The following is a 57,671-nucleotide window of genomic DNA, read 5'->3' as shown; positions in this document are numbered from 1 at the left end:
CAACTGGGCGTAGGCGCTGCGCGCGACCATGCGCCACAGGTCGTGCAGCCGGGGGTAGGGGCGCACGCTGTCCACGCCGTCGGCGAGCCCCAGCCAGATGCGCCCGCCGCTCCGGCGGACCGCCCGTGCGAGCGCCACGTCGTCGATGACGGCGTGCCGGATGGCGTCGGGGATCCTCGCGCGGGCCGCGGCATCGGCGCGCAGCAGTACGCAGCCGCCCGCCGCGGCCGAGGTCCGCGCGTTCGGCCGCCCGATCCGGCGGAACGGATACAACTGCGCGAAGAAGTAGACGAAGGCCGGTACGACGAGCCGCTCCCACAGGCTCTCGACGCGCAGCCGGGCCATCTGGGAGACGACGTCGAAGCCGCCCGTGTGCGCCGCCGCGACCAGCCGGCGCAGACTGTCCGGCGCGTGCGCGATGTCGGCGTCCGTGAGCAGCAGGTACTCGGGACCCCGCGCGCGGGCGAGGCCGATGCCGTGGCGAACCGCCCAGAGCTTGCCCGTCCAGCCCGCGGGCGGCTCGCCCGGAGAGGACACGGTGAGCGGCAGCCCTCCGTGACGGCGCGACAGCTCTCGCGCCAGTTCGCCGGTGCCGTCCGTGCTGCCGTCGTCCACCAGGAAGACCTCGGCCCGCCCGGGATAGTCCTGCGCGAGCACCGAGGGCAGGGCGGCCGGGAGCAGACCGGCCTCGTCACGCGCCGGCACGACGACGCACACGGACGGCCAGACGGCGGGTGGCGTACGAGGGGGAAGGCGAACGTCCGTTCGCCAGAAGAAGCCCTGACAGAGCAGCAGCCACAGCCAGGCGGCGAGAGATCCGGCGACGGTCCACAGGAGGGCGCTCACCCGCGCAGTCTGCCCCACGGGACCGGCCGCGAGAGGCCCATCGTCTATCGTGACCGGGTGAAGATCGCGCTCATGGACTCCGGAATCGGTCTGCTGGCGGCCACCGCAGCGGTACGGCGCCTGCGGCCCGACGCCGATCTCGTGCTCTCCCTCGACCCCGACGGCATGCCCTGGGGCCCCCGCACGCCGGAGGACCTCACCGGGCGCGCCCTGGCCGTCGCCGAGGCGGCCGCCGCGCACCGTCCCGACGCACTCATCGTCGGCTGCAACACCGCCACCGTGCACGCCCTGACCGCCCTGCGCGCCCGCCTGGAGCCCGCGCTGCCGGTCGTCGGCACGGTACCGGCGATCAAGCCGGCGGCGGCGGGCGGCGGACCGGTCGCGATCTGGGCGACACCCGCCACCACCGGCAGCCCATACCAGCGCGGGCTCATCGAGAACTTCGCCGACGGCGTGGACGTCGCCGAGGTGCCCTGCTGGGGTCTCGCGGAGGCGGTCGAACGCGCCGACGAGAGTGCCGTCGACGCCGCGGTCACCGCCGCCGCCGCACTGACCCCGGACGACGTCAGGACCGTCGTCCTTGGCTGCACCCACTACGAACTGGTCGCCGAGCGGATCCGCGCCGCGGTGCAGCGCCCCGGCCTGCCCCCGCTCGTCCTGCACGGCTCCGCCGGAGCGGTGGCGGCACAGGCGTTGCGGCGCGTCGGCGCGCGTCCCGCCCCTTCCGCGACGCCGCTCGGCACGGTGACCGTGCTGCTGAGCGGGCGCGAGGGCGCGCTGCCCGCGGCCGCCCTGACCTACGAGGAAGGCCGCCTGCTCACCGCCGTCAGCCCCGTGCGGTGACCCCCGGTCACTGACCGGAATCCTTCGGTCCGCACCGGGCCCGGTGCGGGTTCGTCACTGTGCGCGACCCCCTACCCGCACAGCGAAACCTGAGTAGTCTCAATGGCATGAGGCACCACCCCCACGGCAAGCGCACCTCGCATCCCGACATCTGGACCGGCCGCGCGACCAACCGGGTCCAGTGGTTGCTGGCGCTCGTCGGCGCCGCCTGCCTGGCGCTCGGCATCCAGCTGGCCGTCGCCTCCGCGTGGACGGACGAGGGCCTGGCCCCGCTGGTGATGTCCGTGGTCGGCTGCATCGCCGCCGGACTGCTGGTGCTGTTCGGCACGCTCGCCTTCGTGCACGTCGCGCTGCGGGTGGACAAGGAGTGCCTCGAAGTGCGCTGCGGCCACATCGGAGTGCCGCGTCGCCGCATCCCGTTGTCGCAGGTCGCGGGCGCGAAGTTCGTGCCCCACGTCACCCCGCGCCACTGGGGCGGCTGGGGCTACCGCTGGCGGCCCGAGAAGGGCACCGCGGTCGTCGTGCGCCGCGGTGAGGGTCTGGAGCTGCGCCTGTGGGACGGCCACACCTTCACGATCACCGTGGACGACGCGGAGGCGGCGGTGCGGGTCATCAAGGAGCGGCTGCGGCCGACCACGCCGGGGGCCGTGCGCTGAGACCGAGGCGGCCCGGAGCGGCCGCCCTGGTCGTGCCGCTACGGCGCACCGGCCTGCCCGGCAGGGTGCCGAGGATCACGTCGCCAGGCGATCGGTGGGGGCGATGCCCTCCCGGTCCGCCGGTTCCGGCGTCAGCGGACGGGCCGTTGCCAGCCCCGCCAGCAGGCCGGCGCCCACCGACACCGCCGTGAAGCTGAGCGCGTTGCCCACCGCGGCGATGGCCGCGAGCGCCGTCAGCGCCGCGCCCGCGCTCAGCGCGACCGGCGTCGGCCGTGCCGTTCGCCACAGCGCGTAGAGCACCCAGCAGAAGGCGGCGGCCAGCAGCGTCACTCCAATGGCCCCCTGTTCGGCCGCCTGCTGAAGCACCGCGGAGTGCGGCTTGCCGTCGGACAGCGCGGACGCCGCCGAGGTCGCGCTGAGCTCGCCGAAACGCCCCGGTCCTGCCCCGAGGGCGGGGTCCTGGCGGGCGAGTGCCAGCGCGTCGCGCCACAGCTCCACCCGGTGCCGGGTCAGCGGGCCCTCCAGGGCGGAGGCCGGTCCCGCGGGCAGCACGCCGGCGGCGACCGCCCAGGTCAGGCCGGTCACGGACGCCGCCACCACGGCCAGACCGGCGAGGCCGACCCCCCGGTGCCCCATCCGCCCGGCCGCCAGCGAGCAGAGCAGCACCCCCGCACAGGCGACGAACCCGGTGATCGTGCCGAGCACGGCCGCGGTCGCCACGATCCCGGCCGCCACCGCCCACAGTGCCGTGCGCAGCACCGGGACGGCCGTGGACCAGGCGGCGCAGCACGCGGCGCCCGTCGCCAACGTGAGCAGGGCGGCCGTGGCACCCGCGTGCCCCAGCGGCACACCGGGTGGCGGCCCCGGGGAGAGGTGCGGAACGGCGACCGTCAGCACGGCTCCCGCCAGCGCGCCGGTCAAGGGTGCGGCGACCGGCGCGATCGCCCCGCTGATGCGCCCCGCCGCGTAGCCGGCCGTGACGGCCAGCACCGCCAGCAGCACGCCTTCGGGCCGCCCGCCCTGCACGGCCGCCGTGATCAGCGACCACAGGGCGCAGGCGCCGAGCGCGACGACCCCCGCCGCGTCGGAGGCGCTGCGTCTCTCGCCGTCGGCCTGCGCATCGGCCACAGACGTCACTCCCGTGGACCCCACCCGTCCCCCCGCGACCGGCCGTTCTCCCGACCTGTACGGGCCCCGGCCGTCCCGCCGCGCGACCTGGGCTCGGCCACACCGTAACGGCTTGTGGGCGGTTTGTGGATGTGTGGCACCGACTGGTGCAGAAACGATGTGGCTGACGAGGTGGGGGGAGTCCCGGCCACGCTGTCGGCTTCGCAGCGGGCCCCCGTAGACTCCCGGAGTGACCGTCACCGCAACCTCCGTGGGCGAGTCGGACGCCGCGACCCCGCGCACCGCGACCGAGTCGCGCGCCGCGCGATCGCTGCGCGCCCTTGTCCCGGCCGCCGCAGCGGCGCTCTCCGGAGTGCTCCTCTATGTCAGCTTCCCGCCCCGCACGCTGTGGTGGCTTGCCCTGCCCGCCTTCGCCGTCCTCGGCTGGGTGCTGCGCGGCCGGAGCTGGAAGGCGGCCTTCGGTCTCGGCTATCTCTTCGGCCTCGGCTTCCTGCTGCCCCTTCTGGTGTGGACCGGCGTGGAGGTCGGCCCCGGTCCCTGGCTCGCCCTGGTGGTCATCGAGGCGATCTTCGTCGGCCTGGTGGGCGTGGGTGTCGCGGCGGTCTCCGGACTCCCCGGTCGGCCTCTGTGGGCCGCCGCCGTGTGGACCGCCGGTGAGGCGCTCCGCGCGCGCGTGCCGTTCGAAGGCTTCCCCTGGGGCAAGATCGCCTTCGGGCAGGCGGACGGTCTCTTCCTGCCGCTGGCCGCGATCGGCGGTACCCCGGTGCTCGGCTTCGCCGTGGTCCTGTGCGGCTTCGGCCTGTACGACGTCGTACGCCTGGGTCTGGAGGCACGCCGCACGCGCGCGCCGCGGCGAGGTGCGGCGGCCGTCGCGCTGCTCGCCGTGGCCGTACCGCTGCTCGGTGCCCTCGCCGCGCGGCCGCTGGTGAGCGACCGGGCCGAGAACGGCACCGCGACCGTCGCCGTCGTCCAGGGCAACGTGCCGCGCGCGGGACTCGACTTCAACTCGCAGCGGCGGGCCGTGCTCGACTACCACGCGCGCGAGACCGAGCGCCTGGCCGCCGAGGTCGAGGCGGGCAAGGTCGCCCGGCCGGACTTCGTGCTCTGGCCGGAGAACTCCTCCGACATCGACCCCTTCGCCAACCCCGACGCCTACGCGGTGATCGACGGGGCGGCCAAGGCGATCGGGGTGCCCCTCTCGGTCGGCGCCGTCGTCGAGCGGGACGGCAGGCTCCTCAACGAGCAGATCCTGTGGGACCCGCAGAAGGGGCCCGTCGACACCTACGACAAGCGGCAGATCCAGCCCTTCGGCGAGTACCTGCCGCTGCGCTCGATGCTCGACATGATCAACAAAAGCTGGACGTCGATGGTCCGCCAGGACTTCAGCCGTGGCAGCGAGCCGGGCGTGTTCGCCATGGACGGCGCCACGGTCGGCCTCGTCACCTGCTACGAGGCGGCGTTCGACTGGGCCGTGCGCTCCGAGGTCGTCGACGGCGCGCAGCTGATCTCGGTGCCGAGCAACAACGCGACCTTCGACCGCAGCGAGATGACCTACCAGCAGCTCGCCATGTCCCGCGTCCGCGCCGTCGAGCACAGCCGGACCGTCGCGGTGCCGGTCACCAGCGGGGTCAGCGCGATCATCATGCCGGACGGGACGATCACGCAGCGGACCGGCATGTTCGTCGCCGACTCGCTGGTCCAGGAGGTGCCGCTGCGCTCCTCCCGAACGCCGGCGACCCGCCTCGGCGTCCTGCCGGAGATCGCCCTGGTGCTGGTCGCGGCGGGCGGCCTCGGCTGGGCGGTCGCCGCGGCCGCGCGCGGGCGGCGCGCGAGTGACGGATAGCGGTACGCCCGCCGTCCGCTCCTGGAACGCGTCCGGGACCGCTTCCGGGACCGCCCGAACCCCCGGTTAGGGTCGCCCCATGGCTACTCCTGACTTCATCCGCACCCTGCGGGCGTCCGCCGGGCACCAGCTGCTGTGGCTCCCCGGGGTCACCGCGGTCGTCTTCGACGCCGACGGCAGGGTGCTGCTGAACCGCCGCTCCGACACCGGACGGTGGGCGCTGATCGGCGGTATCCCGGACCCGGGGGAGCAGCCCGCCGCCTGCGCCGTGCGGGAGGTCCACGAGGAGACCGCGGTGCACTGCCGGCCGGAGCGGGTGGTGATGGTCCAGGCGCTGAAGCCGGTGACCTACGACAACGACGACGTCTGCCAGTTCATGGACATCACGTTCCGCTGCCGGGCCATGGGCGGCGAGGCACGCGTCAACGACGACGAGTCGCTGGACGTCGCGTGGTTCGACGTCGACGCCCTGCCGGATCTCCACGAGTTCGCGCGGCTGCGGATCAAGCAGGCCCTGTCGGACTCACCCACATGGTTCGACCCCACCGCTTTCTAACGAAGTATGGGGGCTGACCACATGGGTCGGAGGGCGAGGGCTGCCTAGGGTCGATCGCATGACCGCGTCCCGCGCCCTCCCGGGCCCCCACGCCCCTGTGCTCGACCTCGGTGGCCGCACGGCCCTCGTCACCGGCGCCGCCGGTGGCATCGGCCGCGCCTGTGTCCTGCGGCTCGCGGCCGCCGGTGCCAAGGTCAGAGCGGTCGACCGGGACGACGCCGGCCTGGAGGCGCTCACCGAGCAGGCGGCGGGCCTGCCGGGCAGCGTCGAACCGAGCGTCCTCGACCTGACCGACCTGGCGGCCGCCGAGGCCGCGGCGGCCGGCACCGACGTGCTGGTGAACAACGCCGGACTGCAGCTGGTCCGGCCCATCGAGGAGTTCCCGCCCGACGTCTTCCACACCGTCCTCACCGTGATGCTGGAGGCGCCCTTCCGGCTCATCCGGGGGGCGCTGCCGCACATGTACGGTCAGGGCTGGGGCCGCATCGTGAACATCTCCTCGGTGCACGGCCTGCGCGCCTCGGCGTTCAAGTCGGCGTATGTGGCCGCCAAGCACGGGCTGGAGGGCCTGTCCAAGACCGCCGCCCTGGAAGGCGCACCGCACGGGGTGACCTCCAACTGCGTGAACCCCGGCTATGTGCGCACGCCCCTGGTCGAGAAGCAGATCGCCGACCAGGCCCGGGCACACGGCATCCCCGACGAGCGCGTGCTGTCCGAGGTCATGCTCCAGGACAGCGCGGTCAAGCGGCTCATCGAGCCCGAGGAGGTCGCGGAGGCCGTGGCCTACCTGTGCGGCCCCCAGGCGTCCTTCATGACCGGTACGTCGCTCGTGCTCGACGGCGGCTGGACCGCGCACTGACCCGTCCCCGGCCCGGGGGCGCCCGGAGTTTTCCACAGGGCTGACGGGGCGGCCCGGCGATGAGGAATCCTGTGACCATGTCCCGCGATCACGTGCAGTCCGCCGAGCGCCCCACCGGCGCCCCCGAGGCATCCGGTGCGGGCGCGGAGGCACCGTTCCTGGAGCTGCTGGCCCGTGGCGCGCCCGCCGAGGCCTACGAGCAGCCGGTGCTGCTGGCCCGCGCCCAGGGACGGCCGGCGCAGTGGATCGCGGCGCTCGAGCACGCCAAGCTGCTCGCGCTGCGCGTCCGGTCCGAGCTGGAGGGGCGGCGGCGCCGGGAGGCCGAGCTGTCGGCGCTCTTCGAGACCGCCCACGACCTGGCAGGACTGCGCGACCTGGACGCCGTCCTCCAGGCGATCGTGCAGCGCGCCCGGTCGCTGCTCGGCACCGACGTCGCCTACCTCAGCCTGAACGACCCGGACCGCGGCGACACCTACATGCGGGTCACGGAGGGCTCCGTCGCGGCCCGCTTCCAGCAGCTGCGGCTGGGCATGGGCGAGGGCCTGGGCGGCCTGGTCGCGCAGACGGCCCGGCCGTACGTCACCGACGACTACTTCAAGGACGACCGCTTCCAGCACACCGACACCATCGACACGGGTGTGCGCGACGAGGGCCTCGTCGCCATCCTCGGCGTGCCACTGATGCTCGGGCACCACGTCATCGGCGTGCTCTTCGCGGCGGACCGCCGCGCCCGGGTCTTCGAGCGCGAGCAGATCGCGCTCCTCGGCTCCTTCGCCGCCCTGGCGGCCGCCGCCATCGACACCGCCAACCTGCTCACCGAGACGCGCTCGGCGCTCGCCGGCCTGGAGCGCGCCAACGAGATCATCCGGGACCGCAGCGCCGTCATCGAACGCGCCTCCGACGTGCACGACCGGCTCGCCGAACTGGTGCTGCGCGGCGGCGGGGTGCACGACGTGGCCGCCGCCGTCTCCGAGGTCCTCGACGGCACGGTCGAGTTCAGCGACGCCACCGCGGCACCCGCGCAGGCACTGGAGGCCTTCCGCACGGAGGGGCACGCGGTACGGCACGCCGACGACTGGATCGCCGCCGTCGCCGCCGGCGGCGAGCTGTTCGGCGCGCTGGTGCTGCGCGGCCATCCCGGCCTCGACCCCGTCGACCAGCGCACCCTGGAGCGCGCCGCGATGGTCACCTCCCTGCTGCTGCTCGCCCGGCGCTCCGCGGCCGAGGCCGAGCAGCGCGTCCGGGGCGAACTGCTCGACGACCTGCTCGACGCCCGTGACCGTGACCCGCGTCTGCTGCGCGAACGCGCCACCCGGCTGCACGCCGACCTCGACGCCACCCATGTCGTCCTCGCCGCCCGCCTCGACGGCCCCGCGGCCGACGCCGACCAGGAGGCGGACGCCCGGCGGCGCCTGTGGTCCGCCGCTTCCCACCTCGCCGCCACCCGGCACGGCCTGGCCGCGGCCCGCGACGGCGGCACGGTCCTGCTGCTGCCGCTGGACGCCGGTGACACCGCGACGGCCCTGGCCCGCCGCGCCGCCCGGCACCTGGGCACGGCCGTCCACGAGGCGGTCACGGTCGGCGCGTCCGCGCCGGTCGAGGACCTCACCGCCCGTCCGGACGCGGTCGCCGCCGCCTACGACGAGGGGCGGCGCTGCCTGGACGCCCTGCGCCTGCTCGGACGCGGCGGGGACGGGGCGGCCGCCGAGGACTTCGGCTTCCTCGGTCTGCTGCTGGCCGGCGACCGGGACATCGCCGCCTTCGTCGACCGCACCATCGGCCAGGTGGTGGCGTACGACGAACGCCGCGGCACGGACCTGCTGCGCACGCTCGACGCCTACTTCGCCTGCGGGATGAGTCCGGCCCGCACCAAGGACGAACTCCACGTCCACGTCAACACCGTCGCCCAGCGACTTGAGCGCGTCGGCCGCCTCCTGGGCGAGGACTGGCAGAGCCCGGCGCGGGCCCTGGAGATCCAACTCGCCCTGCGGCTGCACCGGCTGGCGGCCTCGCCGACACGCGGCTGACCCCCGCACGCGCACGGCGTACGGGGGCCGGTGGGCGGGTCAGACGGTGTGCGCGTCGGCCGCCTCGACCTTCGAGGGGGCCGTGCCGGAGCCGGGTTCGACGTCGGACAGATCCCGGTGGCGGGTCTCCTTGGCCACCGCGACGGCGACGACCGTAAGGAGCGCGGCGGCGATCACGTACAGGGCGATCGGTGTCGAGCTGTCGTACTCGGACAGCAGGGCGGTGGCGATCAGCGGGGCGGGGGCGCCCGCGGCGACGGAGGCGAACTGGGCGCCGATGGAGGCGCCGGAGTAGCGCATCCGGGTCGCGAACATCTCGGAGAAGAAGGCGGCCTGGGGCGCGTACATCGCCCCGTGCAGTACCAGGCCGACGGTCACGGCGAGAAGGAGGTTGCCGAAGCCGCCGGTGTCGATGAGCGCGAAGAACGGGAACATCCACAGGCCGACGCCGACCGCGCCGATCAGATAGACGGGACGGCGCCCGATCCGGTCGGAGAGCGCGCCCCACAGCGGGATGACCGCGAAGTGCACGGCCGACGCGATGAGCACGGCGTTCAGAGCGGTCTGCTTGGAGATGTCGACGGCGGTGACGGCGTAGACGAGGATGAAGGCCGTGATGATGTAGTAGCTGATGTTCTCGGCCATGCGGGCGCCCATCGCCACCAGGACGTCACGCCAGTGGTGGCGCAGCACCGCGACGAGCGGCATCTTCTCGGTCTGTGCCGCGCTGTCGGCCTTGCGTGCCTCGGCCTGGGCGAGCGCCTGCTGGAACACCGGCGACTCGTCGACGGACAGCCGGATCCACAGGCCCACCATCACCAGCACGCCGGAGAGCAGGAAGGGTATCCGCCAGCCCCAGTTGTTGAAGGCGCTCTCGGACAGGACGGCGGTGAGGAAGGACAGCACACCGGTCGCGAGCAACTGCCCGGCGGGCGCGCCGGTCTGCGGCCACGACGCCCAGAAGCCGCGGCGCTCGGCGTCCCCGTGCTCCGAGACCAGCAGGACCGCGCCGCCCCACTCACCACCGAGCGCGAAGCCCTGTACGAGGCGCAGCACCGTCAGCAGCACGGGAGCCGCGCTGCCGATCGTGGCGTGCGTGGGCAGCAGGCCGATCGCGAAGGTCGCCCCGCCCATCAGCAGCAGACTCAGCACCAGCAGCTTCTTGCGCCCGAGCCGGTCGCCGTAGTGCCCGAAGACCAGCGCGCCGAGCGGCCGGGCCGCGAAGCCGACGGCGTAGGTCAGGAACGAGAGCAGGGTGCCGACGAGCGGGTCGGAGTCCGGGAAGAACAGCTGGTTGAACACCAGCGCGGCGGCGGAGCCGTAGAGGAAGAAGTCGTACCACTCGATGGTGGTGCCGATGAGGGACGCGGCGACGATGCGCTTCAGGTTGTTCGGCGTCGGTGGAGCGGATGCTGCGGAGGCCATGTGCGCCACTTCCTCGTGTGCGGTGGGGACGGTACGTGTCGGCACACCGTAGAAAGACGCAGGTCAAGCGCACATGTGGTGGGACAACATAGTTCGGGGCCGGACTATGCGTCCGGCCCCTATGCATGTTCGCCGGGAGTGCGGCGACCGGCCTCAGGTCGACACCGCGCACTGGCCGCGGTCGGCGGACTTCGGTCCCTCCGAGGTGGGACGGACGTCGAAGTCGAAGATCCCGGTCGGGAGGTACAGGGAGCAGCAGGCGTTCGGGATGTCGACGATCCCGCTGATGCGTCCCTCGATCGGGGCCGCACCCAGGAGCAGGTAGGCCTGCTCCCCGGTGTAGCCGAACCTCTTCAGGTACTCGACGGCGTTGAGGCAGGCGCGGCGGTAGGCGACCGTCGCGTCCAGGTAGTAGTTGGTGTCGGTGTCGTGGTCCACGGAGATCCCGATGAAGGAGAGGAACTCCGAGTACCGGGGCTCGACGTTGCCCGGCATGAAGACGGGGTTGGTGGTGACACCGTACTTCTCCATGCCGCCCTTGATCAGGTCGACGTGGAAGTCGATGTAGCCGCCCATCTCGATGGCACCGCAGAAGGTGATCTCGCCGTCGCCCTGGCTGAAGTGCAGATCACCGCCCGACAGCTTCGCGTCCTTGACGTGCACGGGGTAGAAGACGCGCGATCCACGAGTGAAGTTCTTGATGTCGTGGTTGCCGCCGTTCTCCCGCGCGGGCACGGTGCGCGCCCCTTCCCGGGCGATCCGCTCGGCGTCCGATCCGCTCGCCTGGCCGGCGAGGGACTCGTCGGGGTCGGGTGCCAGTCCCAGCGGCGGTACCCGGTCGGGGTCGGTGTCGATCAACGCCTGCTCACGCCTGTTCCACCGTTCCAGCAGTTCCGCGGACGGCGCGGTGCCGAAGAGGCCGGGGTGGGTGATGCCGGTGAAGTGGACACCGGGTAGGTGCCTGGACGTCGCCACCTGCCCGTGGAAGTCCCAGATCGCCTTGTAGGCGTCGGGGAAGTAGTCCGTCAGGAAGCCTCCGCCGTTCGCCTTGGCGAAGACGCCGGTGTATCCCCAGCCCTCACCGGGCGCGTTCCCGACCTGCTGGGGGACCGGTCCGAGGTCCAGGATGTCCACGACGAGCAGGTCTCCCGGCTCCGCGCCCTCCACGCCTATCGGACCGCTGAGCATGTGGCACGCCTTGAGGTCGACGTCGCGGACGTCGTTGGCGGAGTCGTTGTTGCCGATCTGCGCGTCCGTCCATTCACGGCATTCGACGCGGAACTCGTCTCCCGGGCGGACCATCGCCGCATTGGGAACGTCGGGATGCCATCTGTTGTGTCCCGGAACGTTCTGGTCACGCATCGAACGGGACTGGTCGACGCTGAAGATTACTTCCGGCATGTGAATTCCCCATCTGTTTCCGTGAGGTGAGCGGCGAGACGTCCCGCCGCGCCTAGCCGTGGCTCCCGGCGGGATGGCCGGGGGTGCCGTACTCCTCCGTGGGGCGCGCGGGCCGCCTGTGGCGCAGTGCGAACCACAGCCCGCCGAAGGTCAGCACGCCGAACGCGCCCAGCGCGATCGCGATATCGGGGTAGTTCTCCTTGACCCAGTAACCGGACAGCAGCAGGAATGCCGGAATGACACCGGTCACCCAGCCTTCGATCGCGGTCACCCAGCCGACGTAGGGCGTCAACGTCTCCCGCTTCAGTCCGAGGAGCAGGAAGAAGAGGAACCAGAGGAACGCCCAGTAGAGCCAGATGACTCCGAAGGGCTGGTCGTCGAACTGGCGGAAGCTGACGAACGAATAGCCCAGCGCCACGATCGACACGAACAGCGAGTAATACCCCACACCTGTGCTGTCGAGCCCCATCAGCAGCCCGATCCCCACGTAGAGGTAGGTGAAGCCGAAGAGGAAGATGCCGGAGGCCAGCAGGATCGGCCGGGGGTCCTGGTTCGCGGCGATGATGAGGTACGTGGGTGTCAGAACCTGAAGTCCGCCCACGAACAGATTGAAGACCGCGGCTGCCCGGCTGTCCACTTTTCCCAGCAGCATCAGGCCGTTCAGGAACAGCACCGCGCCCACGAAGAGAAGTCCGACATTGGCCAAGGGAACGCACCTCCCGATCCTTGGGGAGGCAGTGGTGCCGAAGCCGGGGTCACACCCTTGCGGGAAGGGCCGAACGGCCCACGCCCGGCTTCCCCGTCAGGGCCGGGGAAGCCGGGCGTGGGCCGGATGAACGGGCCTCGAAGCTGCCTCCTTGGCAGGCCCCCGCGATACCACCACGGGGTTTTCCCGAGACTTTTCCTCTCGCTCGTGCAGTGCCGTGACAGCGGGCGGCGTGAGGGCAGTTGCGGGAGCGGAGAACACACGGCGGGACGCACCCGAGCACCGCGGGCAGATCTCCTCGGCCGACGCCGTGCCGATGGGTCGCTTCACGTCGAACGAACCGCAGCGAATGCAGGAATACTCGTACGTCGCCATGAATCGTCTCCGCTGGAGAAGTCATCTCTCCTTCAAGGCAACGCCCGTGACGACGGCGTGTCAAGGCGGGACGGGACGCCCCGGCACGCACGCCGTCCTCGCCGTCCGTCAGGGCGCGCCCGCGATGGCGCACGCGCGGCACGGGGGCCGGCCGCAGGTGCACTGCATGATCGCGTCCAGCACGTCGCGGTCGTGGTAGAGGCACTCGTCCCGGCAGGTGTGACGCGGGACGAAGCCCGCCTGCAGCTCGTCCGGCCAGGGCTCCTCGCCCTCCCGGCAGCGCACGAACCGCTCCGGATCCGTGGAGTGCAGCCGCTGCATGCCCTCGCGGGCCCGCCCCTCCAGGTCCCGCGTCTCGGCGACCACCGTCTTGAGCTGGTCGGCGAGGCCGGAGAACCTGGTGTCGCCGGTCCGCACATGGGCGGCCTTCAGCGCCATCACGGCGTTGCCCAGGAATCGTCGCGCGTCCTGGAGGTCGGTGACGTGGTGCAGCTGGATGCCGGTCACACCCCTGACCCACACGGCGTCTTCGCTCACTTTTCCACCTTCCCGGCCGACGTCGGCTTTTTCGAACGCAAAGCTGCTCTTTCCAGCGAAGCTAAATCCGCGATGCGCGACCGTCCAGGAATTTCCTGGTGAAAAGCCTCACAAGGTGCTTTTCGGTGATCTCAGCCGAACAGCTCGTAGGACTGCCGATAGATGCCGTCCGTGTGGCTCCGGGCCTCGGCGTGGATCTTCTGGAGCCTGGTGTAGAGGGCGTGGGCGGCGGGGTCGGGAGTGAAGAGCTCGCCGGGGCGGACCATGGCGGCGGTGGCGGTGTCGAAGTCCGGGTAGGCGCCGGTGGCGACGGCCGCGGTCACGGCCGCGCCGAGGCCGGCGGCGCCGACGACGGCGGAACGGCGGGCGGGGACGCCGAAGACGTCGGCGAAGATCTGCATCAGGACGTCGGAGGCGGAGCCGCCGCCGGAGACGACGAGTTCCTTGAATTCCGTGCCTAGTTCTGCCCCCATCCGGCCGGCGGTGTCGCCGATCGTCAGCGCGAGCGCTTCGAGGATGGAGCGGTAGATGTGGAAGCGGCCCTGGCGGCCGTCGAACCCGAGGATGGAGCCCTTGCGGAACGGGGCCTCGGTCGGGGCCAGCCAGTCGAGGACCGTGATCAGACCGTCGGAGCCGGGCGGGACGTGGGCCGCCTGCCGGTTGATGTACTCCTCCGCGCTGATGCCCGCCTCGCGCGCCGGACCGGCGGCTTCCTCGCCGAGCAGGTCGCGGTACCAGCTGACCGTCCACATGCCGCGCCGCACGCCGTTGCTCTCGTAGAGGTAGGCCCGCGGGGTGGCGGCGTAGTTGGTCCAGAAGTCGGCGCCGTCCTTGACGTTGCGGCTGCCGACGGTCATGCCGGCGACGTAGGTGCCGAGGGAGACGAGGAGGGTGTCGGTGGAGCGCAGGCCGGAGCCCAGGGCCTCGACGGCCTTGTCGTTGGCGGTGGCGACGACGGGCAGGCCGGCCGGGATGCCGGTGTGCGCGGCGGCGGCCTCGGTGACGGTGCCGAGCACGTCGCCGGGCTGGACGAGGGTGAAGAGCATCGAGCGGTCGAGACCCAGCCCGGCGATCACCTCGTCGTCGTCCGTCCAGTCGAAGGTGTCGGAGTCGAGCGGCCACATCCCGGCGTAGTTGGCGGCGGTGTCGCGGAACCGGCCCGTCATGCGGTGGGTGAGGTAGCCGGAGGAGGTGGTGACGTAGGCGGCGTCGGGCGTCTCGCGCTCGTAGGGGCGGGAGACACGGGCGTCCATCCAGCTCATGACGGGCTGGGCGAGGGTGCTGTCGGCCCTCAGGACGGCGCGGCAGAACCGGATGGTGCACAGGCCGACGCCGGCGATGTCGGCGGGGTCGCCGGGGAAGGCGGCCAGCGCCGCCCGGGCGGCGGTGCCGATCGAGGTCCACAGGTCGTCGCCGGGATGCTCGACGACACCCGGGCGCGGGGTGTCGTAGGGGCGCAGGGCGCAGCGGCCCTCGCTGACGACATGGCCGTGCTCGTCGAAGACGCTGACCTTGGAGGACTGCGAGCCGTTGTCGATGCCGATGAAGTACCGGGTCATGCCCACTCCGGGTGTGCGGGGCCCGGGCGCCGTCGTCCAGGCGGGAAGTGAGGGGTCAAGATGTGATGAGGCCCGGTGCCGGACCGCCGTGCGGGCGGTCCGGCACGGGGTACGGCTCAGCCCTCGACGGGGAAGATCGTGCCCTTGTTCATGATGCCGTTCGGGTCGAAGGCGGCCTTGAGCTTGGCGAGCATGTGGTAGGCGGAGCCGTGCTCCTCCTTGGTCCACGGGGTGCGGTACTTGCCGACGCCGTGGTGGTGGACCATGGAGCCGCCCACCTTCAGGGCCTCCTCGACGATGATCGCGTTGAGCGGGATGTGGTACTTCTCGATCTCCTCCCGCGGCTCGCAGTTGATCTTGTAGTCGTAGACGAAGTAGAGGTTCGTGCCGGTCTGGTAGGAGTGCGAGGAGTGGGCGCCGAGCATGGTCAGGTCGCCCGCGTCCGGGTACTCGCGACGGATCCGGTCGATGACGTTGTCGTACAGCTCCACCGTGTGCGACCAGTCGACGGAGACCTCCGTGGTGTAGCCCAGCTGGTTGTCGCGGAGCATGGTCTCCTTCTCCGCGTCGATCTTGTCCTGGCCCCAGTTGAGGTTCGCGAACCAAGTGGAGATCAGCTCGGCGTCGACCTTGGTGTGCGGGTGTTGGTCGGCGACCCGCCGGATCTCCTCGCTGGTCGCCTTGACCAGCCCCTTCGGGCCCTCGGCGACGAAGACGACCACGCACTTGCCCTCGTAGAAGTGGGAGAAGTGCTGGCGGGCGTCCTCGGGCGAGTAGACGCGCACGACGGAGGGGCGGAAGCCGCCCGTGACCACCTCGCGGATGATCGCGACACCGGTGGCCATGTCGTCGACGAGGAGGCCGTGGTACTCGTTGTTCTCCGGGTGGTGCCGGAAGACCTTGAGGGTGACCTCGGTGATGTAGCACAGGGCGCCCTCGTTGCCGATGACGATGTGCCGGATGTCCGGGCCGGCGGCGCGGCGCGGGACGTTCTTGATCCGCGAGACGGTGCCGTCGGGGAAGACCGCCTCCAGGCCGACGACCATGTCCTCGATGGCGCCGTAGAGGGTGGAGAGCTGCCCGATGGAGCGGGTGGCGACCAGACCGCCGTACTGGGCCAGCGGCTTGGACTGCGGGGAGTGGCCGGTGGTCAGGCCCTGCGCGCGCAGGACGTCCTCCAGCTTCTGCAGCGGAACGCCGCAGCCGACCGTCACCTGCATGTTCTCGGCGTCGATCTTGATGATCTCGTCGATGCCGGAGCCGTCGAGGACGATGGTGTCCTGGACGGCCGTCTCCAGGCCGCCCTCGGTGCCGGTGCGACCGGTCCTGGCCACCACGTTGATCAGGTTCTCGTTGGCGAACCGCAGCACCGCGGCGACGTCGGCGGTGCTCCGCGCCTTCACGATCGCGCTCGGGAAGGGGCCGTCGTAGATGCCGTGGACGGAGGTGAACTTCTTGAAGCGGTCCACGCTCGCCTCGCGCAGTTGCTGCTCGTCGGTGACGACCTGCTCGGGGCCGACCAGGTCGGCGAGAGCGGCGACGATGTTCCCGCGGTCCAGCTTGGAGACGGACGGTGCCATGGTGAATCTTCCTCTTGCTTCTTTGTGGGAGGTGGGAGGTCGGTGGGGGGTGGTGGTGAGGGGCCCCGCGTCAGCGGACCAGGTAGCCGCCGTCGACGGCCAGGACGTGCCCGTTGACGTAGTCGGAGGCGCGTGAGGCGAGGAACACGGTCGCTCCCATGAGGTCGGCGACCTCGCCCCAGCGGCCGGCCGGGATGTGGTCGAGCACGCGCTGGTTGGTCTCAGGGTCGGCGCGGGTCTCCTCGGTGATCTTCGTGGCGAAGTAGCCCGGGGCGATGGCGTTGACCTGGATGTTGTACTGCGCGAGCTCGTCGCAGTAGGCCTTGGTGAAACCGGCGATGCCGTGCTTGGTGGCGGCGTAGGCCGGGGACCAGCGGCCGCCGAGGAAGGAGAACATCGAGGCGATGTTGATGATCTTGCCGGAGCGCTGCGGGATCATGAACTTGATCGCCTCGTGGCTCAGCTCGAACGGCGCGGTGAGGTTGACGTCGATCATCGGGTCCCACTGTGCGCGCCCGAACTCCTCGACGGAGGCCAGCTTGGAGATGCCGGCGGAGTTCACGACGATGTCCAGGGAGCCGAAAGCGTCGACACAGCCCTGGGCGATCCGGGCCGGCACGCCGGGCTCGGTGAGATCGGCCTGGAGGAACTCCATCCGGCGGCCCTCGGCCTCGATCAGCCGGGCTGTCGTGCCGTCGTCCGGCATCACGCTGGGCACGAACACGTTGGCGCCCGCCTTGGCCAGGGCCAGCGAGAACGCCTGGCCGAGGCCGGTGTTGCCGCCGGTGACGACGGCGTTCTTGCCGTCGAGGGAGAAGAAGTCGCGGTGGAACTCGGTGATGTCCATGGGTGCGTCTCCGGGAGGTGTGTCGGGAGGAGGGAGGTCAGCCGGTGACGAGCTGTGCCTCGGGGGCGGCGGCGCGGGCCGCCAGTTCGCGGGCGCGGACCCGCTGCGTGACCGTCGTGACGACCAGGCCCAGGAGGGCGGTGGCGAGCAGGACGGCGAAGAGGGTGGTGTAGCCGCCGCCGTGCTCGGGAACGGCCGGTTCGGCGGTCGGGTCACCGATCCACCAGGCGACCAGCGCCGGGAGGAAGGCGTCGGGGAGGTAGGCGAGCCCGGAGGCCAGACCGATCACACCGCCGCGCTCGTTCTCGGGGATCTCCACCTCGCCGACCGTCGCCCAGTAGACGCCGCGGGCGGCGAACACGAACAGGCAGAGCACGAACATCAGGGCCAGCGCGACCCACATCAGCGCGCTGGTGCGCGGCATCAGCAGGAAGGCCGCGGCGATCACCGCACATCCGGCGAACATCCAGCGCAGGAACTTCGGCGAGGACCTGGTGACCTTGTCGACCAGGACACCGCCGGTCGGCCCGGCGACGAACTGGAACACGTAGGTGCGCACGACGCCGATCACCCCGATCACCCCGGCGGCCAGTCCGTACTGGTGCTCCAGCAGGGGCGAGAAGTAGCCGAGCGTGGTGTAGAAGCAGTACATCAGCATGACCGTGGAGCCGATCAGCCACGTGTACTTGTTCTTCGCCGCGCGCAGCAGCTGGCGCAAGGTGACGGCGGAGGAACCGAGGGCGGACAGCTTCTCCCTGTCCTCCTTCACGCAGAACCAGACGGCCGCGGCGAGGGCGAAGCAGAGAATGCCGTAGATGCGGATCAGCCACAGGACGCCATGGGCGGGGACGACGGCCATGGCGACGATCGCGGTGCCCACCAGGCCGACGAGTGTGGAGGTGATGCCGCGCACGCCCTCCAGGAAGCCGAAGAGCCGGCCCTGTTCGGAGGCGTCGCCCAGCATGCCGATCGCCTTCACCAGAGCGGGCCAGTAAAGGCCCATTCCGAGGATCGCGAAGGCGATGTGGACGAGCAGGGTGCCCGAATAACCCGGCGCCGTCGCCAGGTAGACATCGGCGACTCCGGTGCCCGCGAGGGCGAGGGTGATCAGCAGCCGCGGAGAGAATTTGTCGGCGAACCAGCCGCCGAAGAAGTACATCACCATCGCCACGACACCGAACACGGAGACGATGTTTCCGTAGTCCTGGGCCGACAGTTCCAGTGCCTTGGCCGTGGGCCCCAGGAAGACGAACCGGATGTACGCCACCTGGTAGATGATGCCGCCGGTCATCGACAGGATCAGAAAAGCGATCCACCGCCGCGACCGGCCGGTTCCCTCCGCCATGACCACTCCCTTGTGGTGATTTCGAGCACAACGAAAGATGGGGACAAAAAAAAGAGAACAGCAAACACCCTGTGGAAGGGAGTTACTGTTCTCTCGTCTCTAGTAACTACCGCGACACATGGTCGCGGCCGATATGAAGTTTTGTGTCGAGCGCCGCCAAAGCTACGTTCCGGGCGTCGCTCCGGTCAATGGCTCCCGGTGTGTCCGCGGTCACATCCGCCAGACGTCCTCGTTCGACGACGCGATGGCCGCCGCGCCCGCGCCCAGGGCGGCGATCACGTCGTCACGGTCGCAGACCAGGCCGCCGGCGATCAGCGGGACGTCGATGTCCGCGACCACCCATCCGATGACCCGCGGCATGCAGCCCGGCAGGATCTCCACACTGTCGGCCTTGGACATCGCGACCTGTTTCGCCAGGTTCCGGTACGAGATCGAGTCGATCAGGAAGAAGCGGTGCACGGCGTAGAGCCCCAGTTCCCGGGCCGCCCGCACCATGAACGCCTTGGAGCTGAGCACGCCGTCCGCCTCGGTGCGTTCCTTCACGTAACGCACCACGATGTCCTTTCCGCCGAATCCCTCCAGCAGGTCCACATTGACCAGCACGATCTTCCCCGCCGCCTTGAGTGTGGCGACCGTCTCGGTCAGGTCGAGAATCGACCCGTACAGAAGGAAGACCACCTGGCAGTCGGATTCCAGTACCGCCTTCAACTTGGCCTCGTCGGGCACGCTGGCGACGATCGGGTGGTCTTCGAGCAATGTGGCGAGGGAGGCGGGCACGGCGGGCTCCAAAGACGCAAGGGAAAGGTTGATCGCCAAACGAGAATAGCCCGTGGCGAATTGATCCGAGGCGGCCGCACCTCGCGGCCGGGCCCGCCGCAGGGTCCGGCGGATAGAATCGCAGGTATGGACGAGCGGCCTGCCGCGGCGGTACGGATCCCTCAGGGGGCCGGCCCGGGGAGCGGGCGTCGACGGACCCGGCGGCGAGGGACATGAGCCTGTACACGGGTCGGCCGTCCGGCCTGGTCGGGCAGCAGATCGCGGGATACCGGATCGAGGACGTGATCGGCCGCGGCGGCATGGCCGTCGTCTACCGCGCCAGGGACCTGCGGCTGGACCGCACGGTCGCGCTCAAGCTGATCGCCCCCGAGCGCGCCCGCGACGACACCTTCCGGCGCCGCTTCGCCCACGAGTCCCGGGTGGCCGCGGCGATCGACCACCCCCACATCGTGCCGATCTTCGAGGCCGGGGAGACCGACGGGGTCCTGTACATCGCGATGCGGTACGTCTCCGGCCAGGATCTGCGGGCCCTGCTGGACCGGGAGGGCGCGCTCCCCGTCGCGACCGCCCTGCGGATCGCGGTCCAGGTGGCGTCCGCCCTCGACGCGGCCCATGCGCACGACCTGGTGCACCGGGACGTCAAGCCCGGCAACATCCTGGTCGCCGCGGGCACCGACAGCGACCACCCCGAGTACATCTACCTCACGGACTTCGGGCTGACGAAGAAGTCGCTGTCGCTGAGCGGGTTCACCGCCGCGGGCGAGTTCGTCGGCACGCTCGACTACATGGCGCCGGAACAGATCTCCGGCCGGCCGGTCGACGGGCGGTGCGATCTCTACAGCCTGGCCTGCGTCGTGTACGAGACCCTCGCCGGTGGTCCGCCCTTCCAGCGGGAGGAGGACGTGGCGCTGCTCTGGGCCCACCAGTACGACCGGCCGCCCCGTCTGACCGAGCGGCGGCCGGGAATCGCGCCCGCTGCCGCCGATGTCCTGGCCAGGGCCCTGTCGAAGGTCCCGGAGGACCGCTACGGCTCCTGCCTGGAGTTCGTCGCGGCGTTGCGTGACGCCACCGGCGGCGGCGCCGTCCTGGGCGCTCACGCACCGTCCCTGCCGGGTGCCGGTCCGGCCGCCTCGGCGGGCGGCCTGGAGCCGCCCCCGGAGCCGCCGGAGTGGGCCCGGCCGGTCTTCCGGGGCCCGCCCGGGTGGGCGTAGGCCGAGTCGGTACCGGATCGCCGTGGTGCGGGTGGCGCCGCGTCGTCACAGTCCGAGCGAGATGGCGAGCCGGGTGAGTTCCGCCGTGCTGTTGATGCCGAGCTTGGCCCGGATGCGGCGCAGATAGGCGTCGACCGTGTGCTTGGAGAGTCCCATGTGGCGGGCCGTCTGCAGATAGGTGCGTCCGGCGGCGATGTGCCGCAACGTCTCCTGCTCGCGCGGGGCCAGCGTGGGGGCGGGGGCTTCGACGAGCGGCGTGGCGAGGGTGAGGCTCATGGGATTCACTCCGATGGGTCGGTTCGGCCATCCCTGCTCACGACCTCGGAAGCGGGTGACATATGCCGGTATGTCGTTTTTGTCCTCGTACCGAAAAGCCTGACCCCGCCACTTCATGACGGCGTCCGTGGACTGTCACAGGCGCGTCACAGGGACAGGAGTTCTGCGCAGGGGCACGCGTCACGAACCGGCGAGGGAATGCTCGGCCCAGATGGTCTTGCCCACGGGCGCGTGCCGGGTGCCCCAGCGGTCGGCGAGCTGGGCGACCAGCAGCAGCCCACGCCCTCCCTCGTCGAAGGTCCGGGCCCGCCGCAGATGCGGGGCGGTGCTGCTCGAGTCGGAGACCTCGCAGATCAGCGTGGTGTTCTCATGGATCAGCCGCAGCTGGATGGGCGGCCGGCCGTAGCGGATGGCGTTGGTGACCAGCTCGCTGACCATGAGCTCGCTGACGAAGCTCGCCTCCTCCAGCCCCCAGGCCGTCAGCTGGTCGGTGGTGCGCCGACGGGCCTCGGCGACGAACGACGGGTCGGGCGGCAGTTCCCACACGGCCACCCGGTCACCGTGGAGCACCCGGGTGCGGGCGACGAGCAGGGCGACGTCGTCCTCGGGCCGGTGCGTCAGGAGCCCCGTCAGCAGCCGGTCGCACACCGTCTCCAGCGTGGCGGCGGGACGGGCGAGGGCCGCGAACATCCGGTCCAGGGCGTCGTCGACGTCGTGGTCGCGGATCTGCAGCAGGCCGTCGGTGTACAGGGCGAGGACGCTCCCCTCGGCCAGCTCGGTCTCCACGCTCTCGAAGGGCAGACCGCCCAGCCCCAACGGCGGGCCTGCCGGGACGTCGAGGAGGTACACGGCACCGTCGGGGGAGACCGCGGCGGGCGGGGGATGGCCGGCCCGGGCGATGGTGCAGTGGCGGGAGACGGGGTCGTAGACCACGTACAGGCAGGTGGTGCCGATGCCCCCGGCGGCGTCCCCGGCACCCTCCGTGCCGGCCTCGTCGGCGGAGAGATGGATGATCAGGTCGTCGAGGTGGGTGAGCAGCTCGTCGGGCGGCAGGTCGACGTCGGCCAGGGTGCGCACCGCCGTGCGCAGCCGGCCCATGGTGGCGGCGGCGCGCATGCCGTGGCCGACGACGTCGCCGACGACCAGGGCCACGCGCGCGCCGGAGAGCGGGATCACGTCGAACCAGTCGCCGCCCACGCCCGACTCGGTACTGGCCGGCAGGTAGCGGGAGGCGATCTCCAGTGCCGACTGGGCCGGGAGGGACTGGGGCAGCAGACTGTGCTGCAGTGTCATGGTGTTGGTGCGTTCCCGGCTGTGGCGGCGCGCGTTGTGGATGCTCACGGCGGCCCTCGTCGCGAGCCGCTCGGCCAGGCGCAGATCCTCGGGGCCGAAGGGCTCCGGACGCCGGTGCCGGCCGAGGACGGCCAGACCGACGGTCGTTCCCCCGGCACGCAGCGGCACCGTCATGAGCGAGTGGATGCCGTGCTCGCGGATCCAGGCGGCCCCGGGGTCCTCGGCCACCCAGTCCGCGATGACGGGGGCGTTCGCGGCATGCACGGCGCCGCGGCCCGCGGCCAGGCACTCGACGGGCGGCGACAACGGCGGACAGACGGTCGTCCCGCCGATCCCGACGGGCGACTCCGGGCCGCCTTCGAGGACCGATCGCACGGCGGTACGGCACAGGGTGACCGGCTCCGCCACCGGGACGGAGTACGGCTCGTCGCCGCTCGGGGGCGGATCGAGCAGATCGACGGCCACGAAGTCGGCGAGCCGGGGGACCGCGGCCTCGGACAACTCCTGCGCGGTGCGGGCGCTGTTCAGGCTGGTCCCGACGAGGAGGTCCGGGTCGGCGGGCGGCGACGGCTGCTGCCGGACGCGCTCCGCTCCGGTCAGATCGTGCGCCGCCAGGCACACGGCTCGCACCCGGCCGTCGGGATCCCGCAGCGGGGTCAGCGAGGCCTCCCGGCCGTCGTCGCCGTCCTTTCCCGCGCGGCGGGCGAAGGCGCTGACGTGCTGGGGCTCACCGGTCTCCAGGACACGACGCATCCCGCGCTCGGTCTCGTCGCTCGCGGGATCCGGCGCGATGTCCGGGAGCCGCAGCCCGCGCATCGCGGCCTCCGGGAGGGAGAGCGCGCGCTCCATGCCGGCGTTCGCCCGCAGCAGGCGCAGATCCGTGCCGAAGATGGCAACGAGACAGGCGGACTGGGTGAACGCCCATTGCTCCACCGGTTCGCTCCAGGGCGCGCCGGGGCCGCCCGGCACGGGCGTCACCACGAGCCACTCGGCATCCTCGTCGGTGGGGGTCCAGCGGTGGGCGAGCAGTCCGACGTCCAGCCGGTGCCCGTCGCGGTGCCGCAGCGCCACGGTGCCGTTCCAGCGCTCCTGACCTGACGGGGTACGCCGCGTCGTGGGCGCACCGGTGACGGACTCGGCGAGCAGGCGGGCGGCGGGCTGCCCGATCACCTCCGAGGTCGCGTAGCCGAGCAGCCGGCGAGCGCTGTCGCTCCAGCCGATCACGATGCCCTGCGCGTCGATGGTGGCCGTCGCCGTTCCGGCCGGCTCACGGGAGCCGCCCGGGTCCTGCGGCCGCTCACCGGGAGGGACGGGAAATCGTTCCATCGCCGCTCATCTCGCCCTCGTCAGCTCCTCTTCCGTGGTCCCTCACGGGGACCCCGCACGGCAAAGGACTCCACTGACAAGCATGATTTAGCGGGGCCGCGAGCACCAACGCAGCGCCGTCGTGAGGGCAAGGGGGCGGTGGTCCGGGCGGGGCCCGGTGGTCCGGGCGGGTGGGACGGCCGGCGGGCGACGAGAAGGGTCGAAAGTTAAAATTCGGATATACCGGACGTCGTGGAGCGGTACGCGACACCTGATCTCTGATCCCGCCCGCGTTCCCCCTCCGGACCGAGCGGCCCCGCCGGGGCCTGCCGTCAGCACGTGCAGCAGCGGAAGTGGAAGACATGGCCACGCCCGACGCCGACTTCCTTCCGACCCACGTCATCCCCAGCGAGGGGCTGGCCGCCTGGGAGGCTCCCGACGTCTCCCGGCCGACCGTGCCGCTCGACGCGCTGCTGCCCGTCCAACTCGTCGAACGACGCGGCGACTGGGGGCGCATCGTGTGCTTCAACGGCTGGTCGGCCTGGGTCGACGGCCGGCTGCTGGTACCGGTGCCCCAGGCCCCGCCGGTGTCCGCGGCGCCGCCCGCCCGCTCGGCGGACCTGCGCCGGCTGCTCGCCCGGGTCATGGACGCGCTCGAATGCTACGGGCAGGCCACGGACGACCTTGCGGCAGGGAGGGCCGACGGCGAGAGCTTCCGGGAGCGGACCGAGGGGCTGCGGGCGGGAGTGGTCATCGCCGGGGAGGCGGCGTGGCTCTACGACGTCGAAGAGGAGCGGTGGATGTACTGCGACGGCTCGCGGACCGACATCTGGGCGGTCTCCTCCGCCCCGTCCGCGGACGAGACGCCGGCGCCGTCGCGGCCCTCCGGTGAGACGCCCGAGCGGACGCGGATCGTGGACTGGCCCGGGGACAACTGACGGGCGGCGCCGGAGGATTTCCGGCGGGCGAGCCGGGCTGTCGAGTTGGGGCCTGGTGGCGCCGGAGCGCACAATGAGATCACAGCACACATTCACAAGAAGCGTCCCGGGTCATCGACGGGAGCGTCGACGGGACCCTTCCAACTGCGCGATTCCCATGCCCGGCGGGAGGTGAAGCCGTGAGCACCGGATCGCAGCCGGAACGCCCCACGGGCCCGCCCTCCGGGCCCCTCACCGGCCGTCCCTCCGGCCAGTCGGCGGGACATCCGCCACCGCCACCACCGCCCCCGCCCGGCGGCCGGGGGCCGGGTGGCCCGCCGTCCGGTCCGAGTGGTCCCCCACGTGGCCCCGGCGGAGCGAGTGGTCCGGGCGGCTCCGGCGATGACGGTGACCGGCCCGAGCGGCGATCCGGTGGGGGAGGCGCGAGACCCTGGCGGCGGTCCGTGCCACGGATCATGGCGGTCACCGCCGTGGCGGCGGCGGTGGGCGTCGCCGTCGTCCTCACCCGCCCCGGCACGGAACCGGCGCAGGCCGGCGAGGTCATCCTCCAGCCCGCGAGTTCGACCGGTCCGGACCCGTACACCCCGTCGACCGCGAACACGACTTCCTCGCTGCCGTCCGCCGCGTCCAGCACGGCTCCGACCAAGGACAACGCCCTGCGCAGTGTGGCGGGATCGGAACCGGGCCTCTACGGGGGGACCCTCAACACCGCCAGTTGCGATGTCGAGAAGCAGATCCGTCATCTGGCCTCCGACCGCGGCAAGAACAAGGCGTTCGCGTCGGTTCTGGCCCTCCGGGAGCCCGGCGTCGCCGGCTATCTGCGCGCGCTGACGCCGGTGGTGCTGCGGTCCGACACCCGTGTCACCAACCACGGCTATCGCGACGGCGCGGCAACCCGCTTCCAGGCGGTGCTGCAGGCGGGGACGGCCGTCCTCGTCGACAGCCGCGGTGAGCCCAAGGTGCGGTGCGCCTGCGGCAATCCGCTGACGCGCGCGGTTCCGCACAAGACCGCGCCGCAGCAGAAGGGGACGCCGTGGGCAGGGTTCCGGCCGCAGAACGCCGTGGTCGTCAACCGCTCGGCCGCGGAGGTCAAGGAATTCGTCATCCTCGATACGCGGGACCGGAGTTGGATCCGCCGGGACTCGGGTGACGACGGCGACTCCGACCGGTGGACCACTGCGCCTGCGCGGCATTGGCCCCTGCCGCCGAAGGAGCCTCCGGCCAAGGAGACGCCGGGGCGGGAGACGCCGGACCAGCAGTCGCCGCAGGACGAGCCGGGCGGCGGGGAGTTCGAGCCGAAGCCGGAGGAGGAGTCCGAGCCCAAGCCCGATTACGACTCGCCCGAACACAAGCCCGACGATCCCGGAACGAAGCCCGACCAGCCCAACAAGCCCGACCAGCCCAACAAGCCCGACCAGCCCAACAAGCCTGAAGATAAGCCGGATCAGCAGAAGCCGGAGCAGGAGAAGCCGGAGCAGGAGAAGCCGGAGCAGGAGAAGCCGGATCAGCAGAAGCCGGAGCAGAAGCCGGAAAAGCCCAAGGAGGAGAAGCCCAAGGAGGAGAAGCCCAAGGAAGAGAAGCCTGAGCACAAGCCGCAGGAAGAGGAGAAGCCGCAGGAGGAGCAGAAGCCCAAGGAGGAGCAGAAGCCCCCGCAGGATCAGCAGCATGAGCAGAAGCCGCAGGAGGAGGAGCAGAAGCCTCCGGAGGAGGAACAGAAGCCCCAGGAAGAGCAGCAGCCCCAAGAGGAACAGCCGCCTCAGCAAGAGCAGCAGCCGCCCCAAGAAGAGCAGCAGCCCGAGGAAGAGCAGCAGCCCGAGCAGGAACAGCAGCCCGAACAGGACCAGGAACAGGAACAGCAGCCGGACCAGGAGCAGCAACCCGCCCCCAACCCCAACCCCGAATCGGGCAACCAGGGTTGAGCCGAACCCGCACTCCTCGAATGCCTCGCCCGCGACTTGGCTCGGGCGAGGCATTCGGTGTGCGGTGTTCGCTCACTTCACGACCACGTCGTCCTTCGGAACGGGCGGAGCCGGCGGTGCGGGCGGTGCGGGCGGAGCAGGCGGAGCCGGCGGCTCGTGCGGAGCCGGCGCGTCGGGGACCGACGGGCTGCTCGCGTCGTCCTTGCCGGGGTCGGTCGGCGGCTTGTCGTCCGGGCACGGGGGGCCGTCGTTGCCGTTCGTGCCGGTGCCTCCGCGGCCGTCCGTCCCCTTGCCGCCGCACCTGCCGTTGCCGCGACCGCCGGAGCCACCGGTACCGGTGCCGCCGGGTGCGGTGCAGACCGTGGCGTCGCCGCCCGTGCCGTTGCCGCCGTTGCCGCCGTTTCCGCTGCCGGGGCGGCAGTAGTCGTCGTCCTTGTGGTGATCGTCCTTGTGGCGGTCCTTCTTCTTGTTCCTGTCGTGCTTCTTCCGGTTCTTGTCGTGGTGATCGCTGTCTCTGTCTCCCTTGCTCCCGTGGCCACCGGCCGGTATCGAGGCGGTCACGCCCTGGGGCGCGGTCGCGGCGAAGGCGGCGCCTGCCGGGATCAGTACTCCGCCGAGGGGGAGCAGCACGGAGGCGACGGCGACGGCCAGGGAGCTCTTGCGGACGTTGGAGATCATGGGTTCGGTTCCTGTGTGTCGGGGGCCGGGAGGAGGAGGCCGGGTGGCGAAGCCTGCGGCTGCGCCACCCGACCCTTTCGGTGACTGATCAGTCGGCGGTGGCGTTGCCGCCGTTGCCTCCGGTGGCGTTGCCGTTGCCGGTGGCTTCGGCGTTGCCGCCGTTGCCGCCGGTGGCGTTGCCCTCGCCCTCGGCCGTGGCGTTGCCTCCGTTCCCGCCGGTCGCGTCGCCGTCGCCCTCGGTCGTCGCGGCGCCGCCGTTGCCGCCGGTCGCGTCGCCGTCGCCGGTCGTTTCGGCGTTGCCTCCGTTCCCTCCGGTCGCGTTGCCCTCGCCCTCGGCCGTGGCGTTGCCGCCGTTGCCCCCGGTGGCGTCGCCGGTACCGGTCGTTTCGGCATTGCCGCCGTTGCCGCCGGTGGCGTTGCCCTCGCCCTCGGTGGTGGCGTTGCCTCCGTTCCCGCCGGTCGCGTCGCCGTCGCCCTCGGTCGTCGCGTTGCCGCCGTTGCCGCCGGTGGCGTCGCCCTTGCCCTTGGAAGTGGCGTTGCCGCCGTTCCCGCCGGTGGCGTTGCCCTTGCCCTTCTTCTTGTTCTTGTGGTTGTCCTTGTGCTTGCCGTCCTTCTTGTCCTTGTGGTTGTCCTTGTGGTCGACCAGGCTCACCACCTGGGAATCCGGTACCGGAGCCGCGGAGGCGGTGGTGGCGGGCAGGATGATCCCGCCGACCACCACGACGGCGGAGCTGACAAGGGCGGCCATCCTGGCGCGACGACGACGCTCGGGACGCGGGGAATTCTCGGTCGTGGTGATGGCGTTCATGGCTTTTCTCCTCTTTAGCGAAATGGAATGTTCGAAATGCCCCACTGGTCGGGGATTCGATGCGGTATTCCTCGTTTCCGTCTTCCGGTGAGGCCCGCACTTCCAGTAGGCCCGAGGAGAACCTCCAGGTCATGGCGCGACAAGTCGGGACTTGACCCCATCCGCGCCGTCAGGTAAAAGCCGCGCGGACCGCGACTGTGACGGCTCCCATTGCGCCGCGGAGACGATCCCGTGAAGGCTCTGGGGAACACGCGTCCGAAGAACTGTTATCCCGGGGCCCCCGATCGATCTCCCATGTATCGGACAGGACCGTTCGGCGTCGAGGACAGGAAGACTTTTGATGAGTACAGAGCGCACGAGGGAGACGGCGGCACTGGTGACCGCCGCCGCCGAGGGCGACCCCCAGGCCCAGGACGCTCTGGTCAGCGCGTTCCTGCCGCTGGTCTACAACGTCGTCGGCCGGGCGCTGAACGGTTCGGTCGACGTCGACGACGTCGTGCAGGACACGATGCTCCGTGCCCTCGACTCGCTGGACTCCCTGCGCGCTCCCGAGAACTTCCGCTCCTGGCTCGTGGCCATCGCGATGAATCAGGTCCGGGCGCACTGGCACGACCGCCGCTCGGCGCCCGGCACCGTCGACGAGGCCCAGGACCTCGCCGACCCCGGGGCCGACTTCGTCGACCTGACCATGGTCCGGCTCCAGTTGTCGGGGCAACGCCAGGAGACCGCCCGCGCGACCCGCTGGCTGGAGCCCGACGACCGGGGACTGCTGTCGTTGTGGTGGCTGGAGTGCGCCGGTGAGCTGACGCGGTCCGAGGTCGCCGAGGCCCTGGAACTCTCGCCCCAGCACACGGCTGTCCGGGTGCAGCGGATGAAGGCGCAGCTGGAGGCGGCCCGGGTGGTCGTGCGGGCGCTCGACGCGCGTCCGCGATGCGAGGAACTGAGCGGGCTGCTGGCCTCGTGGGACGGCCGCCCCTCGGCGCTGTGGCGCAAGCGAACGGCCCGGCACGCCCGCGGCTGCGCACGCTGCTCGGGGCTGTGGAGCGGGCTGATGCCCGCCGAGGGGCTGCTGGCCGGACTGGCGCTGGTCGCCGCGACGCCCGCGCTGCTGGAGCGGGTGCTCGGCGCCTCCGGTGGCATGGCCATGGTGGGCTCGGCGTCCCGGCCGGGCCCGTCAGCGGGCCGGGACGGATCGGGCCCCGCAGCCGGGCGCCGGGTGCCGCAGGGCCGGGCGGCGTCCCGCAGCGAGGCCCGGCGGCGCCGGCGCGTCCGGCGCCGTGCCGCGGGAGTCGCCGTCGTCGCGGCCTGCGTCACGGGTGGCGGCCTGTGGTACTTCGACCCGGACCCCGACACCGCCACCGAGGAGGCCTCCGCCGCCCGGACCAGCGCGCTCCCCGCGGTCGACGTCTCGACCCCCGGCACCCCGACCGCCTCGCCGTCGGCCTCCAGGTCCGCGTCGCCGTCCGCCTCGCCGTCCAAGAAGGCGACCCCCTCCAGGACCCCGTCGCCCACCAGGAAGACGGTGCCCGCGCCCCGGCCGCCCGCCACGCCGACCCGCAGTGCGCCCAGCGCCCCGCCGCAGACCCAGCCGGCCCCGACGGGCGCCGTCGCGCAGGTGGTGGCGCTGGTCAACGAGGAGAGGTCGGCGGCCGGTTGCGGTCCACTCTCGGAGGACGGCCAGCTGAACCAGGCGGCCCAGGGACACTCGCAGGACATGGCCGCCCGTGACTTCTTCGACCACACCAACCCGGACGGCGCCGACCCCGGGCAGCGCACCACCGCCGCGGGCTACGACTGGTCCACGTACGGGGAGAACATAGCCCGGGGCCAGCAGACCCCCCAGGCCGTGATGGACTCCTGGATGAACAGCCCCGGCCACCGCGCCAACATCCTCAACTGCTCCTTCAAGGACATCGGCGTCGGCATCCACGAGGGCTCCGGCGGACCGTGGTGGACGCAGAACTTCGGCGCCAGACGGTGAAGGTGCCGCGTGCGCCGGCCCCCGCGACGCCGGTCCGCCGCGCGCGGGTCGCCCGCACGTGCCGGTCGGGGGCACGGGTCCCCGTCCCGTGACACGGGGCGGGGCGGCGGCTCCGCCATTCGGCGGCGGCCGGCTCGCGCGCCCCGCCGGACCACGGTGGTGTTGACGTGCACGCGTGCCGGCGCCCAGCGCATGGGCGGCGTCGGGCGCCCACCCGTGAATGGACAACGCATGCACATATCCGCACCCACGGGCCGCCGCCGGGCCTGTGCCGCGGCCGCCGCGGTGGTCATCTGCGCGACGGCGCCGGCCGTTCCGGGCCTCGCCACCGCCGACGCCACCCGGGCCCCCTCGGCGTCCGCCCCGAAGATGGACTGGAGCCCCTGCGTCAAGGGCAGCCCGTACGACTGCGCGACCGCGAAGGTGCCGCTGGACCACGGCGACCCGAAGGGACGCTCCATCGACCTGGCGGTCGTCAAGCGGAAGGCGACCGGCCCGGGGCGGCGTATCGGCACCCTGTTCTTCAACCCGGGAGGCCCCGGCGGTCCCGGCACCGTGCAGATGCCCCAGAACTACGACTTCTTCCCGCGCGAGGTGCGGGAGCGGTTCGACATCGTCAGCTGGGACCCGAGGGGCATCGGCAGCAGCACCGCGGTCAACTGTTTCCCGAGCACCGCGGAGGCCGAGAAGTGGACGACGACCAAGACGACCGGCGTCCCGGTGGGCGCGAAGGAACGCGCCGCCTGGATCACCGCGTACCGGGACCTCGGCGAACGCTGCCGGCAACGTGACCCGGAGCTGCTGCGTCATGTGTCCACCACCGACACCGCCCGCGACCTCGAACTGCTCCGCAAGGCGGTGGGCGACCCGCAGCTCACCTACCTCGGCATCTCCTACGGCACCTATCTGGGCGCCACCTACGCCAACCTCTTCCCCGACACGGTCCGCGCCATGGTCCTGGACAGCAACTGGGACCCACGTGCCTGGACGAACGGCGCCTCCGAGGCCGCGGCCCGGCTCGCCACCATGCTGCGACTGGGATCGGACCGCGGTGCCGCGTCGGTCCTCGACGAGTTCCTCCGCCTGTGCGGGGCCGCCACGAGCGCCCGCTGCCCCTTCTCCGCCGGCAACCCGCAGGAGACACGGGAGAAGTTCGACGCGCTGCTGCGGCGGCTGAAGACGGATCCCGTCGGCGCGTACGGTTACGGCCGCACGGTCGGCGACGCGGTGAGCGGCCTCTACTCCGTCCTGCCGGGCTGGTCGGAACTCGCCGGCAGGCTGCAGGACCTCTGGCAGGGCCGTGTCCCGCGGCAGCCCGCGCTGCCGCCCGCGCCTGCCGTCCCGGACCCGAGTCCGTACCTGGGCGAGGAGCAGGCCGTCGCGGTCATGTGCGGCGACAGCCCCAACCCGCGCGATCCGGGGGCCTATCCGGCCATGGAGGAGGCCAGTGCCGCCAGGGCGGGTGACGCCGGGCGCTACTGGACGTGGGCAACGGTGGCCTGTGCCACCTGGCCGGGCGTCGCGCAGGACAGCTATCGCGGCCCGTGGGACAGACGGACGGCCCACCCCGTCCTGGTCGTCGGCACCACGAACGACCCCGCGACCCCCTTCTCGGGCGCGCAGGCCATGGCCAGGGAACTGGCCGACGCCCGCCTGCTCACCCACGAGGGATACGGGCACACGGCACTGGTCAACCCCAGCGGCTGCGTGCAGGCACACGAGAGCCGCTACCTCGTCGACGGCGCCCTGCCGCCGGAGGGAACGACGTGCCGGCAGGACAGGCCGCCGTTCTCCGCGAACGAACCGCGGGGCGCCGTCTCCGCCGGTGAGGGCGGCGCGGCCGGCATCCTCCTCAGCCGCCCCTGACCCGGCGGCCCGTCAGCGGGTGGCGCGCCGGCGCCGCCGGGGTACCCGTCGCCGGGCGGAGTGGGAGAGAGCACCCGCCCGAACCGTCCGCCTCCGCCCGAACGGGAAGGAACGTCCATGTCCGTCGACACGCGACGCTCGACCGCCGACCTCACCGACGAGGAACTCCAGGCACTGGACGCCCACTGGCGTGCCGCCAACTACCTCTCCGTCGGCCAGATCTACCTGATGGCCAACCCCCTGCTCACCGAGCCGCTGCGCCCGGAGCACATCAAGCCCCGGCTCCTCGGCCACTGGGGGACCTCACCGGGCCTGAACCTGGTGCACACCCACCTCAACCGGGTGATCAAGGCACGGGGGCTCGACGCCCTGTGCGTCTGGGGACCCGGGCACGGCGGGCCCGCCGTCCTCGCCAACAGCTGGCTGGAGGGCTCGTACACCGAGACGTACCCGGACATCACACGGGACGGCGCGGGGATGGCGAGGCTGTTCCGGCAGTTCTCGTTCCCGGGCGGCGTGCCCAGCCATGTCGCCCCGGAGACCCCGGGCTCCATCCACGAGGGCGGGGAACTGGGCTACTCCCTGTCCCACGCCTACGGCGCCGCCCTGGACAACCCCGGTCTCCTGGTGGCCTGTGTCATCGGCGACGGCGAGGCGGAGACCGGACCGCTCGCGGCGTCCTGGCACTCCAACAAGTTCCTCGACCCCGTCCACGACGGTGCCGTGCTGCCGATCCTCCACCTCAACGGATACAAGATCGCCAACCCGGCCGTCCTGGCCCGCCTGCCGGAGGGCGAACTGGACGAGCTGCTGAAGGGCTACGGCCACGACCCCCTCCACGTCACCGGCGACGACCCGCAGGACGTGCACCGGGCCATGGCGGGAGCCATGGACACCGCGCTGGACCGTATCGCCGCCCTCCAGCGCGCCGCCCGCGACGACGGGGCCGGCGAGCGTCCCCGCTGGCCCGTGATCGTGCTGCGCACACCGAAGGGGTGGACGGGACCGGCGGAGGTCGACGGCCTGCCGGTGGAGGGCACCTGGCGCTCCCACCAGGTCCCGCTGGCAGGCGTGCGCACCAACCCCGAGCATCTGGGCGCGCTGGAGGCGTGGCTGCGCTCGTACCGCCCGGAGGAACTCTTCGACGAGCGCGGCGCTCCCCGGCCGCGGGTCCTCGACTGCGTCCCGGCGGGCCCGCGCCGGCTCGGCGCCACCCCGCACGCCAACGGTGGCCTCCTGCTGCGCGAACTGCCCCTGCCGCCACTGGAGCGGTACGCCGTCCCGGTCGACAAGCCCGGCGCGACCGTGCACGAACCCACCCGCGTGCTGGGCGGGTTCCTCGAACACGTCATGCGGGAGAGCGCGGACCGACGCGACTTCCGCCTCGTGGGTCCCGACGAGACCGCCTCGAACCGCCTGGACGCCGTCTACGCCGCGAGCGGGAAGGCGTGGCAGGCGGCGACGCTGGACGTGGACGAAGACCTCGACCGCCACGGCCGGGTGATGGAGATCCTGTCCGAACACACCTGCCAGGGCTGGCTGGAGGGCTACCTGCTCACCGGCCGTCACGGGCTGTTCTCCTGCTACGAGGCCTTCGCGCACATCGTCGACTCGATGGTCAACCAGCACATCAAATGGCTGCGCGTGACCCGCCGTCTGCCCTGGCGCGCACCCATCGCCTCCCTCAACTACCTCCTCACCTCCCATGTGTGGCGGCAGGACCACAACGGCTTCTCCCACCAGGACCCCGGCTTCGTCGACCACATCCTCAACAAGAGCCCCGAGGCCGTACGGGTCTACCTGCCGCCGGACGCCAACACCCTGCTCTCCGTGGCGGACCACGCACTGCGCAGCCGTGACTACGTGAACGTGATCGTCGCGGGCAAGCAGCCCTGTTACGACTGGCTGTCCATGGACGAGGCCCGGGTGCACTGCGCCCGCGGCGCAGGCATCTGGGACTGGGCCGGCACCGAGGACGGCGACCGGGAGCCCGGCGTTGTGCTGGCCTGCGCGGGCGACGTCCCCACCCAGGAGGTGCTGGCCGCCGCCCAGCTGCTGCGCCGCCATCTGCCCCGGCTCGCCGTCCGCGTCGTGAACGTCGTCGACATCGCGCGCCTGCTGCCCCGCGACGAACACCCGCACGGCATGAACGACTTCGAGTACGACGGCCTGTTCACCCGGGACAAGCCGGTCGTCTTCGCCTACCACGGCTACCCGTGGCTGATCCACCGCCTGGCCTACCGGCGCAACGGACACGCGAACCTGCATGTGCGGGGCTACAAGGAGATCGGCACCACCACCACGCCGTTCGATATGGTCGTCCGCAACGACCTCGACCGGTACCGCCTGGTGATGGACGTCGTCGACCGCGTTCCCGGCCTCGGGGTGCGCGCGGCCGCCGTGCGCCAGCGCATGGAGGACGCCCGGCTGCGGCACCACGACTGGATCCGCCTCCACGGCACCGACCTGCCGGAGGTGGCGGACTGGTCCTGGGACGGCTGAGGGGACTTCAGTAGGGCAGCGTGCGCCCCGACGGCGTTCTCAGGTCGAGACCCGAGGGGCGGCGCGGCGGCCGTGGACGCTTCTCCTCCTGGATACGCTTCATGACCGTCGCCTCCTCGGGGGTTTTGCGGGTCGCCGTCCTGCGCTCCGCGTGCAGCTGAACCTTGTCCTCGGCCGGCGGCCGGCCCTGGACGAGCGACCCGATCACCGTTACGCCGGACCATTCCCCTCGCTCGGCGGCCCCAACCCCAACAACTCCCTCGGCACCGGCCGTTCCGCTCGTCAGCCGACCGGGTCGCCCGGCGCGACGGCGTGCGTCTCCAGTGCAGGGGCCGCCAGCAGGTCGGCGATCAGTTCGGTGGAGCCGCCGACGTAGGTGCTCACCAGATCCACGTCACCGCCGACGCACCAGGCGCGGTCCCGCGGCCACCACAGGTCGGGCAGTTCGGCGAACTCGTCCGCTTCGGCGGGGGACACGGCGTCGGCGAGCGCGCCGGTGAGCAGGACCTCGTCACGGCCGGGGGTCGCGAAGACGGGGAACCGGTCGAAGTCCAGGCGCCCGTAGCCGTGCCAGAGCCCGAACCGGCACTCCTCCGGTGTCCGGGTGTGCCGTTCCAGTACCGGGATCAGGGCCTCGGCGACGGGGAGCGGCGTCGGGCCCTCCGCCGGATGTTCGTCCCAGACGCCGGGCAGGCCGTACTCGGCGGCGTTCTGGTACAGGTCGTCCATCCCGACCAGTTCGTGCCAGCGGGCCGTCGGCGTGACCGTACGTCCGTGCGCGGCGGCCACCGTCTCCCAGCGCACCGGCCGCTCGTCCAGGCCCGCCGGGTGCAGCACCCGGACGTAGGCGGGGAACCCGGGCCCCGTCACGCCGGTCACGGTGCCGAGGCCGCCGGGCGCACCGAAGCCGGCCGAGCGTGCGGTGAGCCAGTCGGCCGGGGTGAGGTCGGCGGTCCGCACCCGCAGGCGCCCGTACTGCTCCGGAGCGGGATCCCGGGGGACCGGGCGGTGGTCGTTCACACCGCACAGTCTCACCGACCGAGCGCACGGGCGGCCGCCCGGCCCCCTCAGCGGGTGACCAGGAGGCCGCGGTCGCGCAGCACCCGCCGCTCCAGCGGGCTGAAGAGCAGCAGGTCGATGGCGACACCGACGATCAGGATGAGCAGGATGGCGAGGAAGACCATGGACATGGAGCTGGTGTTGCGGCCGTTCTCCAGCAACTGGCCGAGTCCCACGCCCAGGTCGGGGGAGGAGGCGATGATCTCGGCGGCCATCAGGGACCGCCAGGCGAACGCCCAGCCCTGCTTGAGGCCGGCGAGGTAGCCGGGCAGCGCGGCCGGCATCACGATGAGCCGGGCCTCGCGCAGCCCCGTCGCGCCCAGTGTCCGTCCGGCGCGCAGGAACAGCGGGGGAATCTGGTCGATCCCCGCGACCAGGCCGTTGGCGATGGAGGGGACCGCGCCGAGCAGGATCACGGCGTACATCATCGAGTCGTTCAGTCCGAGCCAGATCACCGCCGGCGGCACCCAGGCCACCGACGGCAGCGATTGCAGTCCGGACAGGATGGGGCCGACGGCCGCCCGCACGAACCGCACGCGGGCGACCAGCAGTCCGAGCGGGGTGCCGATGGCGAGCGCCATCAGGAAGCCGAGCAGACCGCGCGAGACGCTGGTCCAGATGTAGTCGAGCAGCGTGCCCTGGAGCCAGGCGTCGCGTACCTCGCCCCACACGTCGGAGGGCGAGGCCAGCTTGTAGTCGGGGGCGACCTCGGCCCACACCAGCAACTGCCAGACCACCAGCACCAGTACGACGGCGGTGACGGGAGGCAGCACCTTGCGTAGGAGGGTCTCCCGCAGCGGAGTGCGGCCGACCTGCACCGAGTCCAGCGCGTCGAGCCCGGCCTCCAGTCCCGCCAGGTCGTGCGGGTCCCGCGGCGCCCCGGCGGTCCGGGGGCCGTCCTCGCGGACGTCGGGCTCGGTGCCCACGACGTGGTCAGTGCCGGCCATGGCGGCGGATCTCCTCACGCAGTTCGTCGGTGATCTCGGCGGACAGTTCGGCGACCGCGGCGTCCTCGATGCGGCGGGGCTGCGGAACGCCGACCGTCCATTCCCGCGCGATCCGTCCCGGGCGGGAGGACAGGAGCACGACGCGCTGTGCCAGCCGCACCGCCTCACGCACGTTGTGCGTCACGAACAGCACGGAGACCCCCGTCTCGTGCCAGACGCGGGTCAGCTCGTCGTGCAGCACGTCCCGGGTGATCGCGTCCAGTGCGGCGAACGGTTCGTCCATCAGCAGCAGCCGCGAGTCCTGGGCCAGCGCGCGCGCCAGAGCGACGCGCTGGCGCATGCCGCCGGACAGTTCGTGCACCCGCTTGCGGAACGCGCCCGGCAGCCGGACGACCTCCAGCAGCCGCTCCGCCTCGGCGCGGCGCTGCGGGGCCGCGACCCCGCGCAGTTTCAGCGCGAGTTCGATGTTCTTCCCGGCCGTCAGCCACGGGAACAGCGCGTGTTCCTGGAACATGAGGGCGGGCCGGCCGTCCGTGCCGATCGAGCCGGCGGACGGCAGGTCGAGCCCCGCGACCAGGTTGAGCAGCGTCGACTTGCCGCAGCCGGAGGCCCCCAGGAGGGTGACGAACTCACCCGGGGCGACATCGAGGGTGATGTCGTCGAGGACGAGCTGCCGCCCGCCGGGCGTGCCCGGCGCGGGAAAGGACTTCGAGACGTGCTCGACACGCGCGGCGTACGTCGTGCGCGAGGCGTCCTCGGCGGCCTTGGCGAGCGTGGTGGCCATGGTCGTCACCTCCTGGGAACTCATCGGATCGGGTCGGTCGTCACCTGACGCCGAGACCGGCGTCGTCGACCTCGTCCTTGCCCTCGGCCTTGAGCACCTCGTTGAGCGGCGCGAGGTCGTATATGCCCTTCAGCTGGGGCTCCTCCAGCAGGCCCGCCTTGACGGCGTGCTCCGCCTGGGCGTCGAGGGTGGCGGCGAGCGGGTCGTCGAGGAAGGTGATGGACTTCCACGCCGGGTCGATGACCTCGGCGGGCAGTTCCTTGCCCGACAGCTCCTTGAGCGCCGCGTTGGCGGAGGCCTTCGCGTCCTCGGGATGGGCGTTGATCCACTCGTTGGTCTTCACGGAACCGCGCAGCACGGCCTCGACGACGTCGGGGTGCTCCTTCAGGAACTTCTGCGACACGATGATGTTCGTGATCACGAACTTCTTGTCGGGCCACAGGTCGGACTCGTCGAGCAGCACCTTCGCGCCCTCGGCGACCAGCTTGGACGCGGTCGGCTCGGGCACCCAGGCGCCGTCCACGGAGCCGGACTTGTAGGCGTCGGGGGTGATCTTGTTGTCCGTGCGGACCACGGAGACGTCGCCGCTGCCGCTCTGCGCGTCGACCTTCCAGCCCTTCTCCGCGATCCAGTTGAGGAACGCGACGTCCTGGGTGTTGCCGAGCTGCGGTGTGGCGATCTTCTTGCCCTTGAGGTCGTCGAGGGACTTGATCTTGTCCGGGTCGACGACGAGCTTCACGCCTCCGGAGGCGGAACCGCTGATGATGCGCAGGTTCTTGCCGCCCGACTTGGTGTAGCCGTTGATGGAGGGGGAGGGGCCGATCCAGCCGATGTCTATGGAGCCGGAGTTCAGCGCCTCGATCTCGGAGGGGCCGGCGTTGAAGGTCGAGGCCTTGATCCGGGTGCCGCCGAGTTCCTTCTGGATCAGGCCTTCCTCGACCCCCACCAGGGCGGTGGCGTGGGTGAGGTTGGGGAAGTAGCCGATCCGTACCTCGTCGGCGGACAGCTTCTCGGCGTCCGCCGCGACCTCCGTCCGCTTGCCGTCGTCGGTGGACTCGGCGCCGTAGCCGCAGGCGGTCAGCAGGAGGGGGAGCGCCGCCACGGCGGCGAGGGTGCGCAGGGTGGTGAACGGTCTTGCGGCAGACACGGAGGTGTCCTTTCGAGGAAAGGGCTGATCGAGGAGGTGCGGGGGGTGTGGGGTGAGCGCGGCGCGGGAGCGCGCGACGACCCGACGCATGGCGGCCGTTCGGGGCGAAAGCACCGGCGGGCGGAGGCGGGCGACGACGGGCGCGTGGGGCGCTGCCGGCCCGGGGACGTCCGTGCGGACGGCCTCAGACGGGCCGACAGATGGCGCTGGAGGTGCGGCCGAGATCGATGTGTCGGCGCGAGGTCAGCAGGGGGAGCAACCGGCCGGCACGGTCGCATCGGTCGTACGCGCGCATGGCCACCCCCCGGGATCCCTAGTTTTCCTACCTGACTGCTAGGGATCGTGGCAGAAAGTCGCGCCCTCCCCAAGAGTGCGATCGGATGTTGGACATGGCCATCTCGCATTCCGAGATGACCCGCGATCAGGCCGGCAGGGTGAAGTGCGGGTGGGTGCCGTCGAGGAAGTAGTCCCCGACCTCGCGCAGCCGGTGGGCGCCGGGTTCGTACAGGGTGTGGGTACGGACGTTGCGCCAGAACCGGTCGAGGCCCAGCCGTGCCGAGACCGCGCGGGCGCCGACGACGTCGAGGGCGCGGGTGGTGCACTCCCGCGCGGCCGTCACGGCGGCCGCCTCGGCCATCGCCGCCAGGACGGAGATCTCCGCGTACGCGTCGTAGGCGAGGTCCTCGCCGCGCGCCAGCCCGTCGTCCAGGGCCGCCACGGCCTGGTCGGTGAGCGCGGAGGCGGAGCGCGTGAGGACCGTGAGTTCGCCGAAGGTGGTGAGCGCCTGCGGGTCGTGGGGGGTGCCGGCGGGCCGGGCGTACTGCCAGGGGGGAGCGGTCCTGCTGTACTCACGGACTTCGGCGAGCACTCCCTGCGCCGTCCCGAGCAGCAACTGGACGGAGACGAGGCGCCCCGCCGGGGATGCCAGCGCGGCCGCGGGCGAGAGGTCGTCCTCGTCCGCCGAGAGCGAGCCGAGCACGTCCTCGGCCGCGACCGGTACGGAGTCGAACTCCACGCTGCCGCCGCCCGCGAGCCGCTGCCCGAAGGTGTCCGCGTCGGCGTCGATCCGCACCCCCCGGCGGCCGGGATCCACGACGACGGCGACCGGCTCGCCGGTGCCGGCCCGTACGGCCCGCACCACGAGCCGGTCGGCTATGGCGACGCCCGTGACGAAGCTCTGCCGACCGTCGAGCACCGATCCGTGGGCCGTCCTGGCCAGCGTGGGACAGGGGTCCCGGGGGGCCAGCCCGCCGCCCCAGCACCACTGCCGCGCCGCGGACCGCCGCTCGATCCGCGCGGCGAGGGCCGGGTCCGCGAAGAACCGGGCGCTCCACGACAGGAAGTAGTGACAGCCGAGCAGTTGGGCGATCGCGCCGTCCGCCGCGGCGATCTCCCGGACGACGGCGTAGGCCGTGGTCCAGTCCGCGCCGCCTCCCGCGGACCCGGCCGGAGCCAGGAGGGTCAGCAGGCCCGACTCCCGTAGCCGGGACACCTCGTCGAAGGGCGTCTTGCCCGCCTGCTCCCTCGCCACCGCGTCGGTGGCCAGGTCGTCGGCCGCCTCGCGGGCCACGCGCAGCCAGTGCGCGCGTCCGGGCCCGTTCGGTTCGGATGCGGACGCGGGTTCCGAGGGCAACGCGAATCCCGGCGGCGCGGTGGCAACGCCCATGGCGGTCGACTCCTCAGAACCGGTCGCAGGAGGGGGAGCGGAGGCCGTCCTGCCGGCCGGGCACGTACTTGTAGCCCACGCGCCGTACGGTGACGATCCGGTGGCGGTGCGCCTCACCGAGCTTGCGGCGCAGGCGGGCGATGTGGACGTCCACGGTGCGGCCGTCGCCGATGTGGTCGTAGCCCCACACGGCGGCCACCAGCCGGTCGCGCGCGTGCACCTGGTGGGGATGGCGGACGAGATGCGCGAGCAGGGCGAACTCCAGGTACGTCAGGTCGAGTTCGCGGCCGTCCAGCTCGGCGAGGTGGCGCTCCGGGTCGATCCGGACGACGTCGTCCCCGGTGCCCCGGGCGGGCGACGGGCCCGGAGCGGGGACCGGCAGGATCGCGGGCCGCGGCCTGTCCTTGACGAACAGCTCGGCGGGGTCGGTGCCTTCGGGCACGAGCACCAGGTAGCCGACGAGCGGCGGGGAAGGGGGTGCCCCGGCGCCACCGCGCGCCGTGGGGTCGCCCACCAGGCGCAGTCTCCGTGCGTCGGGGTGGGCGGGATCGTGCGGGCCGGCCTGGGCCGGGAGTGCCGTGGTCATGGCGGTCGTCCCTCGGTAAGTGTGCGGCGCCGTCAGGTGCGGCGGGTCGGAGCCCGGGCCGTCCGGCCGGCTGGGGGAAGGGGGCGGAGAGGCGCGGGCGAAGGTGGGGGCCGCGTGCCTTACGCGCGACAGCAGGCGGCGCTGACGACGTGACCGAAGTCGACATGCCGACGGCGAACGAGTCGCTGCTGTGTACGGGACATGTACCGCATCCTGCGCGCCCCCGCGGTGCCGCGTCAATACTTTCCTAGTAATTCGATAGGGAAAGTGGGGAACGGGTTCCGGCGCGCCGCGCGGCCGCCGGGCAGAGGCTTGACGAGGAGCGGGAGCTGCTGCTCAATTGGGGCGCATGCATCACGAGCCGTTTCTGGTCTCGCGCGCCCACATCGACTTCGGCCGCGTGTGGTCCGCGGCGTGTCGCGCCTGACCCGGCTTCGGCCCCCGGCCGGCCTTCCCCGCGGTGCCCCTCTCGCGGGCCGGGTTCTCCCTCACTCGCACTGACACGCTGTCACTTCGCGGTACGGCGACGGCGTCCCGGACGCCGTCCCCGCCCGCCACCCCCGAGTTCCGCACGACGACGAGGAGCCGCCATGACCGCATCCGCCACGCCGTCACCCCGCCCCGCCGGCCGCACCGGCGAAACCGCCTACGACCGGCACAGGCTGCGCCAGTGGCTCGCCGGTGACGCCCGGGCGGACGGGGTCAGCAGACGCCGTCTGCTCAGCCTGCTCGCCGCCACCGCCGCCGCGACGGCGCTCCCGGCGCCCGGCCCGGCCCGCGCCGCCACATCGATCGTCAAGCCGCTGCCGCCCGAGTGGTTCATCCCGCGCGGCACCAACGCCGAGACCCGCTGGGAGGCCCTGCGCGGCACCGGCCACCACACCCCCAACGAACTGTTCTTCGTGCGCAACCACACCGCCACCCCCGTCCTGGAGGTGCGCGACTGGCGGCTGCGGCTGTGGGGCAGCGGGCTGCGGGGCGCACCCGGCGAGGACGGAGCGGTGGAGTTCGGGTACGACGACCTGCGGGCCCTGCCCGCCGTCACCCGTACCGCGTTCGTCGAGTGCGCCGGGAACGGCCGTTCCCACTACGCGACCCAGCAGGGCGAGACGGTCACCGGTACCGCCTGGACACTGGGCGCGATCGGTGTCGCCCGCTGGCGTGGGGTGCCGCTGGGCCATGTGCTGCGCAGGGCCGGGCTCTCCTCCCGCGCCGTGGACGTCCAGCCCCGTGGCCTGGACGCCGAGTACGTCAGCGGGGGCGAGAACCTCGGCCGGGTGCGCCGTCCGCTGCCGCTGGCCAAGGCGCTCGACGACGTCCTGCTGGCGTACGAGATGAACGGCGAGCCGTTGCCGTACGACCACGGGTATCCGGTGCGGGTGCTGGTGCCCTCGTGGGTGGGGATCTCGTCGGTCAAATGGGTGGGCGACATCGAGGTGTCCGCGCAGCCGCTCCTCTCGCCCTGGAACACCACGTTCTACCGGCTGTTCGGACCCGCCCACCCCGCGCAGGGCAGCGCGCCGCTGACCCGGCAGACGGTCAAGAGCGCCTTCGAGCTGGCGAGCGGCGCCACCTTCGCGGTGGGGGAGGAGCAGGTGCTGCGCGGCCGCTCCTGGTCGGGCGCGGGCGCCGTCGCGCGGGTCGACGTCAGCACCGACGGCGGGACGAGCTGGCGGCGGGCCCGGCTGCACGACCGTTGCCGGGCCGACACCTGGACGCGCTGGTCGGTGGCCTGGACGCCCGAGCGGGCGGGCGCCACGCAGTTGCTGGCCCGCGCCACCGACACCCACGGCCGCCGCCAGCCCGACGTCGCCGTGCCCAACACGCAGGGCTATCTCTTCGACGCGGTGGTGCGTCATCCGGTCACGGTCGTCTGATCTGGCGGATCTTCGTCTTGCGCGACGGTCACCCCTGCTTCAAAGCGAGCTTAGGTTAGGCTAACCTTTGCAACGTGCGAGCTGCTGAAGAGACCTCCGGGACCGTGCGTCCACGCGGTCATGAGCTGTCGGCCACGGACGTCACCGTGGCCTACGACGGCGTCGACGTCGTCCACGGTGCCGCCCTGCGGCTGCGGCCGGGCGAGGTGACCGTGCTGGTCGGGCCCAACGGCAGCGGCAAGTCGACGCTGCTGCGCACCCTCGCGCGGCTGCAACGCCCGAGGACCGCCGCTCTCGTCATCGACGGCGAGACCGACGGGCTCGCGCTGACCCCCGTCGAGTTCTCGCGCCGCGTCGCCCTGCTGACACAGGGACGGCCCACGCCCAGCGGTCTGACCGTCCGTGACGTCGTCGAGTTCGGCCGCTACCCCTACCGGGGCCGCTGGGGCCGGGGCGACGCGGACGGCCGGGCGGCGGTGGACCGCGCGCTCGCCCTCACCGGCGTCGCGGAACTCGCCGACCGGGGCGCGGAGCACCTCTCCGGCGGCCAGCTCCAGCGCGTCTGGCTCGCCGGCTGCCTGGCCCAGGAGACCGGCGTCCTGCTCCTCGACGAGCCCACCACCTATCTGGACCTGCGCTACCAGATCGAACTCCTCGACCTCGTCCGCGACCTGGCGGACGAACACGGGATCGCGGTCGGCGCCGTCCTGCACGACCTCGACCAGGCCGCGGCCGTGGCCAACCGGATCGTGCTGCTCCACGAGGGCCGGATCATCGCCGACGGCCTGCCCGAGGACGTCCTGACGGCACAGCGACTCACCGACACGTACGGCATCCGTATCGAGGTCGACACCGACCCCCTCACCGGCCGGCTGCGCACCCGCGCCATCGGCCGACACCACACGCGAAGCGAAAGGCTCAGCACCACCTCATGAGACGCCTCCTGCTGACCGCGGCGGTCACCACCGCCGCGGCGCTCACCATGACCGCCTGCGGAACCACCGAGCCCGCCGCCGACGACGCCGCGAAGAAGAGCGGCGAGCGCATCACCCTCACCGACGCCAACGGCGCGAAGGTGGAACTCGACGGTCCGGCCAAGAAGGTCGTCGGCACCGAGTGGAACGTGGTCGAGAACCTGATATCGCTGGGCGTCGACCCCGTCGGCGTGGCCGACGTCAAGGGCTACAAGACCTGGGACACCGCGGTCGCGCTGAAGAACGAGCCCAAGGACATCGGCACGCGCGGCGAGCCGAGCATGGACACCATCGCCTCGCTCTCCCCGGACCTCATCGTCGCCACCACCGACCTGCCGCCGGCCGCCGTGAAGCAGCTGCGCGAGGTCGCCCCGGTCCTGGAGCTCCGCTCCGCCGACGGGTCCGACCCGATCGGGCAGATGACGGAGAACCTGGACCTCATCGCACAGGCCACCGGCACCACCGCGAAGGCGGACGAGCTCAAGGAGCAGTTCGACGCGAAGCTCGCCGAGGGCAGGAAGGCCCTCGCCGACGCCGGACTCGCGGGCGCCGACTACGCCTTCGCCGACGGGTACGTCGTCTCCAACCAGGTCTCGATCCGCCCGTACACCGGCGGTTCGCTCATCGGCGCGGTCAACGAGAAGATCGGTCTGAAGAACGCCTGGAAGGTCGAGGGCGACAAGGACTACGGGCTCGCCTCGACGGACGTCGAGGGCCTCACCGCACTCGGTGACGTGCAGTTCGCCTACATCGGCAGCGAGGGCGACAAGAACAGCACCCCGTTCGCCGGCGCGCTGGCCAAGGACAAGGTGTGGACCTCGCTGCCGTTCGTGAAGAAGGGCGACGTGCACCGGCTGCCCGACGGCATCTGGATGTTCGGCGGCCCCGAGTCGATGGGGCAGTACGTCGACGCGGTCGTCGAGGCCCTGGCGAAGTAACACCGTGGCCGTCACCGCAACCGCTCCCACCACCCGCCCGACGCCCGCCACGTCCCGGAGCGGCGCCGCCGCGGTGACGGCCACGCTGGTCCTGCTGGTCGTCGTGCTCGCGCTGGTGGACATCACGCAGGGCACGGCCGCGGTCGGCGCGCCCGAGGTGTGGAAGGCGCTCACCGGCCGGGCCGACCCGGGCGACTCGTCCGTCGTCATCGCCTCGCGGCTGCCCCGGATGACCGCCGGACTCGTCGTCGGGGTGCTGCTCGGGACGGCGGGCGCCGCCCTCCAGGCCGTCAGCCGCAACGTCCTCGCGTCCCCCGACACGCTCGCCGTCAACGCGGGCTCCTACCTGGCGCTCGGGGTGGCCGCCGTCACGGGCGTCTCGCTGCCGCTGTTCGCCTCCACCGGGGTCGCGTTCGCCGGTGGCCTCGCCGCCGCGGCCGTCGTCCTCGGGCTGTCCGGTCCAGGCACGGGAACCGTCCGGCTCGTGCTGGCCGGCAGCGCCCTCATGCTCGGCCTCACCGCCGTCACCGAGGGGCTGCTCCTGCTGTTCCCGCAGCAGACCGAGGGCCTCTACCGGTGGAACCAGGGCAGCATCGCCCAGAACGGCTTCGACGGCGTGCTCCAGACGGCGCCCGTCGGCGTCGCCGGTCTCGTCGGGTTGCTGCTCGTGGCCCGTCGGGTCGACGCCCTGGCGCTCGGCGACGACGCCGCGCGCGGTCTGGGCGTGCGGGTCCGCACCACCCGGGTCACCGTCGTCGTGTTCACGGCGCTGCTCTCCACCGCCGCCGTCACGCTCGCCGGGCCGATCGGCTTCGTGGGCCTGTGCGCCCCCGCGCTCGTCCGCCCCCTCGCCCGCAGGTTCCGTGGGTTCCACCGCTCCCGCGCGGCCCTGCCGCTCGCGGGGCTCGTCGGCGCGCTGCTGGTGCTCTGCTCGGACGTGCTGCTGCGCGCCGTCGTACCGGCGGACCTCGCGGTCGCCGTGCCGACCGGCGTCGTGACCAGCCTGGTCGGCGCCGTGTTCCTGGTGGTGATGGCCACCCGGGTCCGCGACGGGGCGGCCGCCGCCGCGCCCGACCGGCTGCGCATCAGGAGCCGGGCCGTCTTCGTCACCACCACGGCCGTGCTCGTGGCCGTTCTCGTCGGTGTGGCGATCGCCGCCGTGCTGCTCGGCGACAGCAAGCTGCTGCTGGGCGACGTCGTCAACTGGGCCCAGGGCAGGGCCGGCCGGACCGTGAGCTTCGTCCTCGACACCCGGGTGCCCCGGGTCGCCGCCGCGCTGCTCGCGGGCGCGGCGCTGGCCCTGGCGGGGACCCTCGTGCAGTCCGTGACCCGCAACCCGCTGGCCGAGCCGGGGGTCCTCGGAGTCTCCGGCGGCGCGGCGCTCGGTGCGGTGCTCCTCGTGACGACCGTGCCCGTGGCCGGGTCGTGGGCCGTGGCGGGCGCCGCGTTCGCGGGCGCGGCCGTCAGCTCGGTCCTCGTCTTCGGGCTCGCGGCCCGGGGCGGGTTCCAGCAGAACCGGCTCGTCCTCGTCGGGTTCGGCGTCGCGACCGGGGCGAGTGCCCTGATCAGCATGCTCATCATCCTCACCGACCCGTTCAACGCGACCAAGGCGCTCACCTGGCTGTCGGGCTCCACCTACGGCCGGACACTGCCCGACGTGGTGCCGCTCGCTCTGGTGCTGGCCGTCGGTACGGCGGTGGCGGTGACGCGGCGTACGGAACTCGACCTGGTGTCGCTCGACGAGGACACGCCGCGGCTCCTCGGACTCGACGTCGCTCGGGGGCGCCTGGGCTTCCTCGTGGTGAGCGTCCTGCTGAGCGCCACCGCGGTGGCCGCCGCGGGCACCATCGGCTTCGTGGGCCTCGTCGCGCCGCACGCGGCCCGCGCCCTGGTGGGCCGGCAGCACGTGCGGGTGGTGCCGGTCGCCATGCTCCTCGGCGCCGTCCTGGTCTGCACCGCCGATCTGATCGGCAGGACCGTGATCGCACCGGCCCAGCTCGGCGCCGGACTGATGACCGCGGTGATCGGGACGCCGTACTTCCTCCATCTCCTCGTGCGCAGCCGCCGGTAGCGTCACGGCCGCCCGGCGCCGACGGGCCGCGGGTGGGCGGGACGGCAGCCGTCCCGCCCACCCGCGGCCCCTGCGCGTGCGGACCTAGCCCGGCACGCGGTCCGCGCTCATGGTGTCCGCGCCGTGGCGGGCCAGCAGGGAGGTGAGGATCTCCCCGGCCCGGACGGCGGTGGTGGACAGCAGGGTGGAGGTGAGGCCGTGGGTGTGCTCGGTGCCGCCCTGGAGGTAGATGCCGGCGGTGACGTTCGGCGTGGTCACCACGCGGTGGTCGCGGCCGACCTCGAGGGTGTCCTCCTCGTCGCGCACGCACAGCTTGGCCAGTTCGCCGAGGTTGTCGCCGATGCCCCGCGGCTGGTAGCCCGTCGCGTACACGAGTACGTCCGAGGAGACGACCTCCCGTTCGCCGGTCGGCAGGAACTCCACCGTCACCCTGACGTCGTCCGCGCCGGCCTCCACCTCGCGGATGCGGGAGACGTTCATCATCCGCAGCCGCTGCCTGCCCTGGACCTTCTCCTGATACATCGTCCGGGACAGGGCCTCGATCAACTCCATGTCCACCACCGAGTAGTTGGTGCTGCGGTGGTACTCGAACAGCGACTGCTTCACCTCGCGCGGCGCGCCGTAGTACAGGTCGACGGCCTCGGGGTCGAAGATCCGGTTGGCGAACGGGCTGTCGTCGGCCGGGGTGTAGCCGTACTTGGCGAACACGGAGCAGATCTCGGCGTCGGGGAACGTGCGGTGGAGGTAGTCCACGGCCTCGGCGGCGCTCTGCCCGGCCCCGAGCACGACGGCACGGCGCACGGGCGTCGCGGAAGCCACGATCCGCTCCACCCGGGTCAGCAACTCGCTGTTGTGCCACACCCGTCCGGACCGCTCGGCGCCGGGCGGCAGATGCGGCTCCAGGCCGGTGGCCACGCAGACGTTGCGCGCCCGACGGACCGTCAGCCGCTCCGGGGCGGCCGGGTCACGGGTGGTGACGTCGAACCAGCGGACCTCGCCGTCCTCGGTGACGGGCTGTACGGAGACGACCTCCGCGCCGTACTCGACCAGCGACGCGACCCGGCTCGCCGCCCACTCGAAGTAGTCGTGGAACTCGATGCGCAGCGGGAAGAGCGTCTTCTGGTTGAGGAAGTCGACCAGCCTGCCGCGCTCCCGCAGGTAGCACAGGAAGCTGAAGTCACTGGTGGGATCGCGCATCGTGACCAGGTCCTTGAGGAAGGACACCTGCATGGTCGCGTCGTCGATGAGCATGCCGCGATGCCAGCCGAACCGAGGTTGCTTCTCGAGGAACAGCGCCCGGATCCCGCCCCCACGGTCCGACGTCGCGCCGTGCTCCTGCAGCGCGATCGCCAGTGCGAGGTTGGACGGTCCGAAGCCGATGCCCAGAAGGTCGTGGACGTCATCCGGCTCGCTCTGCAGTGTCGTCACCGCTTCATCGCCTCCCATGAAGGGGGGACGCGGCGTTCCCAAAGTTGGAACACTGCCTCCCCCAAGCAGGCACATGCTAGATAAGGTTAGCCTTACCTAGCAATGCCTGAGGAGGCCTATATGCGGGTCGTCATGTTCGGCTATCAGACGTGGGGGCACCGGACGCTGCGGGCTCTGCTCGCCTCCGACCACGAGGTGGTCCTCGTCGTCACCCACCCCAAGAGCGACCACGCGTACGAGAGGATCTGGAGCGACTCGGTCGCGGACCTCGCCGAACAGCACGGTGTGCCCGTGCTGTTGCGCAACCGGCCGGGCGACGACGAGCTCCTGCGCGCGCTCAAGGAGGCCGAGCCGGACATCATCGTGGCCAACAACTGGCGCACCTGGCTGCCCCCGGAGATCTTCGAGCTGCCGCCGCACGGCACGCTCAACGTCCATGACTCGCTGCTGCCTTCCTACGCCGGCTTCTCCCCGCTGATCTGGGCGCTCATCAACGGTGAGAAGCAGGTCGGCGTCACCGCGCACCGCATGGACGCCGAACTCGACATGGGCGACATCCTGCTCCAGCGCGCGGTGCCGGTCGGCGCCACCGACACCGCCACCGACCTGTTCCACCGCACGGTCGACCTGATCGGTCCGATCGTGACCGACGCCCTGGACCTCATCGCCGCCGGCAAGGCGGTGTGGACGCCGCAGGACCGCTCGCGCTCCAGCTTCTTCCACAAGCGGTCCCTGGAGGACAGCCGGATCGACTGGACCTGGCCGGCCGAGGACCTGGAGCGGTTCGTGCGGGCGCAGTCGGACCCGTACCCGAACGCCTTCACCCACCACCGCGGCGAACGGATCAGGATCGTCTCGGCCGCCGTCTCCGAGGGCCGCTACGGAGGCACGCCGGGCCGGATCTTCATCCGTGAGGGCGACGGGGTGGTCGTCGTCGCCGGCGCCGCGGCGCGGACCGGGCGGCTGCCCGGTCTGGTCGTCAGGCGGGTGCGCACCGCGGACGGCACCGAGCACGCGGCCACCGACTACTTCCGCACCATGGGCGGCTATCTGACGCCCCGTCCCTAGCGTGACCCTCGGCGCGGGCCGGTGAGCCGGCCGGTCCGCACCCAGGTCAGCCGGCCGCGACCGGAGCCGTGTCCGCGGCGCCCGCGGTGCCCCCGCCCGCGTCCGCGCCCTCGTGGTGGCGGCCCATCGGGATGACCATCGGCGTCCCGCTGACGGGGTCCTCGCCGACCACGCAGCGCAGCCCGAAGACCTCCTGCACCGTCGCGGCCGTGACGACGTCGGCGGGCGCCCCCTCGCGCACGACCCGGCCCGCCTTCATCGCGACGACGTGATCGGCGTACCGGCAGGCCTGGTTGAGGTCGTGCAGCACCATCACGACCGTGCGGCCCTGATGCCGGTTCAGGTCGGTGACGAGGTCGAGGACGTCGATCTGGTGCGCGAGGTCCAGATACGTCGTCGGCTCGTCCAGCAGCATCACCGGGGTGCCCTGCGCGACCGCCATGGCGATCCAGGCCCGCTGCCGCTGACCGCCCGACAGCGCGTCGACGGGCCGGTGCGCGAGGTCCGTCATCGCGGTGGCCCGCAGCGCGTCGTGCACGGCCTCCTCGTCGGCGGCCGACCACTGCCGCCACCACGTCTGGTGCGGTGAACGTCCGCGCCCCACCAGGTCGATGACCGTCAGCCCCTCCGGCGCCACCGGCGTCTGCGGCAGGATGCCGAGCCGCTGCGCCAGGGCGCGGGTGGGTATCGAGTGCACCGAGCGTCCGTCGAGGTGGACGGCGCCGGCCTTCGGGGTCAGCAGCCGGGCCAGCGCCCGCAGCAGGGTCGACTTGCCGCACGCGTTCGCGCCGACGATCGCCGTGATCCGGCCGGGCGGGATCACCACGTCGAGGTCGTCGACGACGACCCGGTCGTCGTACGCCAGGCGCAGGCCCTCGGCGCGCAGGTCGGGCCCCTCGGCGGGACCTTCGTACACCTCGTGCTTCGATGACACGTCTTCAGCCTCCTGAACCGGCGCGGTTGGCGCGGACGAGCAGCCACAGCAGTACGGGGGCGCCCAGGACACCCGTGACGATCCCGACCGGGAGCTCCGTGTCCGGGATCAGCTTCCGGGCGATCAGGTCGGACACGAGCACCATCACGGCGCCGGTCAGCCCGGCGGCCACGGGCGGCGGGACGGAGGTGCCGGCCAGGCGCTGGGCGACCTGGGGCGCGGCGAGCGCCACGAACGCGACCGGACCGGCGGTCGCCGTGCCGAAGGCCACCAGGCCGACGGAGATGAGCAGCACGGCCACCCGCACGGTCTGGACGCGGGTGCCCAGGCCCCGGGCGACGTCGTCGCCCAGTTGCAGGATCCGCATTTGCCGGCCGAGCAACAGGGCAGCCGGCACCAGGACGGCCATCGTCACGGCGAGCGGGCCGATCTGGTCCCAGGTGCGGCCGTTGAGGTTGCCGACCAGCCAGCCGAGCGACGCCTGCGCCTGGAACCGGCTGCCGTGCGCCATGAGGTAGTCGGTGGCGCTGGTGCAGATCCAGGCGATCCCGACGCCGACGAGGACGATCCGGTAGCCGGTGGTGCCGCGGCTCCAGGCCAGGACGTAGACCAGCAGCGCGGCCGTCAACGCGCCGATCAGGCCGAGGACCTGGGTACCCGCGCCGCCGTCCCAGCCGAGGACGATGCCGGCGACCACCGCCGCGCCGGCGCCCTGGGTGACGCCCATCATGTCGGGGCTGGCGAGCGGGTTGAGCGTCATGGTCTGCAGCAGGGCGCCCGAGATGCCGAACGCGATGCCGACCAGCAGGCCCGCCAGGGCGCGCGGCAGGCGCAGTTCATGGACGATCAAGTGGGTCCCCGGATCGCCCCCGCCGAACAGGGCCCGCATCACGTCGGGGAGCGGAAGGGCGATGTCGCCGACCGCGGTCTCCACGCAGAACGCGAGGAAGGCGCAGCCGGCGAGGACCAGGCAAACGGCCACCAGCCGGGGCCGCAGCACTCCGGAGACGGGCGGGACACCGAGCCGGAACGGGAGGCGGCCGGGAGAGCGGGGGACGGCGACCCGGTCCGCCACATCCCCTCGTCCGGCTCCGGGCACGAGTTCGGTCGTCATGCGCTCACACCTTCGTGCGGGGGTTCGGCGGGGGCCTGCCCGGCGTGCCGGAGCGGTGCGGCCCAGGGACTTGGCGGCGACGCCATGGCTCACAGCTCCGCGAGGCGCCGGCGGCGGACCAGGGCGATGAAGAACGGGCCGCCGATGAAGGCGACCAGGATGCCGGCCTGGATCTCGACCGGGCGGGCGATCAGCCGACCGGTGATGTCCGCCGCCAGCAGCAGACAGGGGGCGAGCACCGCCGAAAGGGGCAGCAGCCAGCGGTGGTCCGGGCCGATGCCGGCGTACTGGGTCAGGACGCGCGCGATGTGCGGCACGACCAGGCCGACGAAGACGACCGGGCCGATCACGGCGACCGCCCCGCCGGTGAGCAGCGTGACGGCCACCACCCCGCACACGCGGACCGTGCCCAGCTTGAGCCCCAGCGACTTGGCGACGTCGTCGCCGAGGGCGAGGCTGTTGAGCGCGGGGGCGCAGGCGAGGGCCAGGACGCCGCCGACCACGAGGAACGGCAGGACGCGCAGCAGGACTTCGTCGTTCTGGTCGGCGAGCGAGCCCGCGGACCAGAAGCGGTAGCGGTTGAGGGCGTCCGGATCGGTCAGCGCCACCGCGCTGGTCAGGGAGAACAGCAGGGACGTCACGGCCACGCCGGCCAGGGCCAGTTTGACCGGCGTGGATCCCGACCGCCCCAGTCCGCCCAGGAGGTAGACCAGCACGCTGGCCACCAGCGCGCCGGCGAAGGCGAACCAGATGTAGCCGTGGACCGTCCCGATCCCCAGGACGCCGACGGACACCACGACGGCGAAGGCGGCGCCCGCGCTGACGCCCAGGATCCCGGGGTCGGCCAGCGGGTTGCGGGTGAGGGCCTGCATCAGGGCTCCCGACAGGCCGAGCGCCGCGCCGGTGGCGAGGCCGAGGGCGGTGCGGGGGAGACGTACGGACCAGATCACGTTCTCGATGCGGGAGTTGGGCGCGTCGCCGGTGAGCGTGTCCCAGACCTGGTCGAGGGGTACGGCGAGCGCGCCGTACGCCATGGAGAGGGCGCACAGCGCGAGGAGCGCCACGCCACAGAGCGCGAGCAGTGCAACTGCGCGGGGGCCTTTCGCCGCCCGGACCGCTGAGGTCCCCACGTGAACTTCCTTTGATGAGGCTTGCCTTAGCCAAGCGTAGGACGAGACGGCCCGGCATCCCACCCCTGGGCGATCCAGGTGCTGACCCTGTGAATAAGGTAACCCTTACCTTAGTATGTCGCCGACCCCCGGCCCAGGGCCGGGACAGACCCGCTGGGGAGGCACGCTGCTGTGTGCGGTTCCGAAGAAGTGCTGGCGTACTGGCGGCGGATACTCACCCCGCTCCCGCTGGAGACATCCCTGCCCACCGACCGCCCTCATCCGGCGGAGCCGGTGGCGAAGCGGGAGACCCGCACTCTGGCCGGCGTCCCCGACGCCCCGGACGCCGTGCGGCTCGCGGCGTTCGTCGCCCTGCTGCACCGCTACACCGGCGCGCCCGACCTGACCGTCGGCCACGACGGTCTGCCGGTGCGGGTGTCCCTCGACCACGAGCCGACCTTCGGGGAACTCGTGCGCCGCGTGACGGAGGCCTGGGAGGGCGCGGAGGCCCACCGGGTGCCCGCCGAACTCCTCGTCGACGAACTGCGCCCCCGCCCGACGCGCGGCGGCGGCCTGTTCTTCAACACCGCCTTCGCCACCGCCGCCCGTCCCGCCGACGACCTGCCCGGCCCCGCCGACGTGGTGCTGGAGGTGCGCGAGGGCCTCGCGCGGGCGACGTACGACCCGCGTCTGTTCGACGGCACCACCGTCGAGCGGCTGCTCGGCCATTACCGGGTGCTGCTCCGCGACGCGCTCGCCCGGCCCGGTACCCCCGTCGCCCGGCTGGACCTGATGGAGCCGGACGAGGTGCGCCAGGTCGTCGCCGCATGGAACGCCACCGAGCACACGGTGCCGCCGCTGACCTGGCCCGCGATGTTCGCCGAGCAGGTACGGACGCGTCCCGACGCCGTCGCCCTGGTCTTCGAGGACGAGCACCTCACCTACGCCGAGCTGGACGCCAGGGCGAACCGTCTCGCCCACGCCCTGATCGCGCGCGGCGCCGGCCCCGAACGCATCGTCGCGCTGGCCCTGCCGCGCTCCACGGACCTGATCGTCGCCGAGGTCGCCGTCCTCAAGTCGGGCGCCGCCTACCTGCCGATCGACCACGACTACCCGGTGGACCGCGTCGCGTACATGCTCGGCGACGCCGCACCGGTCTGCCTCGTGACCACCGAGGAGACCGCGCGGGAACTGCCCGAGCGCGAGGGCATGACCCTGCTCGCCCTCGACATGCCCGCCACCGCGGCCGAGTTGGCCGGGCACGCCCCCCACGATCCCGCGGTGCCCCTCTCCCTGCTGAACGCCGCCTACGTGATCTACACCTCGGGCTCCACCGGCCGCCCCAAGGGCGTCGTGCTCGCCCACAGCGGCGTCGCGAAGCTCGTCGCCACCCAGACCGAGCGGTTTGGCATCGGACCGCACAGCCGGGTGCTCCAGTTCGCCTCGCCCAGCTTCGACGTCGCCTTCTGGGACCTGTGCCTCGGCCTGCTCTCCGGCGGCCGGCTGGTCGTCGTACCGGCCGAACGGCGGGTGCCCGGCGCACCGCTCGCCGACTACGCGAACGCCCACGGCATCACCTTCATGATCCTGCCGCCCGCGCTGCTCGCCGCCATGCCCGACGACGTGCGGCTCCCGGCCGCCGCGACGCTGCTGGCGGGCACCGAGCGGGTCTCGCCCGAGCTGGTGGGGCGCTACGCGCGCGGACGGATGATGTTCAACGCGTACGGGCCGACGGAGGCCACCACCAACTCCACCCTCGGACTGTGCGATCCGGACATCCCGGCCGGCTCCATCGTGCCGATCGGCGTCCCCGACCCCGGCACGCGCGCGTACGTCCTCGACGCCTTCCTGCGGCCGGTTCCCGTCGGGGTCACGGGCGAGCTGTACCTCGGCGGAGCCGGCCTCGCGCGCGGCTACCTCGGCCGGCCCGACCTGACCGCCGAGCGGTTCGTCGCCGACCCCTTCGGGGCGCCCGGCGAACGCCTCTACCGCACCGGTGACCTGGTCCGCTGGAAGGCGGACGGCCGACTGGAGTTCCTCGGCCGCGCCGACGCCCAGGTCAAGATCCGCGGCTTCCGTATCGAGCCCGGCGAGATCGAGTCCGTGCTGCGCGGCCACCCGGCCGTCGACCAGGTCACCGTGGTGGCCCGCGAGGACCGCCCCGGCGACCGGCGGCTCGCCGCGTACGTCGTACCCGCGCTGGACGGGCCGCGCGAGGCCGACCGGGACGCGCGGGTCGAGGACTGGAAGCAGCTGCACGAACTCCTGTACGGCGCCGCCGGGTCCGAGGGGTCACGCGAGGGCGCGGGCGGCTTCCGCGAGAACTTCGCGGGCTGGAACAGCATGTACGACGGCCGGCCGATCCCCGTCGAGGAGATGCGCGAGTGGCGGGACGCGACCGTCGAGCGCATCCGCGGACTCGGCGCCACCGGCCGCGTGCTGGAGATCGGCGTCGGCAGCGGCCTGATCCTGTCCCGTCTCGCCCCGGACTGCGAGTCCTACTGGGGCACCGACCTCTCCGAGCAGGCGATCGAGGCCCTGCGCGCCCAGGTGGCCGCCGCGCCCGAACTCGCCGTCAAGGTCGAACTGCGCGCCCTCGCCGCCCACGACACCGACGCCCTGCCCGCCGGGTACTTCGACACCGTCGTCCTCAACTCCGTCGCCCAGTACTTCCCGAGCGCCGAGTACCTGCGCGACGTGCTGACCCGGATCTCGGGGCTGCTCGCGCCGGGCGGACGCGTCTTCGTCGGCGACATACGCAATTTGCGCCTGCTGCGCACCCTGCGCGCCGCGGTCGAGACCCGGCGTGCGGCGGGTGCCGAGGAGACGGACAAGAGTGCCCTGCGCGCGGCCGTCGAACAGTCGGTGCGCTGGGAGCACGAACTCCTCCTCGACCCCGACTTCTTCGCCGCACTCGACGGCTTCGACGCCGACATCCGCATCAAGCGCGCCGCCCACCACAACGAGCTGAGCCGCTACCGGTACGACGTCGTCCTGCGCCCCGCGACGGCCGTGGCGCCCGTGCCGGACGCGCGCGAGGTGCACTGGGCCGCCGTCGGCGGCCTCACCGGCCTGGCCGCACTGCTGGCACGGCGGCCGCGCCGGCTGCGCGTCACCGGTGTGCCCAACGCACGGCTCGCCGACGACCTGGCGGACCTGCGAAGGCTGGAGGGCAGCGGCCAGGAGGCGGCACCCGGCGCCGACCCCGAGGACGTCGACCGCCTCGCCGCCGAGCACGGCTACGGGGTGGCCCTCACCTGGAACGGCGCGGCCGACGACGGCGCCTTCGACGTGCTCCTCGGCCTCGACGCCCCGCTGACCGGGCCGTACCGGACCGCGGCGGCCCACCCGCACGCCAACCGCCCCGCCCCCTTCCGCGACGTCGGCGCCCTGATGCGGGACCTGCGCGCGCACGCCGCCGAGTGGCTGCCCGACTACATGGTCCCGTCGGCCTTCGTCCCGCTGCACACCCTGCCGGTCACCCCCAGCGGCAAGATCGACGCCAAGGCGCTGCCCGTCCCGGACCGTTCCGCGATGAGTTCCGGCCGTCCCCCGCGCACGGCGCGCGAGAAACTGCTCTGCGGGCTGTACGCCGGGGTGCTGGGGCTGGACTCCGTGACGGCCGAGGACGACTTCCTCGCCCTCGGCGGCGACAGCATCTCCGCCATCCAGCTGCTGGTCCGGGCGCGGGAGGCGGGGCTGCGTCTCACCACCCGCGACGTGTTCCGGCACCGCACGGCCGAGGCCCTCGCGAAGGCCGCCGTCGCACGCACCCACGAGCACACCTCCGACCACCCGCTGGTCGAGGCCGACGCGGCCGAACTCGCCGAGATCCAGGGCACGCGGCCGCTGCCCGTCGCGGAGCTGCTCCCGCTCACCCCGCTCCAGCAGGGCTTCTTCTTCCACGCGCAGAGCGGCGGCCCGGCCGGCGACGCCTATGTGGTGCAGCAGGTGCTCGACCTGGCCGGGCCGGTCGACGGCGAGACCCTGCGCCGCGCCGCACAGCGCCTGCTGGACCGGCACGCGCCCTTGCGGGCCGCGTTCCGCCAGCGCCCGGACGGCACCCCCGTGCAGATCATCACCCGGGACGCCGTACTGCCGTGGCGGGAGATCGACCTGTCGGCACAGGACGGCGAGGTCCGCGAGGCGCTGGGCGACGCGGTGGCCGAGGACGAGCGCTCCCGGGGCTTCGACCTGGCCGCGCCGCCGCTGCTGCGCTGCGCGCTGATCCGGCTCGGCGCCCGGCGCAGCCGGCTGGTCCTGACGTTCCACCACATCGTGGCCGACGGCTGGTCCCTGCCGGTGCTGCACCGCGAGCTGATGGCCTGCTACGGCCAGGACGCGCCGTCCCTCGCCGACGTCAGCCCCTACCGCGCCTTCCTGCGGCGTCTCGCGGAGCAGGACCGCGACGCCGCGGGCGAGGCCTGGCGCACCGCCCTGGCCGGGCTCGACGAGCCCACCCGGCTCGTGGACGCACCCGGGACGGGAGCGCCGGTGCGCCCCGCGCACGTCCGGGTGGAGCTGCCCGAGTCGACCACCGCCCGCCTCGTCGAACGGGCCCGCGCCCACGGCGTCACCCTCGGCACCGTGGTCCAGGCCGCCTGGGGACTGCTGCTGGGCAGGCTCACCGGCCGGGACGACGTGGTGTTCGGCACCACGGTCTCCGGCCGGGACAGCGAGGTCGACGGCATCGCCGCCATGGTGGGCCTGTTCATCAACACCCTGCCCACCCGCTTCCGCTGGGCGCCGGGGCAGCCGCTCGGCGATCTGCTGGTCCGCCTCCAGGAGGAGCAGGCCCGCCTCCTCGACCACCAGCACCTGGGACTCGCCGAGATCCAGCGGCTGGCCGGGCACGCGGGCGGGAGCGAACTCTTCGACACCCTCGTGGTGTTCGAGAACTACCCCGCCGAGACGGACCTGCTAGACGCCACCGGCACCGTCCGGATCACCGGCGACGCGTTCCACGACGCCGTCCATTATCCGCTCGCCCTCGTCGTCAAGCCCGGCCGCAGGCTCGACCTGCGGCTCAAGCACCACACGGAACGGCTGGACGCCGACACCGTGCGCGCGCTCGGCGACCGGCTCGTGCGCATCCTGGAGGCGATCGCCGAGGACCCGGCGCGTGCCGCCGCCTCCGTCGAACTGCTCACGCCCGACGAGGCACTGCGCGCCCACCCGGCCGGCGAGGAGCGCCCCGTCCCGGACACCACGCTGGCCGAGGCGTTCGCCGCGCAGGCCGCCCGCACCCCCGAGGCGACCGCCGTCCTGTTCGAGGACGAACGGCTGACCTACGCCGCACTCGACGCCCGCGCCGAGGCGCTGGCGGCCCGGCTGCGGGCCCGCGGCGCGCGCCCCGGCACGTTCGTCGCGGTCGCGCTCCCGCGGTCGGCGGAGCTGATGGTCGCCCTGCTCGGCGTGCTCAAGTCGGGCGCCGCCTATCTGCCGGTGGACCTCGACTACCCGGCCGACCGGGTGGCCCACATGCTCGCCGACTCCGGCGCCACCACGGTGGTCACGCTGTCCGCGTCCGCCGGCCGGCTGCCCCGGCAGGCACCGCCGGCCCTGCTGCTCGACGCCCCGGCGACGGAGGACGGTCCCGTCACCGGGCGGGCCGCCCGCCCCGGCGACCCCGCCTACCTCATCTACACCTCCGGCTCGACCGGCCTGCCCAAGGGCGTGGTCGTCACCCACCGCGCCATCGTCAACCGGCTGGCGTGGATGCAGGGCGCCTACGGCCTGCGCGCCGACGACCGGGTGCTGCAGAAGACACCGTCCAGCTTCGACGTGTCCGTGTGGGAGTTCTTCTGGCCGCTCCTCGAAGGCGCGGCCGTCGTCCTCGCCCGGCCCGACGGCCACCGCGACCCGGCCTACCTCGCCGCGCT

General features: G+C 72.5%; 45 protein-coding genes (2 of these 45 cut by a window edge). 18 read left to right on the top strand and 27 right to left on the bottom strand.

Annotation, left to right across the window (positions count from 1 at the left end; all coding sequences use genetic code 11):
• Window positions 1-864: the 5' portion of a glycosyltransferase gene (locus ACZ7LV_RS19185; protein ID WP_471940685.1), read on the bottom strand. The gene continues 330 nt to the left of window position 1, outside the view; 864 of the gene's 1,194 nt are visible here — the first part of the coding sequence; it begins with the start codon at window positions 862-864; the stop codon falls past the left edge of the window.
• Window positions 865-903: 39 nt separating this feature from the next.
• Between ACZ7LV_RS19185 and ACZ7LV_RS19180 the strand changes: the two genes are divergently transcribed.
• Together ACZ7LV_RS19180 and ACZ7LV_RS19175 are read left to right on the top strand one after the other, a co-directional pair.
• Complete coding sequence (locus ACZ7LV_RS19180; protein ID WP_471940684.1) at window positions 904-1,689, top strand: glutamate racemase; 786 nt, start codon at window positions 904-906, stop codon at window positions 1,687-1,689.
• Window positions 1,690-1,796: 107 nt separating this feature from the next.
• Window positions 1,797-2,345 carry a hypothetical protein gene (locus tag ACZ7LV_RS19175; RefSeq protein ID WP_401671444.1) on the top strand — a complete coding sequence of 183 codons (549 nt, stop codon included), beginning with the start codon at window positions 1,797-1,799 and terminating at the stop codon, window positions 2,343-2,345.
• 75 nt (window positions 2,346-2,420) lie between these two features.
• Here ACZ7LV_RS19175 and ACZ7LV_RS19170 read toward each other — a convergent pair whose 3' ends face one another.
• On the bottom strand, window positions 2,421-3,473 hold the full coding sequence (locus tag ACZ7LV_RS19170) for an O-antigen ligase family protein (RefSeq protein WP_471940682.1): 1,053 nt from the start codon (window positions 3,471-3,473) through the stop codon (window positions 2,421-2,423).
• 229 nt (window positions 3,474-3,702) lie between these two features.
• Between ACZ7LV_RS19170 and lnt the strand changes: the two genes are divergently transcribed.
• The 4 genes from lnt to ACZ7LV_RS19150 all read left to right on the top strand — a co-directional run bounded on the left by lnt (window position 3,703) and on the right by ACZ7LV_RS19150 (window position 8,758).
• The gene (gene lnt, locus ACZ7LV_RS19165) at window positions 3,703-5,316 is read left to right on the top strand and encodes an apolipoprotein N-acyltransferase (RefSeq protein ID WP_471940680.1); all 1,614 of its coding nucleotides are present in this window, start codon (window positions 3,703-3,705) and stop codon (window positions 5,314-5,316) included.
• A 79-nt stretch (window positions 5,317-5,395) separates the two neighbouring features.
• Window positions 5,396-5,872, top strand: a complete 477-nt coding sequence (locus tag ACZ7LV_RS19160; protein WP_471940679.1) for an NUDIX hydrolase — start codon at window positions 5,396-5,398, stop codon at window positions 5,870-5,872.
• Window positions 5,873-5,930: 58 nt separating this feature from the next.
• Window positions 5,931-6,731: a 3-hydroxybutyrate dehydrogenase gene (locus ACZ7LV_RS19155; RefSeq protein WP_471940678.1), complete on the top strand. Its 801-nt coding sequence runs from the start codon at window positions 5,931-5,933 to the stop codon at window positions 6,729-6,731.
• Window positions 6,732-6,808: 77 nt separating this feature from the next.
• Window positions 6,809-8,758, top strand: coding sequence for a helix-turn-helix domain-containing protein (locus ACZ7LV_RS19150; RefSeq protein ID WP_471940677.1), 1,950 nt, complete (start codon window positions 6,809-6,811; stop codon window positions 8,756-8,758).
• Between the two features lie 39 nt (window positions 8,759-8,797).
• Here ACZ7LV_RS19150 and ACZ7LV_RS19145 read toward each other — a convergent pair whose 3' ends face one another.
• From ACZ7LV_RS19145 to ACZ7LV_RS19100, 10 genes are all read right to left on the bottom strand, one after another.
• Window positions 8,798-10,183 (bottom strand): MFS transporter, encoded by a 1,386-nt coding sequence (locus tag ACZ7LV_RS19145; protein WP_471940676.1) that lies wholly within the window; start codon window positions 10,181-10,183, stop codon window positions 8,798-8,800.
• A gap of 153 nt (window positions 10,184-10,336) precedes the next feature.
• Complete coding sequence (fmdA, locus tag ACZ7LV_RS19140) at window positions 10,337-11,584, bottom strand: formamidase (protein WP_471940675.1); 1,248 nt, start codon at window positions 11,582-11,584, stop codon at window positions 10,337-10,339.
• Window positions 11,585-11,636: 52 nt separating this feature from the next.
• The gene (locus ACZ7LV_RS19135; protein WP_471940673.1) at window positions 11,637-12,290 is read right to left on the bottom strand and encodes an AmiS/UreI family transporter; all 654 of its coding nucleotides are present in this window, start codon (window positions 12,288-12,290) and stop codon (window positions 11,637-11,639) included.
• A 96-nt stretch (window positions 12,291-12,386) separates the two neighbouring features.
• Window positions 12,387-12,665, bottom strand: coding sequence for an FmdB family zinc ribbon protein (locus ACZ7LV_RS19130; protein ID WP_471940672.1), 279 nt, complete (start codon window positions 12,663-12,665; stop codon window positions 12,387-12,389).
• 108 nt (window positions 12,666-12,773) lie between these two features.
• Window positions 12,774-13,202 (bottom strand): hypothetical protein, encoded by a 429-nt coding sequence (locus tag ACZ7LV_RS19125; RefSeq protein WP_471940670.1) that lies wholly within the window; start codon window positions 13,200-13,202, stop codon window positions 12,774-12,776.
• Between the two features lie 131 nt (window positions 13,203-13,333).
• Window positions 13,334-14,761 carry an FGGY-family carbohydrate kinase gene (locus ACZ7LV_RS19120; RefSeq protein ID WP_471940668.1) on the bottom strand — a complete coding sequence of 476 codons (1,428 nt, stop codon included), beginning with the start codon at window positions 14,759-14,761 and terminating at the stop codon, window positions 13,334-13,336.
• 116 nt (window positions 14,762-14,877) lie between these two features.
• A complete protein-coding gene (locus tag ACZ7LV_RS19115) occupies window positions 14,878-16,341 on the bottom strand; it encodes an FAD-binding oxidoreductase (RefSeq protein WP_471940666.1) in 1,464 nt (487 codons plus the stop codon).
• A gap of 70 nt (window positions 16,342-16,411) precedes the next feature.
• Complete coding sequence (locus ACZ7LV_RS19110; RefSeq protein ID WP_401671410.1) at window positions 16,412-17,188, bottom strand: SDR family NAD(P)-dependent oxidoreductase; 777 nt, start codon at window positions 17,186-17,188, stop codon at window positions 16,412-16,414.
• Window positions 17,189-17,225: 37 nt separating this feature from the next.
• A complete protein-coding gene (locus tag ACZ7LV_RS19105) occupies window positions 17,226-18,533 on the bottom strand; it encodes an MFS transporter (RefSeq protein ID WP_471940664.1) in 1,308 nt (435 codons plus the stop codon).
• A 210-nt stretch (window positions 18,534-18,743) separates the two neighbouring features.
• Window positions 18,744-19,310 carry a glycerol-3-phosphate responsive antiterminator gene (locus ACZ7LV_RS19100; RefSeq protein ID WP_471940662.1) on the bottom strand — a complete coding sequence of 189 codons (567 nt, stop codon included), beginning with the start codon at window positions 19,308-19,310 and terminating at the stop codon, window positions 18,744-18,746.
• A gap of 212 nt (window positions 19,311-19,522) precedes the next feature.
• Here ACZ7LV_RS19100 and ACZ7LV_RS19095 point away from each other — a divergent pair, with 212 nt between their 5' ends.
• Window positions 19,523-20,521, top strand: a complete 999-nt coding sequence (locus ACZ7LV_RS19095) for a serine/threonine-protein kinase (RefSeq protein ID WP_471940661.1) — start codon at window positions 19,523-19,525, stop codon at window positions 20,519-20,521.
• Between the two features lie 45 nt (window positions 20,522-20,566).
• Here ACZ7LV_RS19095 and ACZ7LV_RS19090 read toward each other — a convergent pair whose 3' ends face one another.
• Together ACZ7LV_RS19090 and ACZ7LV_RS19085 are read right to left on the bottom strand one after the other, a co-directional pair.
• Entirely contained in the window at window positions 20,567-20,797 is a 231-nt protein-coding gene (locus tag ACZ7LV_RS19090; RefSeq protein WP_471940659.1) for a response regulator transcription factor, read from the bottom strand.
• Between the two features lie 180 nt (window positions 20,798-20,977).
• A complete protein-coding gene (locus ACZ7LV_RS19085; RefSeq protein WP_471940657.1) occupies window positions 20,978-23,416 on the bottom strand; it encodes a SpoIIE family protein phosphatase in 2,439 nt (812 codons plus the stop codon).
• Window positions 23,417-23,757: 341 nt separating this feature from the next.
• On the opposite strand from ACZ7LV_RS19085, the gene ACZ7LV_RS19080 reads away from it, so the two are divergent.
• Both ACZ7LV_RS19080 and ACZ7LV_RS19075 read left to right on the top strand, forming a co-directional pair.
• On the top strand, window positions 23,758-24,333 hold the full coding sequence (locus ACZ7LV_RS19080; protein ID WP_471940655.1) for a hypothetical protein: 576 nt from the start codon (window positions 23,758-23,760) through the stop codon (window positions 24,331-24,333).
• 455 nt (window positions 24,334-24,788) lie between these two features.
• Window positions 24,789-26,252 (top strand): DUF6777 domain-containing protein, encoded by a 1,464-nt coding sequence (locus tag ACZ7LV_RS19075; protein ID WP_471940653.1) that lies wholly within the window; start codon window positions 24,789-24,791, stop codon window positions 26,250-26,252.
• A 72-nt stretch (window positions 26,253-26,324) separates the two neighbouring features.
• On the opposite strand, the gene ACZ7LV_RS19070 is transcribed toward ACZ7LV_RS19075, so the two are convergent.
• Together ACZ7LV_RS19070 and ACZ7LV_RS19065 are read right to left on the bottom strand one after the other, a co-directional pair.
• The gene (locus ACZ7LV_RS19070) at window positions 26,325-26,930 is read right to left on the bottom strand and encodes a hypothetical protein (protein WP_471940651.1); all 606 of its coding nucleotides are present in this window, start codon (window positions 26,928-26,930) and stop codon (window positions 26,325-26,327) included.
• 88 nt (window positions 26,931-27,018) lie between these two features.
• Window positions 27,019-27,738, bottom strand: a complete 720-nt coding sequence (locus ACZ7LV_RS19065; RefSeq protein WP_471940649.1) for a hypothetical protein — start codon at window positions 27,736-27,738, stop codon at window positions 27,019-27,021.
• A gap of 340 nt (window positions 27,739-28,078) precedes the next feature.
• On the opposite strand from ACZ7LV_RS19065, the gene ACZ7LV_RS19060 reads away from it, so the two are divergent.
• The 3 genes from ACZ7LV_RS19060 to ACZ7LV_RS19050 all read left to right on the top strand — a co-directional run bounded on the left by ACZ7LV_RS19060 (window position 28,079) and on the right by ACZ7LV_RS19050 (window position 34,087).
• On the top strand, window positions 28,079-29,719 hold the full coding sequence (locus ACZ7LV_RS19060; RefSeq protein WP_471940648.1) for a sigma-70 family RNA polymerase sigma factor: 1,641 nt from the start codon (window positions 28,079-28,081) through the stop codon (window positions 29,717-29,719).
• A 231-nt stretch (window positions 29,720-29,950) separates the two neighbouring features.
• Window positions 29,951-31,585, top strand: a complete 1,635-nt coding sequence (locus ACZ7LV_RS19055; RefSeq protein ID WP_471940647.1) for an alpha/beta hydrolase — start codon at window positions 29,951-29,953, stop codon at window positions 31,583-31,585.
• Between the two features lie 117 nt (window positions 31,586-31,702).
• Window positions 31,703-34,087, top strand: a complete 2,385-nt coding sequence (locus tag ACZ7LV_RS19050) for a phosphoketolase family protein (protein ID WP_471940645.1) — start codon at window positions 31,703-31,705, stop codon at window positions 34,085-34,087.
• A 282-nt stretch (window positions 34,088-34,369) separates the two neighbouring features.
• Here ACZ7LV_RS19050 and ACZ7LV_RS19045 read toward each other — a convergent pair whose 3' ends face one another.
• From ACZ7LV_RS19045 to ACZ7LV_RS19015, 7 genes are all read right to left on the bottom strand, one after another.
• The gene (locus tag ACZ7LV_RS19045) at window positions 34,370-35,107 is read right to left on the bottom strand and encodes a hypothetical protein (protein WP_471940643.1); all 738 of its coding nucleotides are present in this window, start codon (window positions 35,105-35,107) and stop codon (window positions 34,370-34,372) included.
• Between the two features lie 47 nt (window positions 35,108-35,154).
• A complete protein-coding gene (locus ACZ7LV_RS19040; protein ID WP_471940642.1) occupies window positions 35,155-36,093 on the bottom strand; it encodes an ABC transporter permease in 939 nt (312 codons plus the stop codon).
• Entirely contained in the window at window positions 36,080-36,901 is an 822-nt protein-coding gene (locus ACZ7LV_RS19035; protein ID WP_471940640.1) for an ABC transporter ATP-binding protein, read from the bottom strand. The genes ACZ7LV_RS19040 and ACZ7LV_RS19035 overlap by 14 nt, the downstream gene beginning before the upstream one ends.
• 16 nt (window positions 36,902-36,917) lie before the next feature.
• A complete protein-coding gene (locus ACZ7LV_RS19030; protein ID WP_471940638.1) occupies window positions 36,918-38,024 on the bottom strand; it encodes an ABC transporter substrate-binding protein in 1,107 nt (368 codons plus the stop codon).
• 184 nt (window positions 38,025-38,208) lie between these two features.
• Window positions 38,209-38,319 (bottom strand): putative leader peptide, encoded by a 111-nt coding sequence (locus tag ACZ7LV_RS19025; protein WP_401672348.1) that lies wholly within the window; start codon window positions 38,317-38,319, stop codon window positions 38,209-38,211.
• A gap of 126 nt (window positions 38,320-38,445) precedes the next feature.
• On the bottom strand, window positions 38,446-39,690 hold the full coding sequence (locus ACZ7LV_RS19020) for an acyl-CoA dehydrogenase family protein (RefSeq protein ID WP_471940637.1): 1,245 nt from the start codon (window positions 39,688-39,690) through the stop codon (window positions 38,446-38,448).
• Window positions 39,691-39,703: 13 nt separating this feature from the next.
• Entirely contained in the window at window positions 39,704-40,276 is a 573-nt protein-coding gene (locus tag ACZ7LV_RS19015; RefSeq protein WP_471940636.1) for a winged helix-turn-helix domain-containing protein, read from the bottom strand.
• Window positions 40,277-40,866: 590 nt separating this feature from the next.
• On the opposite strand from ACZ7LV_RS19015, the gene ACZ7LV_RS19010 reads away from it, so the two are divergent.
• The 4 genes from ACZ7LV_RS19010 (at window position 40,867) to ACZ7LV_RS18995 (ending at window position 46,136) form a co-directional block, all read left to right on the top strand.
• Window positions 40,867-42,153 carry a sulfite oxidase gene (locus ACZ7LV_RS19010; RefSeq protein WP_471940634.1) on the top strand — a complete coding sequence of 429 codons (1,287 nt, stop codon included), beginning with the start codon at window positions 40,867-40,869 and terminating at the stop codon, window positions 42,151-42,153.
• A 74-nt stretch (window positions 42,154-42,227) separates the two neighbouring features.
• On the top strand, window positions 42,228-43,088 hold the full coding sequence (locus ACZ7LV_RS19005; RefSeq protein WP_471940632.1) for an ABC transporter ATP-binding protein: 861 nt from the start codon (window positions 42,228-42,230) through the stop codon (window positions 43,086-43,088).
• On the top strand, window positions 43,085-44,065 hold the full coding sequence (locus ACZ7LV_RS19000) for an iron-siderophore ABC transporter substrate-binding protein (protein ID WP_471940630.1): 981 nt from the start codon (window positions 43,085-43,087) through the stop codon (window positions 44,063-44,065). Before ACZ7LV_RS19005 ends, ACZ7LV_RS19000 begins: the two co-directional genes overlap by 4 nt.
• Before the next feature lie 4 nt (window positions 44,066-44,069).
• Entirely contained in the window at window positions 44,070-46,136 is a 2,067-nt protein-coding gene (locus ACZ7LV_RS18995; protein WP_471940628.1) for an iron ABC transporter permease, read from the top strand.
• An 84-nt stretch (window positions 46,137-46,220) separates the two neighbouring features.
• Here ACZ7LV_RS18995 and ACZ7LV_RS18990 read toward each other — a convergent pair whose 3' ends face one another.
• Window positions 46,221-47,564 (bottom strand): lysine N(6)-hydroxylase/L-ornithine N(5)-oxygenase family protein, encoded by a 1,344-nt coding sequence (locus ACZ7LV_RS18990; protein ID WP_471940627.1) that lies wholly within the window; start codon window positions 47,562-47,564, stop codon window positions 46,221-46,223.
• A 120-nt stretch (window positions 47,565-47,684) separates the two neighbouring features.
• Between ACZ7LV_RS18990 and ACZ7LV_RS18985 the strand changes: the two genes are divergently transcribed.
• Window positions 47,685-48,632: a methionyl-tRNA formyltransferase gene (locus ACZ7LV_RS18985; protein WP_471940985.1), complete on the top strand. Its 948-nt coding sequence runs from the start codon at window positions 47,685-47,687 to the stop codon at window positions 48,630-48,632.
• Between the two features lie 46 nt (window positions 48,633-48,678).
• Here the strand turns inward: ACZ7LV_RS18985 and ACZ7LV_RS18980 are convergent, their stop codons facing one another.
• The 3 genes from ACZ7LV_RS18980 to ACZ7LV_RS18970 form a co-directional block, all read right to left on the bottom strand.
• Window positions 48,679-49,566, bottom strand: a complete 888-nt coding sequence (locus ACZ7LV_RS18980; protein WP_471940625.1) for an ABC transporter ATP-binding protein — start codon at window positions 49,564-49,566, stop codon at window positions 48,679-48,681.
• A 4-nt stretch (window positions 49,567-49,570) separates the two neighbouring features.
• Window positions 49,571-50,680: a FecCD family ABC transporter permease gene (locus tag ACZ7LV_RS18975; RefSeq protein ID WP_471940623.1), complete on the bottom strand. Its 1,110-nt coding sequence runs from the start codon at window positions 50,678-50,680 to the stop codon at window positions 49,571-49,573.
• A gap of 89 nt (window positions 50,681-50,769) precedes the next feature.
• Window positions 50,770-51,810 carry a FecCD family ABC transporter permease gene (locus ACZ7LV_RS18970; RefSeq protein ID WP_401671349.1) on the bottom strand — a complete coding sequence of 347 codons (1,041 nt, stop codon included), beginning with the start codon at window positions 51,808-51,810 and terminating at the stop codon, window positions 50,770-50,772.
• Window positions 51,811-51,981: 171 nt separating this feature from the next.
• Between ACZ7LV_RS18970 and ACZ7LV_RS18965 the strand changes: the two genes are divergently transcribed.
• Window positions 51,982-57,671, top strand: partial view of an amino acid adenylation domain-containing protein gene (locus tag ACZ7LV_RS18965; RefSeq protein WP_471940621.1) — the start only. The gene runs 13,192 nt beyond the window's last position; the window shows 5,690 of its 18,882 coding nt (coding positions 1-5,690); it begins with the start codon at window positions 51,982-51,984; its stop codon lies beyond the right edge, outside the window.

It is taken from the genome of Streptomyces sp. NPDC107562 (assembly GCF_055657325.1).
Note: the sequence above shows the minus strand (reverse complement) of the source record. Positions and strands in the feature narration are given on the sequence as shown.

What these genes read in the sequence shown, in the direction of transcription:
- ACZ7LV_RS19175 (WP_401671444.1), top strand. Translation starts at nt 1,797, where the DNA reads ATGAGGCACCACCCCCACGGCAAGCGCACCTCGCATCCCGACATCTGG.
- ACZ7LV_RS19160 (WP_471940679.1), top strand. Translation starts at nt 5,396, where the DNA reads ATGGCTACTCCTGACTTCATCCGCACCCTGCGGGCGTCCGCCGGGCAC.
- ACZ7LV_RS19155 (WP_471940678.1), top strand. Translation starts at nt 5,931, where the DNA reads ATGACCGCGTCCCGCGCCCTCCCGGGCCCCCACGCCCCTGTGCTCGAC.
- ACZ7LV_RS19150 (WP_471940677.1), top strand. Translation starts at nt 6,809, where the DNA reads ATGTCCCGCGATCACGTGCAGTCCGCCGAGCGCCCCACCGGCGCCCCC.
- ACZ7LV_RS19145 (WP_471940676.1), bottom strand. Translation starts at nt 10,183, where the DNA reads ATGGCCTCCGCAGCATCCGCTCCACCGACGCCGAACAACCTGAAGCGC.
- fmdA (WP_471940675.1), bottom strand. Translation starts at nt 11,584, where the DNA reads ATGCCGGAAGTAATCTTCAGCGTCGACCAGTCCCGTTCGATGCGTGAC.
- ACZ7LV_RS19130 (WP_471940672.1), bottom strand. Translation starts at nt 12,665, where the DNA reads ATGGCGACGTACGAGTATTCCTGCATTCGCTGCGGTTCGTTCGACGTG.
- ACZ7LV_RS19120 (WP_471940668.1), bottom strand. Translation starts at nt 14,761, where the DNA reads ATGACCCGGTACTTCATCGGCATCGACAACGGCTCGCAGTCCTCCAAG.
- ACZ7LV_RS19115 (WP_471940666.1), bottom strand. Translation starts at nt 16,341, where the DNA reads ATGGCACCGTCCGTCTCCAAGCTGGACCGCGGGAACATCGTCGCCGCT.
- ACZ7LV_RS19110 (WP_401671410.1), bottom strand. Translation starts at nt 17,188, where the DNA reads ATGGACATCACCGAGTTCCACCGCGACTTCTTCTCCCTCGACGGCAAG.
- ACZ7LV_RS19105 (WP_471940664.1), bottom strand. Translation starts at nt 18,533, where the DNA reads ATGGCGGAGGGAACCGGCCGGTCGCGGCGGTGGATCGCTTTTCTGATC.
- ACZ7LV_RS19095 (WP_471940661.1), top strand. Translation starts at nt 19,523, where the DNA reads ATGAGCCTGTACACGGGTCGGCCGTCCGGCCTGGTCGGGCAGCAGATC.
- ACZ7LV_RS19090 (WP_471940659.1), bottom strand. Translation starts at nt 20,797, where the DNA reads ATGAGCCTCACCCTCGCCACGCCGCTCGTCGAAGCCCCCGCCCCCACG.
- ACZ7LV_RS19085 (WP_471940657.1), bottom strand. Translation starts at nt 23,416, where the DNA reads ATGGAACGATTTCCCGTCCCTCCCGGTGAGCGGCCGCAGGACCCGGGC.
- ACZ7LV_RS19080 (WP_471940655.1), top strand. Translation starts at nt 23,758, where the DNA reads ATGGCCACGCCCGACGCCGACTTCCTTCCGACCCACGTCATCCCCAGC.
- ACZ7LV_RS19075 (WP_471940653.1), top strand. Translation starts at nt 24,789, where the DNA reads ATGGCGGTCACCGCCGTGGCGGCGGCGGTGGGCGTCGCCGTCGTCCTC.
- ACZ7LV_RS19070 (WP_471940651.1), bottom strand. Translation starts at nt 26,930, where the DNA reads ATGATCTCCAACGTCCGCAAGAGCTCCCTGGCCGTCGCCGTCGCCTCC.
- ACZ7LV_RS19065 (WP_471940649.1), bottom strand. Translation starts at nt 27,738, where the DNA reads ATGAACGCCATCACCACGACCGAGAATTCCCCGCGTCCCGAGCGTCGT.
- ACZ7LV_RS19060 (WP_471940648.1), top strand. Translation starts at nt 28,079, where the DNA reads ATGAGTACAGAGCGCACGAGGGAGACGGCGGCACTGGTGACCGCCGCC.
- ACZ7LV_RS19055 (WP_471940647.1), top strand. Translation starts at nt 29,951, where the DNA reads ATGCACATATCCGCACCCACGGGCCGCCGCCGGGCCTGTGCCGCGGCC.
- ACZ7LV_RS19050 (WP_471940645.1), top strand. Translation starts at nt 31,703, where the DNA reads ATGTCCGTCGACACGCGACGCTCGACCGCCGACCTCACCGACGAGGAA.
- ACZ7LV_RS19040 (WP_471940642.1), bottom strand. Translation starts at nt 36,093, where the DNA reads ATGGCCGGCACTGACCACGTCGTGGGCACCGAGCCCGACGTCCGCGAG.
- ACZ7LV_RS19035 (WP_471940640.1), bottom strand. Translation starts at nt 36,901, where the DNA reads ATGAGTTCCCAGGAGGTGACGACCATGGCCACCACGCTCGCCAAGGCC.
- ACZ7LV_RS19025 (WP_401672348.1), bottom strand. Translation starts at nt 38,319, where the DNA reads ATGCGCGCGTACGACCGATGCGACCGTGCCGGCCGGTTGCTCCCCCTG.
- ACZ7LV_RS19020 (WP_471940637.1), bottom strand. Translation starts at nt 39,690, where the DNA reads ATGGGCGTTGCCACCGCGCCGCCGGGATTCGCGTTGCCCTCGGAACCC.
- ACZ7LV_RS19015 (WP_471940636.1), bottom strand. Translation starts at nt 40,276, where the DNA reads ATGACCACGGCACTCCCGGCCCAGGCCGGCCCGCACGATCCCGCCCAC.
- ACZ7LV_RS19010 (WP_471940634.1), top strand. Translation starts at nt 40,867, where the DNA reads ATGACCGCATCCGCCACGCCGTCACCCCGCCCCGCCGGCCGCACCGGC.
- ACZ7LV_RS19000 (WP_471940630.1), top strand. Translation starts at nt 43,085, where the DNA reads ATGAGACGCCTCCTGCTGACCGCGGCGGTCACCACCGCCGCGGCGCTC.
- ACZ7LV_RS18985 (WP_471940985.1), top strand. Translation starts at nt 47,685, where the DNA reads ATGCGGGTCGTCATGTTCGGCTATCAGACGTGGGGGCACCGGACGCTG.
- ACZ7LV_RS18975 (WP_471940623.1), bottom strand. Translation starts at nt 50,680, where the DNA reads ATGACGACCGAACTCGTGCCCGGAGCCGGACGAGGGGATGTGGCGGAC.